We start from the raw sequence: 57544 nt of genomic DNA, 5'->3' as shown, positions 1-57544 counted from the left end.
GGCTCCACCCGGCGCCAGGTCATGCGGATGGTGCGGTGGGAGGCGCTCCTGGTCGCCTGCGCGGGCATCGTGATCGGCTCGGCGATCGCCCTGGCGACACTGGTCCCCATGATGAACGGCCTGACGGGGGAGTCGCCGTACATCCCACCGCTCCTGTACGGGTCCTTCGTGGCGGCGACCTTGGCACTCGGCCTGGCGGCGACGGCCTTGCCGGCGAGGGCGGCGCTCAGGGATTCCAGCCCGTCCGGCGCTTGAGGACGAACTCGGCGGGACCGGTGATGACGGTACGCACAAGGCCCCCCGCGGCAGCGGGTTTTCGGGAGGGGGCGGGGTTGGGGAGGATTCTCCGCATGAAACCCCGTCCCGCCCTGTCCCTCCCCGAGGTGGAAGCCATCGCCCGCCAGGCCCACGCCACCCAGAAAGACAAAGCGGGCCGCCCCTACACGGAGCACCTGCAAGCCGTGGCGAACGGAGTCCACTCCCGAGGCGGCTCGCCGGAACAGATCGCGGCGGCCTGGCTCCACGACGCCGTCGAGGACCACGCCCTCACCGAGCAGTGGCTACAGGACGCGCCCCTGACCCCACGTACGAAGGACATCGTGCGAGCCCTCACCAAGCGCGCGGGCGAATCCCCCGAGGCCTACGCCACCCGCATCCTCGAAACCCCCGGCGCCCTCCTGGTGAAGGAGGCGGACCTGGCCCACAACGCGAATCCGGCCCGCCTAGCAGAGCTAGACGGGCCGACCCGCACTCGCCTCACGGCGAAGTACGCCAACATGCGCGCCCTGTTGGGCGTTGAACCACCGAACTAGAACCGGCCCATGACCGGCTACGAGGAGGAGGCCTTGGCCCGCTCCCGGGCCAGCGCAGCGGCATCCCGCTTGAACGCCCACTCCATCTTCGGCTCCATGGCGAAGCGGAACATCCGCTGCACCGGAGGCGTACAGAGCAGCGTCACCACCGCCGCGGCCACCAGCGACACCAACACCTCGCCGGCGGGCCGGTGCATCCACTCGTAGTCGTCGAACCAGCCCCAGAAGCGCGAGCCCTTGGCGAGGAAGCCGTGCAGCAGGTAGCCGTACAGCGTGCCCGCGCCGAGCACCGTGAACCACATCTTCCGGCGCGGAACCCACGCGAAGAAGCACGCGGTCAGGATCGCGGAGCAGCCGAACAGCGCCAGTGTCATCACGACACCGGCCCACCACGGCGCACCCAACTCCTGTGCGCTGTCCCGGCGGTAGAACCAGGCGGAGGTCATCCGCGGTCCTGCCCAGTACGCGAGGAGGAGTGCGCTCGCGAAGATCGGGATGGAGAGCAGTCGCACCTCGCGGCGCCGCACCAGCTGGAAGTACTCGGGCTTCATGAACAGGCCGAGCACGAAGAAAGGCAGGAACTGCAGCACGCGCTGCAGATCGAGATCGTCACCGATGTCCGGCGAGATCGTGGCCAGCACGGCGATGGCGAGCGAGAGCGGAATGGGCCAGCGGACCAGCTTCCACAGCGGGGTCGTCAGACGCCAGACGAAGAGCGCGACCAGGAACCAGGTGAGGTACCAGGGGTCGAGCAGACTGATCGGCTGCGTCGGATCGTTGTCCGCGTAGCGCTTGAAGAAGGTGTACGCGACTTCGAAGAGGACGTACGGCACCGCGACGCCGGTCACCAGGCGCTTGAGGCGGTCGGAACGCATGTCGAAGCTGCGTGAGAAATAGCCGGAGATGAGGATGAACGCCGGCATGTGGAACGTGTAGACGGTCATGTACAGCGCCTCTGCGACGCGACTGCCGTCCGTCAACGGCTCCCAGGCGTGCGCCATCGCGACCAGGACGATCGCCAGATACTTGGCGTTGTCGAAGAACGCGTCGCGCTGCTTGGCGGGTTGACCCGTGGGGGCGGATCTCTCCGGGGAAGCGGCCTTGCTCATGGAGCCTGAGTGGCCCGAGGAGCCGGGTCGAGCGGTGGTGCCGGCCGGGGCGTGGGGAACGGTCGCGGCCATGGCGGACTGGGGGACGCGGGGGCCAGGTACTCCGTCCGCCGGCACATGTGCCGGGGGGAGCGGCGCCCGGTGGCGGCCGTGCGGGTGAACCGAGTTCGTCACAGGCCCTCCCACCAAGAGCTCGGTGAGACGATCCGGGACCGCACTGCGCTTGCGGGGATGGTGGCAGCGTGGAACATCTGAGGCACCCTAGCGTCGCTTGCGTGTATTCGTAAAACCCTCAACTCACCTGTCATCTCCATCACAGACCATTCGGGGCTATTGAGGTCCGAGTACCCAGGAATCACAGAAGTCGACATGGAGATTCACCTCCTGTCACCCTCGATTACAGCGGCCCCGATGTCCCATACGTCACAACTCATCCCCCTTAAACGTCGCATAACGCCTGCGGGCGACTCTGGAGGAATGTCCGATTGATCGGCTCTCCGTGAATCCGGTGGTGTGCGCCCGACAACAATTCGAATTTCTGGCGAACGAGTTGTGTGGCGATGGAAACGATCAAGCCGAATTAGTGGTCACGCGCGGTCTTCGAATTGCCGTGCGGGGGCGCCGTGTTCATACGCCCCTAGGGCGCCCCCGTGCGCCGGTCCCCCTCCGGGCGCGTGGGGCGTTGGCCGACGATGTGTCACCGGCCGCATACGGAAGGCGCGTTGGTGGCACGATGGTCCTGGCGGGGGTGTGCGGCGCTCGTACCCCCCGGGCCGGGGAGAGACCGACCTAGGGTGTGATCAGTGTGGCCATTTCGCTGTCAGTGGTGTTGCTGTTGGCGATCATCCTCATCGTGCTGATCCGCGGAGGATCGATCAAAGCGGGGCCCGCCATCGTCGCGGTGCTCTTCGGGTTCTTCCTCGCCTCAACCGGAATGGCGCCCTCCATAAACCGCTTCCTCAACGAAGTGGCGGAGACGATCAACTCGATCAGCTTCTGAGCGCGAAAACGCCTCCGGCCCGGTTCCGAGGAACCGGGCCGGAGGCGGCGGAGCGGGTGACGGGAATCGAACCCGCGTAGCTAGTTTGGAAGACTAGTGCTCTACCATTGAGCTACACCCGCACAGTTTGCGCCACGAGGCATCGCTGATCAGCGACCGCGGCACGGCAAGCATCGTAGCGGGTCCGAGCCCCTCGGCGCACACCCCGTACGTACTCGCGATTAAGCGGGCGCCGCACTGCCTGCGGGCATGTACCCTACGTGTCGCACCGACGGGGTGTGGCGCAGCTTGGTAGCGCGTCCGCTTTGGGAGCGGAAGGCCGTGGGTTCAAATCCCGCCACCCCGACCAGCCAGATCTCCCTCACAAGATCGCATTGTGGGTCGGCTCCCGCTTGCCGTTACTATGCAAGCTGTGTGCCCGTGTGTCTCTGAGCCGGGCTCAATCCCAAGAAGTCAGCCCCAAGGAGACCGAACCGTGAAGAGCGCCGTGGAGACCCTGAACCCGACCCGGGTTCGGCTCACTGTTGAGGTGCCCTTCGAGGAGCTCAAGGAAAGCCTCGACGCGGCCTACAAGAAGATCAACCAGCAGGTCACGGTGAAGGGCTTCCGCAAGGGCAAGATCCCTGCCCGAGTCATCGACCAGCGGTTCGGCCGCGGCGCCGTCCTCGAAGAGGCCGTCAACGACGCGCTCCCGAAGTTCTACACCGAGGCCGTGAACGAGGCCGAGCTCAACGTCCTGGGCCAGCCCGAGGTGGACATCACCGAGCTGAAGGACAACGAGACCCTCAACTTCACCGCTGAGGTCGACATCCGTCCCGCGATCGAGATCCCGGACTACTCGGGCATCGAGGTCGAGGTGGACGCGGTCGAGGTCAGCGACGAAGACGTCGAGAAGGCCGTCGAGGAGCTCCGTGAGCGCTTCGCGTCCACCTCGCCGGTCGAGCGTGCCGCCGAAGAGGGCGACGTCGTGACGCTCGACCTGGAGGCCAAGGTCGAGGGCGAGGTCCTGGAGGACGGCGTCGCGTCCGGCGTCTCCTACACGATCGGCTCCGGCGAGCTCCTCGAGGGCATCGACGAGGCCGTCAAGGGCCTGGAGGCCGGTGGCGAGGCCACCTTCACCTCCGAGCTCAAGGGCGGCTCGGCAGCCGGCAAGGAGTCCGAGGTGACCGTCAAGGTCACCCAGGTCGCCGCCCGTGAGCTGCCCGCCCTGGACGACGACTTCGCGCAGCTCGCGTCGGAGTTCGACACCCTGGACGAGGTCAAGGCGGACAGCCGCAAGCGCCTCGAGAACATGAAGCAGTACGACCAGGCGACGCAGGCCCAGGAGCGTGTCCTGGAGAAGCTGCTCGAGCTGGTCGAGGTCCCCGTCCCCGAGAAGCTCCTCGCGGACGAGATCGAGACCCGCAAGCACAACCTGGTGAACCACCAGCTCGGCCAGATGGGCCTCGACCTCGAGAAGTACCTGGAGATCCAGGGCAAGACCGAGGAAGAGTTCGACGCCGAGACCAAGGAGCAGGCCGAGAAGGGCATCAAGACGCAGTTCGTCCTCGACGAGCTCGTCAACAAGGAGAAGCTGAACGTGAACCAGGAGGAGCTCACCGAGCACCTCATGCGTCGCGCGCAGTCCTCCGGCATGAGCCCCGACCAGTTCGCCCAGGCGGTCGTCGAAGGCGGCCAGGTCCCGATGCTGGTCGGCGAGGTCGCCCGCGGCAAGGCCCTCGCGGTCGTCGTGGAGGCCGCGACGGTCAAGGACACGAACGGCGAGGTCGTGGACCTGGACGACGACGAGGACGAGACGGCTGCCGCCGATGGCGAGCAGACCGAGGCGTCCGACTCCGTCGAGGAGAAGGCCGAGAAGACCGAGGCCTGAGCAGCCTCGCTTCACTGAACGCACACTGGGCCCCAGGGACGCACGTCCCTGGGGCCCAGTGCTTTAGGGGCGCGGGGAACTGCGCGCTCAGCCCCCGTCGGGCCGCAGTCGCGTCTGCCGCGGTCGGCACCATGGCGGGTGCGGCTTGTTGGGGGCGGGCCGCGCAGTTCCCCGCGCCCCTGACGGGGCACTCCCGGCGGCTGTCGGGGCCACCCCGGGCCCGGTCAAAGGCGCCCCCGCCAGAACCTGCGCTCACAGCGAACAGTTCCCTCTGCGGGATTCTCCGGAGGGGCCCGCGCGTTAGGGTCCATGAATACGAGGGCAGGGGAGTCCCCGAAGCCGTCCCGGAGCGGCGAGCACGCGGGGTCCCAAGCCTCAGAAGAAGACGTGAGACGGCCCGGCGCCGTCGTAAGACGAGCAGGTGGATACGTGACGAATCTGATGCCCTCCGCCGCCGGCGACCCCTCCATCGGTGGTGGCCTCGGCGACCAGGTCTACAACCGGCTGCTCGGCGAGCGGATCATCTTCCTCGGCCAGGCCGTGGACGACGACATCGCCAACAAGATCACCGCGCAGTTGCTGCTCCTTGCCGCAGAGCCGGACAAGGACATCTTCCTTTACATCAACAGCCCTGGTGGATCCATCACGGCCGGCATGGCGATCTACGACACCATGCAGTACATCCAGAACGACGTGGTGACGATCGCGATGGGCATGGCGGCCTCGATGGGCCAGTTCCTGCTCAGCGCCGGTACGCCCGGCAAGCGCTTCGCGCTGCCGAACGCCGAGATCCTGATCCACCAGCCCTCCGCCGGACTCGCGGGCTCCGCGTCGGACATCAAGATCCACGCCGAGCGGCTGCTTCTCACCAAGAAGAAGATGGCGGACCTCACCGCGTTCCACACGGGCCAGACCGTCGAGCAGGTCACCCGCGACTCGGACCGCGACCGCTGGTTCGACCCGCAGGAGGCCAAGGAGTACGGCCTCATCGACGACATCATGCCCAACGCGGCCAGCATGCCGGGCGGCGGCGGCACCGGAGCCTGAGCCTGACCGCTCAGCCCTTCCGAAGCCGACCGAGCCCACGCTCCTCAGGAGACCTACAGAGATGAAGAACTACCCCGGCAGCGGCCTCTACGAGCGCACTCAGGCCGAGTACACCGGCCCTACGGCCGAATCCCGCTACGTCATCCCGCGCTTCGTCGAGCGCACCTCGCAGGGCGTGCGCGAGTACGACCCGTACGCGAAGCTGTTCGAGGAGCGCGTGATCTTCCTCGGCGTGCAGATCGACGACGCGTCCGCCAACGACGTCATGGCGCAGCTCCTGTGCCTGGAGTCGATGGACCCCGACCGTGACATCTCGGTCTACATCAACAGCCCCGGCGGCTCCTTCACGGCGCTCACGGCCATCTACGACACGATGCAGTTCGTGAAGCCCGACGTGTCGACGGTCTGCATGGGCCAGGCCGCGTCCGCCGCCGCCGTGCTCCTCTCGGCGGGTACGCCGGGCAAGCGCATGGCGCTTCCGAACGCGCGCGTCCTGATCCACCAGCCCTACAGCGAGACGGGCCGTGGTCAGGTCTCCGACCTGGAGATCGCCGCCAACGAGATCCTCCGGATGCGTGCGCAGCTGGAAGAGATGCTGGCCAAGCACTCCACGACGCCGATCGAGAAGATCCGCGACGACATCGAGCGCGACAAGATCCTCACTGCCGAGGACGCGCTCGCGTACGGCCTGATCGACCAGATCATCTCCACCCGGAAGATGAACAACGCCTCGGTCGTCTGACGCAGCGCTGTAGCATCTGCCGTTCCTTGGCACGGTCCACTCAGAAGTGAACCGTGCCAAGGGGGGCCCGAACGGGGGGCCAGGCAAGGTACCGTCGGATATGAGGCACCAGGAGTCGCTGAACGTGGCGTCTCCCAGGCGAAGGGGAAGCACCTCGTGGCACGCATCGGTGACGGCGGCGATCTGCTCAAGTGCTCGTTCTGCGGGAAGAGTCAGAAGCAGGTCAAGAAGCTCATCGCAGGTCCCGGTGTGTACATCTGCGATGAGTGCATCGACCTCTGCAACGAGATCATCGAGGAAGAGCTCGCGGAGACGAGCGAGGTGCGGTGGGAGGAACTCCCCAAGCCTCGTGAGATCTACGAATTCCTCGAGGGCTATGTCGTGGGCCAGGAGCCCGCGAAGAAAGCCCTCTCGGTAGCGGTCTACAACCACTACAAGCGGGTCCAGGCCGGTGAGACCGGCGGCGCGCAGGGCCGTGACGACGCGATCGAACTCGCGAAGTCCAACATCCTGCTGCTCGGCCCGACCGGCTCCGGCAAGACGCTGCTCGCGCAGACGCTCGCGCGCATGCTGAACGTCCCGTTCGCCATCGCGGACGCGACGGCGCTCACGGAGGCGGGCTATGTCGGCGAGGACGTCGAGAACATCCTCCTGAAGCTCATCCAGGCCGCTGACTACGACGTCAAGAAGGCCGAGACGGGCATCATCTACATCGACGAGATCGACAAGGTGGCTCGCAAGAGCGAGAACCCCTCGATCACGCGCGATGTCTCGGGCGAGGGCGTCCAGCAGGCCCTGCTCAAGATCCTGGAAGGCACCACTGCCTCGGTCCCCCCGCAGGGCGGCCGCAAGCATCCGCACCAGGAGTTCATCCAGATCGACACGACGAACGTGCTCTTCATCGTGGGCGGCGCTTTCGCCGGCCTCGAGAAGATCATCGAGTCGCGGGCGGGCGCGAAGGGCATCGGCTTCGGCGCCACGATCCACTCCAAGCGCGAGCTTCAGGAGAAGGACCGGTTCGAGGACATCATGCCGGAGGACCTGGTGAAGTTCGGGATGATCCCGGAGTTCATCGGCCGCCTCCCCGTGATCACCTCGGTCCACAACCTGGACCGCGAGGCCCTGCTCCAGATCCTGGTGGAGCCGCGCAACGCACTCGTGAAGCAGTACCAACGCCTGTTCGAACTCGACGGCGTGGAGCTGGACTTCGAGCGCGAGGCGCTTGAGGCCATCGCCGATCAGGCGATCCTGCGCCAGACCGGCGCGCGTGGTCTGCGGGCCATCATGGAGGAAGTCCTCCAGTCGGTGATGTACGAGGTTCCGTCCCGCAAGGACGTGGCCCGCGTGGTCATCACGGCGGACGTCGTCCACTCGAACGTGAATCCGACCCTGGTGCCGCGCGATGCGCGGGGGCCTGGGCCGGGCGAGCAGAAGTCCGCCTAGGCGGCAGCCGGTCGCGTACGACGAAGGGGGCTCCCCGCGAGTGATCGCGAGGAGCCCCCTTCAACGTGTCGCCGTCCGGGCTTACTTGGCCTCGGTGCGGACGTCGGCGCGGAGCTTGGCGGTCAGGTCCGCGGCCGTGTCGAGCGGGATGTCCTTGCCGCTGGCGACGGCGCTCGCGTCGGAGTGCCCGACGGAGGCGACCGTGCTGTGGTCGCCCCAGACGCACATCGGCGTCTGGAACGTGTTGGGTATGTCGTCCTCCTGCTCGGCCTCGTCGGGAGCACCGAGCCGGAACTCGGCCTTCTGGCACTTCATGACGCCGTTGTCGAAGCCGTCCGGGGTGAACTCCTCGGGGCTGCCGATGAGCGTCACGCTCCCGGGCTCGTCCGTGGACTTCTTCTTCATCTCGGCGAACATGGCGTCCACGACCTGCTCGGGGTCGTCGATCTCGCCGTACACACCGGTGAAGTTGAGGCTCTTCATGCTCGCGCCCGAACCGGAGTTGTACGCGCCGTGGGCGTCCTTGGGGTTACTGACGCCCTGCTTCTCCAGGTCCTTCAGGTCGCTCGACGTCATACCGCCACCGCCGGCACCCGAGTTGTCCTGCTTGTACTCGCCGCCGAGGACGGTCGCGGGCGCCGACAGCTTGTACGTCTTGCCGTCGTCGGCGACGGACCCGCCGTCCTTGCCCGCGGTGAACCACCACACACCCGCGCCGACCGCGGCGATCGCGACGACGGCACCGATGATGATCCCGGCCTTCTTGCCGCCACCGCCACCGCCACCGCCACCGCCACCGCCGTTGGGCGGGACGGGGCCGTACGGGGCTTGTCCGTAAGGGGGTTGCCCGTAAGGGGGCTGCCCGTACGGAGCTTGGGGCTGCTGGGGGTAGCCGTAGCCGGGCTGCGGGGCGGGCGGCTGCTGGGGGCCGCCGTAGGGGCCCGGCTGTTGGGGCTGCTGACCGCCGTAGGGGCCAGGCTGGTTGTAGCTCATCGCGCTGGTTCTCCTCGGGCCGTCAGAGCTTGACGCGGACTTCCTTGCGGAACTTGGCCGTCGTCCCCGCGGCCTCTTCGAGGTCGGCGCTCTTGCCGGACATCGCGTTCGCCACGTCCGTGGTGATCACGATGCCGAGCGTGCTGCTGTCGCCCCAGATGCAGGTCGCCATCGACATCTTGCTCGGGCCCTCGCTGCTGGCACCCGCCGACGAGCCGAAGTCGAGCTTCATCTCCTGGCACTTCAGCACCGCGCCGTCGAGTCCGACCGGGCTGTACGACGTGGGGGTGCCGACCAGCGACATCGACTCGCCGCTGCTGTCACCCTCGTTGGCGTTCTTCTCCGCCTCGCCGAACATCGCGTCGACGACCTTCTCGGGGTCCGCGATGTCGCCGTAGACGCCGTTGAACTGAAGGATCTTCTGCGACAGCGGGTTGTCCTCGGTGCCCGCCTGATACTGGGCCGCGACGTCCTTGGCGTTCTTCACGCCCTGCTTCTCGGCCTGCTTGATGTCGTCCGACGTCATGCCGCTCTCCTGGCCGGCGTCCTTCTGCTGCTTGTACTCGGTGAGGACCGTCGCCGGCGTGATCAGCTTGTGCGGACCGTCGTCCTTGACCCCGGTCCCACCGCCCGCCACGGACGAGGAGCCGCCCTTCTTGCCGCCGTCCTTGTCGTCACCGCCCGCGAGGACGAAGTAGCCGCCGACGGCGACCGCGGCGACCGCGACCACGGTGGCGATGATGATGCCGGTCTTCTTGCCGCCGCCCTGCGGGGGCGGGGGCGGCGGGACCTGCCCGTAGGGAGCCTGCGGCTGCTGGCCGTAGGGGCCCGGCTGCTGGGGCTGGCCGTACGGCTGCTGCGGCGGGACGCCCTGGGGGGCCTGCGGCGGGTAGCCGTAGCCGGGCTGGGGTGCCTGCGGCGGCTGCTGGCCGTAGGGGCCGGGCTGACCCGGCTGCTGGCCGTACGGGCCCGGCTGCTGGGGCGGCTGGCCGCCGTACGGGCCGGGCTGGTTGTAGCTCATGCGTGGGTTCCCCCGTGAGTGCGCTTATGTGATGGCGACATCCTGACGGAAGCAGCCCCGGCCGAAGCGACCGGGGCTGCTGAGCGCGAGGTGATGCCGTCAGGACATCGGGCGAGAAATCAGGCCTTGACGCGGACTTCCTTGCGAAGCTTCGCCGCGGTGTCCGCGGCGTCTTCGAGCGAGGCGCTCTTGCCGGTCATGGCGCTCGCCATGTCGACCGGGATCACGACGGCGACGGTGCTGTTGTCGCCCCAGATGCAGACCGGCATGCGGATCTCCTTGGGACCCGAGCCGCCGCCCTTGATCTTCGTCTCCTGGCACTTGAGGACCGCGCCGTCCCCGTCGAAGCTCTTCGGACTGCCGACCAGCTCGCCCGTGTCGGTGTCCTCGTTCACGGACTCCTTCTTCATCTTGGCGAACATGCCGTCGACCACCTTGGACGGGTCGTCGATCTCGCCGTAGACGCCCATGAACTTGATCATCTTCTGCGCCAGCGGGTTGCTCTTGTCGCCCGACTGGTACTCGGCGTCCACGGGCTTGCCGTTCTTGACGCCGTCCTTCTCCGCTTCCTTCATGTCGTCGTCGTCGAAGCCCTCGCCGGTCGCGGCCTGCTTCTCGTACTCGGAGATGACCTTCTCGGGCGTGACCAGCTTGTGCGGGCCGTCGTCCGACACCGCCGAGTTGCCCGCCGACGAAGAGCCGTCGTCCTTGCCCGCCGTGAACCACCAGATGCCGCCGCCGATCGCGACGAGCGCCACGACCGCGCCGATGATGATCCCGGTCTTCTTGCCGCTGCCGCCACCCGCGGGCGGAGGCGGCGGGACCTGCCCGTACGGGCCCTGCTGCTGGCCGTGGTCGTAGGGACCCGGCTGCTGCGGCTGGCTGTAGCCGCCCTGCTGCGGAGGGACGCCCTGCGGCGGCTGCTGGGGGTAGCCGTAGCCGGGCTGAGGGGCCTGCGGCTGCTGGCCGTAGGGGCCAGGCTGACCCGGCTGCTGCCCGTAGGGACCGGGCTGCTGGGGCTGCTGCCCGCCGTACGGGCCAGGCTGGTTGTAGCTCATCGCGTGGGTTCCCCTCCGAACGCTTATGTGTTCCCGACATCCTGTACGAAGGCAGAGTCCCCGTGTGGCTCCCGGCCGCAACCGTTACTGAAGAATCCGGTTTCGGGACGGGTCTGTGACACCTCTAAACTGGCCCGGTGACCGAGAACACTCAGCAGCAGAATTCAGCGCCCATCACCGAACTGCCGACCCAGTACGCGCCGGCCGAGGTAGAGGGGACGCTGTACGAGCGCTGGGTGGAACGCGGCTACTTCTCCGCCGACGCGGCCAGCGAGAAGCCCCCGTACACCGTCGTCATCCCGCCGCCGAACGTCACGGGCTCCCTGCACCTGGGCCATGCCTTCGAGCACACGCTCATCGACGCCCTCACCCGCCGCAAGCGCATGCAGGGCTTCGAGACGCTCTGGCAGCCGGGCATGGACCACGCCGGCATCGCCACGCAGAACGTCGTGGAGCGCGAGCTCGCCAAGGAGGGCAAGTCCCGCCACGACCTGGGGCGCGAGGAGTTCATCGAGCGCGTCTGGAAGTGGAAGGACGAGTCCGGCGGCCAGATCTCCGGGCAGATGCGCCGCATGGGCGACGGCGTCGACTGGGACCGTGAGCGGTTCACGATGGACGAGGGCCTCTCCCAGTCCGTCCAGACCATCTTCAAGAAGCTCTACGACGACGAGCTGATCTACCGCGCCGAGCGCATCATCAACTGGTGCCCGCGCTGTCTGACCGCGATCTCCGACATCGAGGTCGAGTACCAGGACGACGACGGCGAGCTCGTCTCCCTGAAGTACGGCGACGGGGACGACACCCTCGTCGTCGCCACCACCCGCGCCGAGACGATGCTCGGTGACACCGCCATCGCCGTCCACCCGGACGACGAGCGGTACAAGCACCTCGTCGGCAAGCTGATCAAGCTGCCGCTGACCGACCGCTCGATCCCGGTCGTCGCGGACGAGCACGTCGACCCCGAGTTCGGCACGGGCTGCGTCAAGGTGACCCCGGCGCACGACCCGAACGACTTCGAGATCGGCCAGCGCCACGACCTTCCGAACATCGCGGTCATGGACGAGCACGCCGTGATCACCGTCCCCGGCCCCTTCCAGGGCCTGGACCGGCTCGAAGCCCGCAGCGCCATCGTCGGCGCCCTGCGCGCCGAGGGCCGCATCGTCGCCGAGAAGCGTCCGTACACGCACTCGGTCGGCCACTGCTCGCGCTGCAAGACCACCATCGAGCCGCGCCTGTCCATGCAGTGGTGGGTCAAGGTCGGCCCGCTCGCGAAGGCCGCCGGTGACGCGGTCCGCGACGGCAAGGTCGCGATCCACCCGCAGGAGATGGAGAAGCGCTACTTCGACTGGGTCGACAACCTCCACGACTGGTGCATCTCGCGTCAGCTGTGGTGGGGCCACCGGATCCCGGTCTGGTACGGGCCGAACGGCGAGGTCGTCTGCGTCGGACCGGACGACGAGGCGCCCACCGGCGAGGGCTGGACCCAGGACAGCGACGTCCTGGACACGTGGTTCTCGTCCGGCCTGTGGCCGTTCTCCACGCTCGGCTGGCCCGAGGAGACCGACAGCCTGGCGAAGTTCTATCCGAACTCCGTCCTGGTCACCGGGTACGACATCCTCTTCTTCTGGGTCGCCCGGATGATGATGTTCGGCCTGTACGCGATGGACGGCACCCCGCCGTTCCACACGATCGTGCTGCACGGCATGGTCCGCGACCAGTTCGGCAAGAAGATGTCGAAGTCCTTCGGCAACGCGGTCAACCCGCTGGACTGGATGGACAAGTACGGCTCGGACGCCGTCCGCTTCACCCTCGCCCGCGGCGCCAACCCCGGTGTCGACGTGCCGATCGGCGAGGACTGGGTCCAGGGCTCGCGCAACTTCGCCAACAAGATCTGGAACGCCACGCGCTTCGCGCTGATGAACGGCGCCACGATCGAGGGCGACCTCCCGCCCGTGGAGCAGCTCTCGGCGACGGACCGCTGGATCCTGTCCCGGCTGAACGCGACGGTCGCCGAGGTCGACGCGCTCTACGACGACTACCAGTTCGCCAAGCTGTCGGACGCCCTCTTCCACTTCGCGTGGGACGAGGTCTTCGACTGGTACGTGGAGCTTTCCAAGACCACGTTCATGGGCGGCGGCGAGGCGGCGAAGGTCTCGGGCCGGGTCCTGGGCGAGGTCCTGGACGTGACGCTGCGCCTCCTGCACCCGATCGTCCCGTTCGTGACGGAGACGCTCTGGACGACCCTCACCGGCCGCGAGTCCCTCGTGATCGCCGAGTGGCCCTCCGACAGCGGCTTCCGTGACACCGGCGCCGAGCAGGAGATCGAGACCCTCCAGCAGGTCATCACCGAGGTCCGCCGCTTCCGCGCCGACCAGGGGCTCCAGCCGGGCCAGAAGGTCCCGGCCCGGCTCACCTTGGACGGCACGGCGCTGGCCCCGCACGAGGCGGCCATCCGTCAGCTCCTGCGCCTCCAGCCGGAGGGCGAGGGCTTCGCGGCCACCGCCACGCTGCCGGTCTCGGGTGCCACGGTCGCGCTCGACCTGTCCGGCACGATCGACGTCGGGGCGGAGCGCAAGCGCCTCGCCAAGGACCTCGCGGCGGCCGAGAAGGAGAAGGCGCAGGCCACGGCGAAGCTCGGCAACGAAGCGTTCCTGGCCAAGGCCCCGGACAACGTGGTCGACAAGATCCGTGGCCGCCTCACCAAGGCGGACGCCGACATCAGCCGGCTGCAGGCCCAGCTCGACGGGCTGCCGCAGGCCTAGTCAGGCAGTGGAGACAGGGCCCATGGAACCCACCGGTTCCATGGGCCCTGTCCCGTTCTCCGGGCCCGTCTCCTGGCCGGGGATGAGCAGGGGCTGCTCGGGGATGTGCAGACCCAGGCGGACCAGCTCCGCCTCGGCGAGCGCGTCGATGATGTCGGGGTCGCCGCCGCGCCAGCCCTCGGCGAGGCTGCCCGCGGTGGCGTCGGGGAGTTCGTACGCCGTCCGCGCGACCTCGTCCAGGGGACGGAGCAGGGCGCGCAGGGCGAGCAGTTCGCGGCCGTCGTCGCTGGCGGCGAGCTCCTGGGCGGCGGCGGCCTGCCGCATCCAGCGCAGCCGGCGGGGGAGCCAGCTGCTGAGCACGAGACCGACGGGTACGAGGAAGACGACGACGGCGCCCACGATCACCGCCGCGCGGACGGTCACCGGGTCCCCGGCTCCGGCGGCGTCCGAAGCGGCCCGCAGCGCGGAGTCGACGCGATCACCGACCAGGGGCAGCCGGGACGGGTCGCCGAGGGGTGGGGCGGGTGTCTCCGGTGCGGGACGGGTGAGCAGACAGGCCAGCCGGTAGGCGACGAGGGCGGCGGCGGTCCACAGCGCGGTCCAGAGCAGGACCACTCCGTCGCCGAGGATCTGGCGGGTCCGACGGCCGGGGTTCTGGGCATACCACATGGTCTGATTTGACCCCCGGTGTCCACCTTTGGGGTGCTGCCACGCCGACGGGTGCCGACGTGTCACACTTCACGAAATAAAGGTCATAAGTCTGATGATTCGGGCAGAAAGACCTTGGATGATGGAGGGCATGCTCGACCTGCCCGCCGCCCAGGCGCTCCGCCAGGCGACGGCCGCGGGCCGACGCCTCGCCGGGCGCTGGGCGCGGGCGCCCCGGGCGCAGGACGCTCTCACCGCGCTGAGCTGCCTGGCGCTGATGAGCCTGGACGTCCCCGGCCTCGCCGAGGCGGACAACTCCCTCAACGGCCCGCTCGCGGCCCTGGTCCTCGCCTGTGGCGCGGCGTCCCTGCTGCTGCGCCGGACCGCGCCCTGGGTGGCGTACGCGGTCGCGCTCGGCCTCATCGGCTGGCTGCACGAGCTGACGCTGGCCCAGTTCGCGCTGTACTCCCTCGCCAGATACCGGGGCCGTCTCGCCGGGACGCTCGGCGTGATCGGCTATGTGGCTTTCGCGTACGTGATGTTCACCCTCCCCGGCTGGCCGGTGCACCGCGGGGACAGCCTGAGCTCCTTCCTCAGCCTGGTCGTGCCGATCGGTGTGCTGGCGGCGGGGGTCGGGGTCGCGGCCAACCGGCAGGACCTCGTCCGTGCGCTCCAGGTCCAGCGGGCCGAGACGTCCACGCTGCACGCGGTGCAGCAGGAGCGCTCCCGTATCGCGCGGGACGTGCACGACTTCGTCGGGCGCGAGCTGACGCTCCTGAGCGTGCGCTCGCAGGTCCTGGCCCGCCGTGCGACCGGCGGGACCTTCGAGGACGGCTTCGAGGAACTCTCCGAGACGGCGCGGTCGGCGCACCGGATGCTGAACGAGATCATCGTGGGGCGTGGTGTGGACGGCGCCCCCACGCCGGGCATCGACGCGCTTCCCGGACTGGTCGAGCGCAGTGAGCGCGCGGGCACGCCGGTCGACCTCCTGGTCGACGGGGCGGCCCACCGCCTGTCTCCCATCCGCCAGGCCGCGGTGCACCGGGTGGTGCAGGAGTGTCTGACGAACGCGGCGAAGCATGCGCCCGGGGGGCGGGTGGACGTACGGGTGCAGGTGGTCGGCGGCCACCTGCACGTGAACGTCCGCAACGCCCTGCCCGCGGTCGGTCCGGCCTCGTCCCCGGTCTCCGCGGGAACCGGCACCGCGGGCATGTCCGAACGGATCCACACGCTGGGCGGCACCTTCGCGGCGGGCCCTTGCCAGGGGGCCTACGCGGTCCTTGCAACGCTCCCCGCAGGGGACTTGGCCTGAGTTCCCCCGCTCCCGGCAGCAGCCCTGGACGAACAAGCTTTCCCGCCCACCCACCCGATTGCCCCGCAGCGGGTAGGCGGAGTAGGGCAAGCCCCCACGCACCCGCAGTCGGGAGCGCGCCTGAGGGGACGTGCCGGTATTTCCGCCCGGAGCACGGTTCCTGTCACTCCCGGCGAGGACGGACATACCGGCGCGGCCCCGCCCCACGGCGGACCAGCGCCGCCCCGCCCCGCCCCGCCGGCCGCAGGCCTACGCCGCCGACATCACCCGCTCCAGCGCATCAAAGTCCTCCACGCACTTCCCGCACCCCAGCGCCACACTGTCCAGCGGATCGTCCGCCACGAACACCGGGATTCCGGTGGCCGACGCCATGCGCAGGTCCAGGGCAGGGAGCAGCGCGCCCCCGCCCGTCAGCACGATGCCGTGTTCCATGACGTCGCCGGACAGCTCCGGCGGGCACTCCTCCAGGGTCGTGCGCACCGCGGCGATCACCGCCTCCACCGGCTCGTCGAGGGCCGCCCGCACCTCCGGCACCGTCAGCTCCACCGTCTTCGGCAGCCCCCGCACCTTCTCCCGCCCCCGCACGGTGAACGTCCGGGACTCCAGCGCGTCGTCACCCGGAACCGGCCACGCCGAGCCGATGGCCACCTTGACGTCCTCGGCGGTCCGCTCGCCGATGAGCAGCCCGTGCTCCTTGCGCACGAAGTTCGTGATCGCCTCGTCCAGACGGTCCCCGCCCACCCGCAGCGACTGCGACGTCACGATCCCGCCCAGGGAGATGACGGCGACCTCCGTCGTCCCGCCGCCGATGTCGACCACCATCGACCCCCGCGGCTCCGACACCGGAAGCCCCGCCCCGATCGCCGCGGCCATCGGCTCCTCCACCAGGTGCACGGCACGGGCCCCGGCCCGCTGCGCCGCGTGCACGATGGCCCGCCGCTCGACCTGCGTGACACCGCTCGGCACGCACACCACCATCCGCGTACGAGGACGGCGTCCCGGCACGGCCTTGCGCACGAAGTGCCGGATCATCTCCTCGGCGGCTTCGTAGTCACTGATCACGCCGTCCCGCAGGGGGCGGATCGCGGTGATGGAGCCCGGCGTGCGCCCGATGGTCTCCTTGGCCTCGGTACCGACCGCGAGAGCCGTCCGGGCGCCTTCCTTGACGGCGACCACGGACGGCTCGTTGAGCACGATCCCCTGCCCGCGGACGTAAAGAAGAGTGTTCGCTGTGCCGAGGTCGATACCTATGTCCATGATCGCCAAGTTTGCCCGGCGAATCCCCGGATCGGCGGGACTTTGGTCCCGAATCACCCGGGACCAAAGTCCCGACAGGTGCGGAGCAGGTCCCGACGGCGGCTGTCGTACCCCGTCCGTAGACTGGCGTACGTGAGTGACCTCCCCCCGCCTGACAGCGAGCACCCCGACCGCGACGACAGCGACGACCGTTTCGCAGAGATCGTCGAAGCCGAGACCGACCGTGACCCCGACCTCGCCGTGATCGAGGCGGGCAGCCGCACCCTGCGCACCCAGGCGGGCCCGCCCCAGGGCGACATCCCCTCCCGGCCCACCGACCCGGAGATCGACAAGGCGCTGCGCGAGGTCGAGACGGAGCTCGCGGGCCGCTGGGGCGAGACGAAGCTCGAGCCTTCCGTCAGCCGGATCTCCGCCCTGATGGACGTCCTGGGCGAGCCCCAGCGCGCGTACCCCTCGATCCACATCACCGGCACGAACGGCAAGACGTCCACGGCCCGCATGATCGAGGCCCTGCTCACCGCCTTCGAGCTGCGCACCGGGCGGTACACATCGCCGCACGTCCAGTCGATCACCGAGCGGATCAGCCTGGACGGCGCCCCCGTCGAGGCCGAGCGCTTCGTGGAGACGTACAACGACATCAAGCCCTACGTGGAGATGGTCGACGCCAAGGAGGAGTACAGGCTCTCCTTCTTCGAGGTGCTCACGGGCATGGCGTACGCGGCCTTCGCGGATGCCCCCGTGGACGTCGCCGTCGTCGAGGTCGGCATGGGCGGCAGCTGGGACGCGACGAACGTGATCGACGGCTCGGTCGCGGTCGTCACGCCCATCGACCTGGACCACACCGACCGCCTCGGCTCCACGCCGGGCGAGATCGCGGGCGAGAAGGCCGGCATCGTCAAGCCGGACGCCACGGTGATCCTCGCCCAGCAGCCGGTGGACGCGGCGCAGGTCCTCCTGAAGAAGGCCGTCGAGGTCGACGCGACGGTGGCCCGCGAGGGCCTGGAGTTCGGCATCGTCTCCCGCACGGTCGCCGTCGGCGGCCAGCTCCTGACCCTGCGCGGTCTCGGCGGGGAGTACGAGGAAGTCTTCCTGCCGCTGCACGGCGCCTATCAGGCGCACAACGCCGCCGTCGCGCTCGCCGCGGTGGAGGCCTTCTTCGGCATCGGCTCGCAGCACGCGCGCCCGCTCGACATCGACACCATCCGCAAGGCCTTCGCCTCGGTCTCGTCGCCGGGCCGCCTGGAGGTCGTGCGGACCTCGCCGACCGTCGTCCTGGACGCCGCGCACAATCCGGCGGGCGCCCGCGCGACCGCCGAGGCGATCAGCGAGGTCTTCGACTTCAGCAACCTGATCGGCGTGGTCGCCGCGAGCGAGGGCAAGGACATGAAGGGGCTGCTCGAAGCCTTCGAGCCGATCTTCGCCGAGGTCGTCATCACGCAGAACTCCAGCCACCGCGCGATGGACGCGGACACGCTGGCCGGGATCGCCGTCGAGGTCTTCGGGGACGACCGCGTCCAGGTCGAGCCGCGCCTGCCGGACGCGCTCGAAGCCGCGATCACCCTCGCCGAGGAAGAGGGCGAGTACGCGGGCGGCGGCGTCCTTGTCACCGGCTCCGTCATCACCGTCGGCGAGGCCCGACTGCTCCTGGGGAGGGGCTGACTCACGTGCGTACGCTCTGTGCTTCGACACTGATCGGCGAGTTCTTCGTCATCGGCTTCGCCGGTCTGGTCGCCATGAAGGACCCGGACCTGTCGATGGGCACGGTCTGGACGGTCTGCGGCATCGCGATGCTGTTCAGCGTCCTGCTGTGCGGAATGATCACCCGGCCCGGCGGGGTGCAGCTGGGCTGGGCGCTGCAGATCGCGCTCGTCGTGAGCGGCTTCGTCGTGCCGATCATGTTCTTCATGGGGGCGCTGTTCGCCGTGCTGTGGTGGGCGTCGCTGCACTTCGGCCAGAAGATCGACGAGGCGAAGGCCAGGTTCGCGGCGCAGGCGGAAGCCCAGGCGGAGGCCTAGGCCCGGCGGGGCGGCTCCCCGGGGCCGGAGGTAACGCGGTGTAGTGGGTGCCGGTATCGTGCCCGGCAACCCACACGCTCGTAGAAAAAATGCTTGGAGCCGCACATGACCCAGCGCACTCTCGTCCTGCTCAAGCCCGACACCGTCCGTCGTGGCCTGATCGGCGAGATCATCGGCCGTATCGAGCGCAAGGCGGGCTGGACGATCTCCGCGCTCGAGCTGCGTTCGCTCGACCAGGAGACGCTGGAGCAGCACTACGGCGAGCACAAGGGCAAGCCCTTCTACGAGCCGCTGGTCGACTTCATGTCGTCGGGCCCCGTCGTCGCGCTGGTCGTCGAGGGTGAGCGTGTCATCGAGGGCGTGCGCGCGCTGGCCGGTCCGACCGACCCGATCGCCGCCGCGCCCGGCTCCATCCGCGGCGACTTCGGCAGCATCGTCCGGGAGAACCTGATCCACGCGTCGGACTCCGAGGAGTCCGCCGAGCGCGAGCTGAAGATCTTCTTCCCGAGCGCCGTCTGACGGTCGTACGGGCCGATCCGACGGTCGCACGTAAAGAGTTGCGTAAAGACTTCTGACGCCTAGTCAGCAGGGCACCGCCCTGACCAGGGGTGGCCGAGAAAACCGGCCGCCCCTTGGCATATGCGCCCCAATTGGGGGAACCCATGCCTCCGATGGCACGTCTCCAAGAGCGAGGCGGCCCATCATCTGCTGACAATGGCGAAGACCCTAGCGCCGTGTTCGTGCAGGCGAGACTACGATGGAAGCCTCCACGCCACACAGCACCCACCTCGCCTACCTAAAAAGCCATCAAAAGCTCCAGGGAAGGCCAGACGCATCCTCATGGGGAACAACATGTCGTTCATCGGCCGTGACATGGCTGTCGACCTCGGGACCGCCAACACGCTGGTGTACGTCAGGGGTCGCGGGATCGTTCTCAACGAACCGTCCGTCGTCGCGATCAACACCAACACCGGTGGCATCCTCGCTGTCGGCGCCGAAGCCAAGAAGATGATCGGTCGCACGCCGGGCAACATCGTTGCCGTGCGACCGCTGAAGGACGGCGTCATCGCCGACTTCGAGATCACCGAGCGGATGCTCCGCTACTTCATCCTGAAGATCCACAAGCGGCGGTACCTCGCCCGCCCGCGGGTCGTCGTCTGTGTCCCCTCCGGCATCACCGGAGTCGAGCGCCGCGCCGTCATCGAGGCCTCCTCGCAGGCCGGCGCCCGCCAGGTGCACATCATCGAGGAGCCCATGGCCGCGGCCATCGGTTCCGGCCTGCCGGTCCACGAGGCCACCGGCAACATGGTGGTCGACATCGGCGGGGGCACCACCGAGGTCGCCGTCATCTCGCTCGGCGGAATCGTCACGGCACAGTCGATCCGCGTCGCGGGCGACGAGCTGGACAACGCGATCATCCAGCACATCAAGAAGGAGTACTCCCTCCTCCTCGGTGAGCGCACGGCCGAGCAGATCAAGATCACCATCGGTTCCGCGTACGACATGGACGCCGACGAGCACACCGAGATCCGCGGCAGGGACCTGGTCTCCGGGCTCCCCAAGACCGTCGTCATCTCCGCCGCCGAGGTCCGCAAGGCCATCGAGGAGCCGGTCAACGCGATCGTGGACGCGGTGAAGACGACCCTCGACAAGTGCCCGCCGGAACTCTCCGGTGACGTGATGGACCGCGGCATCGTTCTCACAGGAGGCGGCGCCCTGCTGCGCGGCCTCGACGAGCGACTCCGTCGCGAGACGGGCATGCCGATCCACATCGCCGAGGACCCGCTGGACAGCGTGGCCCTCGGTTCCGGCAAGTGCGTCGAGGAGTTCGAGGCGCTCCAGCAGGTGCTCGACGCGTCGCCGCGCCGCTGAGGGTGGCGCGAACCCGCTGAAAGGGTGTCCGCCGTACGAGTGCCTGTCACCTCGTGCGGCGGATCGTTGATATAGAGGCCTTTAGAGGGCACGCACAGTTGCTCGGAATTCCATAGATTTCCAACTAGAGATTTCCAACTGAGGAAGGCACGGCCGCCGCACGTGAGGGACACACGAGAGAGCCGGCTGCTCCTGGTGCTGCTGATCGCCATCGCGTTCGCTTTGATCACGGTGGACATCCGTGGTGGCGAGGACTCGCCGGTCGACGGTGCCCGCCAGGCCGCCGCCACGGTCTTCGGCCCGGTCGAGGACGGAGTGTCGTCCGCGGTCGACCCCATCGGCAACGCGATCGGCGCGGTACGGGACTCCGGCGACCGGCATGACCGGATCGCCGAACTCACGCGGCAGAACGCCGCGTTGAAGGCGAAGCTCGGCAGCGACGACCGCAACCGCAGCCGGGTCAGACAGCTCGACAGCATGCTCAAGAGCGCGGGCGCCGGGCAGTACGGCATCAAGGGCGCCGAAGTCATCGGCATAGGAGCGGCCCAGGGCTTCTCCTGGACCGTCACCATCGACGCGGGCGCGGGCGACGGACTCAAGCGCGACATGACCGTCCTGAACGGCGACGGCCTGGTCGGCCGCGTCACCACGGTCGGCCCCAGCACCGCGACCGTCCTGCTCGCCAACGACCCCGACTTCACCGTCGGCACCCGCATGGAGAAGACCGACGAGCTCGGCTTCGCCACCGGCCAGGGCGACCGCCCGCTCTCGGTACAGATGCTCAACGGCAAGGCCAAGGTCAAGAAGGGCGACCGCCTGGTCACCTTCGGCTCGCAGGCCGACAAGCCGTTCGTGCCCGGTGTGCCGGTCGGCCAGGTCGTCCGGGTCGACCCGTCGGGCGGTGACCTGACGCGCAACATCTACATCAAGCCGTACGTCGGCTTCACCAAGCTGGACATCGTCGGAGTCGTCGTCGAAGCGCCCCGCGAGGACCCGCGCGACACGGTCCTGCCGAAGAAGCCCGCCAAGCCGAAGCCGACCCCGACGGTGACCGTCACGGCCACCCCGTCGGGGCAGCCCCCGGTCGACGGCGCCGACAACGGCAACGAGCAGTAGGAGCCCCGGACCCATGCGCTTCAACCGAATCCTGCTCTCCACCACCCTGGTCGTCGTCGCCCTGGTCATCCAGGTCAGCGTCCTTGCCCGGCTGCAACTGCCGGGCGCGGTCCCGGACCTGGTGCTGCTCACGGTGCTCGGCCTCGCCCTGGTCTACGGCCATGTGGGCGGCGCCTTCATCGGCTTCGGCGCCGGACTCCTCGCCGACCTGGCCCCGCCGGCCGACCACGCGGCCGGGCGTTACGCCTTGGTCCTGTGCGTCGTCGGCTACCTCGCGGGCCTGGCCAAGCCGGAGACCGGGCGGCTCAGGTCGGCCACCGCTCCGCTCGTCGTGGTCGTCGGCGCCGCCATCGGGTCGACCCTGCTCTACGCGGGCGTGGGCGCCCTCGTGGGGGACACCGCCGCCCGCCATGTGGGCCTGGGCGGACTCCTCTTCACGGCCGCCCTGTACGACCTGCTGCTCGCGCCGTTCACGGTGCCGCTGATCATCGCGCTCGCCCGCAGAGCCGAGAACGACCCGCTGGGGGAGACCTCTCCCGCCAACAAGGCCACGGACGTCGCGTCCGGCTGGCTCTCCTCGGGCACCGGCCTGCGCATCGGCAACCAGCGCGGCGGCCTGCGGATGAAGGCGGCCAAGGCCCGCGTCGCGCGCGCCGGACGCATCAAGGGGGTCAAGCGCCTGTGACCGCAGCGCACTTGGCCTCGTACACACACTGAGAGGGGGAGGAACAGCAGTGACCAACATCCCGGAGACCGGGCGGACCCCACGGGTCCAGATCCGTCTCATCGTCATCCAGATCCTCGTGCTCTCCCTCCTCCTCACCCTCGGCGGCCGACTCTGGTACCTCCAGATCCGCAACGGTGAGGAGTACGCCGAGGAAGCATCCGGCAACCACGTCCAGCAGGTCGTCGACCCGGCCGTGCGCGGCTCGATCCTCGACGCCCGCGGCGTGCCGATCGCCGACAACCAGACCCGCCTCGTCGTCTCCGCGTCCCGCACGGACCTGATGAAGATGAAGGACGACGGCAAGGCGGCCCTCGCCAAGCTCGCGGACGTCCTCGGCATGAGCGCCAAGGACGTCTCCGACAAGGTCCGCCTCTGCGACTCCAAGACGCCGCAGCCCTGCTGGAACGGCTCGCCCTACCAGCCGATCCCGATCACGGACGAGGCCTCGCCCAAGCAGGCCCTCCAGATCCGCGAGCGCGCCGAGGACTTCCCCGGCATCACCGCCGAGCCCACCGCCGTGCGCCGCTATCCCGCGCCCGGCAAGTCCAACACCGCCCAGGTGCTCGGCTACCTCTCGCCCGTCACCGACGAGGAGATCACCAAGGCCGAGCACACCGACTCGCCCTTCCTGCGCTCCGACCAGGTCGGCCGCTCGGGTCTTGAGCGGACCTACGACGCGCAGCTGCGCGGCAAGGCAGGCGTCACCCGCTACGAGGTCGACAACCTCGGCCGCGTCATCGGCAAGGCCAAGGACGACCCGGCCCAGCCCGGCGCCAACGTGGTCACCAGCATCGACGCGCGCGTGCAGGCCCTGTCCGAGTACTGGCTGAACGACGCGATGAAGAAGGCCCGCCAGGAGTTCGACAAGAACACCGGCGAGAACTACAAGGCCGACGCGGGCGCCGTCGTCGTCATGGAGAACAAGACCGGACGCATCGTCTCCATGGCGTCCAACCCGAACTACGACCCGAACGCCTGGGTCGGCGGCATCTCCGGCAAGGACTACACCCGGCTCACCGGCAAGCAGTCCAACTACCCGCTCCTGAACCGCGCCATCCAGGGCCAGGCGGCCCCCGGCTCGATCTTCAAGGTCATCCCGACCACGGCTGCGGTCAACGCGGGCTACGACTTCAACGGGCGCTACCCCTGCCCCAGCTCGTACTCCATCGGCGGCCAGACCTTCAAGAACTTCGAGTCCCAGGGCCACGGCAGCATCACCCTCGGCCAGGCCCTCGAGGTCTCCTGCGACACCGTCTTCTACAAGCTCTCGCACGACCAGTGGTCCAAGGACGGCGGCAACAAGCCGAAGAAGGACGCCAAGGACTGGTTCTACAAGACGGCCCACCAGTTCGGCCTCGGCAAGGAGACCGGCATCGACCTGCCGAACGAGGTCGCAGGACGCGTCCCGGACCGCCAGTGGAAGAAGGACTACTGGAAGGCCAACAAGGACGGCTGGTGCAAGCAGGGCAAGAAGGGCGGGGACTACGTGGAGCAGATCGCGTACGAGAACTGCCTCGAAGGCATGAAGATGCGCGCCGGTGACTCCGTCAACTACTCCATCGGACAGGGCGACACCCTCGTCACGCCGATACAGATGGCGACGATCTACTCCGCCATCGCCAACGGCGGCACCCTCTACGACCCCACCGTCGGCAAGGCGATCATCAGCGCCGACGGCAAGCAGGTCCAGGAGCTCAAGCCCAAGTCGCACGGCAAGCTGCCCATGAACCAGAAGACGCGCTCCGACATAGACGGTGCCCTCGCCGACGTGGCGACCAAGGGAACCGCCGCCTGGCGGTTCGGCGGCTGGCCGCAGGACAAGATCCCGATGCACGCCAAGACGGGTACGGCGGAGGTCTACGGCAAGCAGACCACCTCGTGGTTCGCGACGTACACCAAGGACTACTCGATCGTGATGACGATCTCCCAGGGCGGTACGGGTTCCGGTGCTTCGGGCCCCGCCGTCCGCAAGATCTACGACGGCATCTACGGCCTGGACGACAGCGGCAAGCAGAACCTCAAGAAGGCCCTGCTGCCCCAGCCGCAGAAGAACCTGCCGAAGATCGAGACCGACGGCTCGATCGACTCCCCGAAGATCAAGCCGTTCAAGCCCGAGGCCCCCAAGCCGCCGCAGGAGCAGCAGGAGCTGGCGGGCGCGCCGGCGAACGGGAGGCGCGACTAGTGGCCGGCAACAATGGCTTCTCCGTCTCCGGCTACGGGCCCGAGCGCTCGTCGATGTCGGCCCGCATGTTCGCCCGCGACTCGCTGGTGCGCAGGCTGGACTGGCCGATACTGCTCTCGGCGCTCGCCCTCTCCGCGATCGGCTCCGCGCTCGTCTACTCGGCGACGCGCAACCGCACCGAACTGGTCGGCGACGACCCGTACGCCTTCGTGCTCAAGCACCTTTTGAACACCGGCATCGGCATCGCCCTCATGGCGGGCACGATCTGGCTCGGCCACCGCACGCTGCGCACGGCCGTGCCGATCCTCTACGGCATCTCCGTCTTCCTCGTCCTGCTCGTCCTCACCCCGCTCGGCGCGACGATCAACGGCGCGCACGCCTGGATCGTGGTCGGCGGCGGCTTCTCGCTCCAGCCCTCCGAGTTCGTGAAGATCACGATCATCCTGGGCATGGCGATGCTGCTCGCGGCACGGGTGGACGCGGGCGACCGGGTCCACCCCGACCAGCGCACGGTCCTGCAGGCCCTCGGCCTGGCCGCCGTACCGATACTGATCGTGCTCCTCATGCCCGACCTCGGGTCGGTCATGGTGATGGCGATGATCGTGCTCGGCGTGCTGCTCGCGTCGGGCGCCTCCAACCGCTGGGTCTTCGGGATCCTGGGCACGGGCGCGGCCGGCGCGGTCGCCGTCTGGCAGCTCGGCATCCTGGACGACTACCAGATCGCCCGCTTCGCGGCCTTCGCCAACCCTGCGCTCGACCCGGCGGGCGTCGGCTACAACACCAACCAGGCGCGCATCGCGATCGGCTCCGGCGGCCTGTCGGGCACCGGCCTCTTCAAGGGCTCGCAGACCACCGGGCAGTTCGTGCCCGAGCAGCAGACGGACTTCGTGTTCACCGTCGCGGGCGAGGAGCTCGGCTTCCTGGGCGCCGGGCTCATCCTGGTCCTGCTCGGCGTGCTGCTCTGGCGCGCCTGCCGCATCGCGCGCGAGACGACCGAGCTGTACGGCACGATCGTCGCCGCCGGGATCATCGCCTGGTTCGCCTTCCAGTCCTTCGAGAACATCGGCATGACGCTCGGCATCATGCCGGTGGCCGGTCTGCCGCTGCCCTTCGTCTCGTACGGGGGGTCCTCGATGTTCGCGGTCTGGGTGGCCGTCGGGCTGCTCCAGTCGATCAAGGTGCAACGGCCGATGTCGGCGTAGGCCGGTTGCAGGTCTGCCCATGGCCCGAGATCGCGTCTAGATTCGGTTCATGGCGGAGACACAGCGCGAGATCGAGCGGAAGTACGACGTCGAGGCGGACGCGACGCTGCCCGACCTGACCGGGGTCGCGGGCGTCGCCGACGTCGTCGACAAAGGTGTCGTCGAACTGGACGCCGTCTACCACGACACGACCGACCAACTCCTGCTCTCCGACTCGATCACGCTGCGCCGCCGCACGGGCGGCGACGACGAGGGCTGGCACCTGAAGCTCCCGGTGTCCCTCGCGCAGGGCGTGCGGGACGAGATCCGGGCCCCTCTCTCGAAAACCGTGCCGCCCGAGCTGTCCGGGCTCGTGCGTTCCCGGGTGCGCGACGCCCCGCTCGTGCCCGTCATGCGCCTGCTGACCGCGCGGGACCTGCGCCACCTCTGCGACGGCAAGGGCACGCTCCTCGCCGAGCTGAGCATCGACCGGGTCAGGGCCGAGCGGCTCACGGAGGGCGGCGGCACCATCGAGTGGGCCGAGATCGAGGTGGAGCTCGCCGACGGCGCGGACCCCGCGCTGCTCGACCAGATCGAGAAGAAGCTGAAGAAACTGGGCGTCGAGCGGTCCTCGTCCGCGTCGAAACTGGCCAAGGCACAGGCGGGGACGGCGCTGGGCGGAACCCGACAGCGGCGTGCGGACGGCGAGTTGAAGCCTGCCAAGGCCAAGAAGGGGAAGGCGGATGAGCAGTACGTCGTCATCCAGCTGAAGGACCCTGCCGTGCGATCTGCCCCCGTCACCGCTGCCGACCACGTCCTCGCCTACGTCCGCACCCAGCGCGACGCCCTCGTCGCCCTCGACCCCGACGTCCGTCGCGACCTGCCGGACTCCGTGCACCAGATGCGGGTCGCCACGCGCCGGATGCGCAGCGCGTTCCGCTCGTACCGGAAGATCCTCGACCGCGCCGTCACCGATCCGATCGGCGACGAGCTGAAGTGGCTCGCGGGCGAGCTCGGGGTCGACCGTGACCAGGAGGTCCTTGCCGCGCGGCTCACCAAGCGCGTCGACGCCGTGCCGGGGACCCTGCTCCTGGGGCCCGTGCGGGGCCGCCTGCAGATCTGGGGCGTCGCCCGCGCCGGCGACTCCCGGACCCGGACCGTGGCCGCCCTCGAAGGAAAGCGGTACGTGCAGCTCCTGGACTCCGTCGACGCGCTGCTCGCCGCCCCGCCGCTGCGCAGGGCCGCCACCGCGTCGCCGGCCAAGGTCCTCCCCAAGGCCGTGCGGAAGGACTACGCGCGCCTGGCCGACCGCATCGAGAAGGCCCTGGCGCTCGCGCCGGGCGAGCAGCGGGACGTGGCGATGCACGAGGCCCGCAAGGCCGCCAAGCGCACCCGGTACGCGGGCGAGGCGGCGAGGCCCGCGCTCGGCAAGCCCGCCAAGCGGTTCGCCAAAAGGATGAAGGCCGTCCAGCAGGTCCTCGGCGATCACCAGGACAGCGTCGTCGCCCGTGAGGAGCTGCGGAACCTGGCGATCCAGGCCCATGCGGCGGGCGAGACCGCCTTCACCTGGGGACTCCTCTACGGCCAGGAGGAAGCCTCGGCCGCGGAGCGCGAGAACGAGCTGCCGGGGGTGTGGCACCGGGCGTCCCGGCCCAAACTGCGGTCGGCGTTGGGCGGCTGAGTACCGGGGTACGCTTGATGGTCACCCCTGCCAGCACATGAGAACCTGCCGAAAGACGCTGTGATGCCTGTCGAGTCCGTCTTCCCACGCCTGGAAGCGCTTCTCCCGCACGTCCAGAAGCCCATCCAGTACGTCGGCGGGGAGCTCAACTCCACCGTCAAGGACTGGGACGCATGCGACGTCCGCTGGGCGCTCATGTACCCCGACGCGTATGAGGTCGGGCTGCCCAACCAGGGCGTCATGATCCTCTACGAGGTACTGAACGAGCGCGAGGGCGTCCTCGCCGAGCGCACGTACAGCGTCTGGCCCGATCTCGAAGAGCTGATGCGGGAGCACAAGGTCCCGCAGTTCACCGTGGACAGCCACCGCCCCGTCGGCGCCTTCGACGTGTTCGGGCTCAGCTTCTCCACCGAGCTCGGCTACACGAACATGCTCACCGCCCTCGACCTCGCGGGCATCCCGCTGGAGTCCAAGGACCGCACGGTCGACGACCCGATCGTCCTCGCCGGAGGCCACGCGGCCTTCAACCCCGAGCCGATCGCGGAGTTCATCGACTGCGCGGTCATCGGCGACGGCGAGCAGGCCGTGCTCGACATGACGGCGATCATCCGCGAGTGGAAGTCCGAGGGCCGCCCCGGCGGCCGCGAGGAGGTGCTTTTCCGCCTCGCCAGGACCGGCAACGTCTACGTCCCCGGGTTCTACGACGTCGAGTACCTCCCGGACGGGCGGATCGGCCGCGTCGTACCGAACAGGTCCGGTGTCCCGTGGCGCGTGTCCAAGCACACCGTCATGGACTTGGACGAGTGGCCCTACCCCAAGCAGCCCCTCGTGCCGCTCGCGGAGACCGTCCACGAGCGCATGTCCGTGGAGATCTTCCGCGGCTGCACCCGCGGCTGCCGCTTCTGCCAGGCCGGCATGATCACGCGCCCCGTGCGGGAGCGAAGCATCACCGGCATCGGCGACATGGTGGAGAAGGGCCTCAAGGCGACCGGCTTCGAAGAGGTCGGCCTGCTCTCCCTGTCCTCCGCGGACCACTCGGAGATCGGGGACGTCGCCAAGGGCCTCGCGGACCGGTACGAGGAAGACAAGATCGGCCTCTCGCTGCCCTCGACCCGCGTCGACGCCTTCAACATCGACCTCGCGAACGAGCTGACCAGGAACGGCCGCCGTTCCGGCCTGACCTTCGCCCCCGAGGGCGGCAGCGAGCGGATGCGCAAGGTCATCAACAAGATGGTCTCCGAAGAGGACCTGATCCGCACCGTCGCGACGGCGTACGGAAACGGCTGGCGCCAGGTCAAGCTGTACTTCATGGTCGGCCTGCCCACCGAGACCGACGAGGACGTCCTGCAGATCGCGGACATGGCGGCGAACGTCATCGCCAAGGGCCGCGAGGTCGCGGGCAACGACATCCGCTGCACCGTCTCCATCGGCGGCTTCGTGCCCAAGCCGCACACGCCCTTCCAGTGGGCCCCGCAGCTGTCGGCCGCCGAGACGGACTCCCGTCTCACGAAGCTGCGCGACAAGATCCGCGGCGACAAGAAGTACGGCCGCTCGATCGGCTTCCGCTACCACGACGGCAAGCCCGGCATCGTCGAGGGACTGCTCTCGCGCGGTGACCGGCGCATCGGCTCCGTCATCCGCGCGGTGTACGAGGACGGCGGCCGGTTCGACGGCTGGCGCGAGCACTTCAGCTACGACCGCTGGATGGCCTGCGCCGAGAAGACGCTGCCCGAATTCGGTGTGGACGTCGACTGGTACACGACGCGTGAGCGCACGTACGAGGAGGTCCTGCCCTGGGACCACCTGGACTCCGGTCTCGACAAGGACTGGCTCTGGGACGACTGGCAGGACTCGCTCGACGAGACCGAGGTCGAGGACTGCCGCTGGACCCCGTGCTTCGACTGCGGCGTCTGCCCGCAGATGCAGACCGAGATCCAGATCGGCCCGACCGGCAAGAAGCTCCTTCCCCTGTCGGTAGTGAAGTAAGTGGCCCAGCGGGAGCCGGCGGACGGGGCGGTTGATCCTCAACTCGCCCCGCCCTCCGGCCTCGTGCATCTTTCCTTCATCGCCGCGATGGAGGAGTTTCGCGCCGAGGGGCGCGGCGGTGACGACGACGACACGATGCTCGGCCGCACCCTGCGCGAGTACGGCGACAAGTGGCACGACCCGGTGGTCTTCGAGCGCTACGCGGCCGAGGTCCGCGCCGCCACGTACCCCGCCGAACCGTTCTCCGTCCCCGTGACGACCCTCTGGTACGCGCAAGGCGCCGACTACTTCGGCCGCATCGCCGTCCGGCACAGCATCGCCACGCGCTTCCTGCGCGAGTACGGCGGCCACATCGGCTACGACGTACGCCCCACCGCCCGCCGCCGCGGCCACGCCACGGCGATGCTGATCGGCTCCCTGCCGTACGCGCGTGAACTGGGCCTGGATTCGGTCCTGGTGACCTGCGACGACGACAACACCGGTTCGCGCAAGGCGATCGAGGCCGCGGGCGGCGCGTTCGAGGACGAACGCGGCGGAAAGCTGCGTTACTGGATCCCGACCGGCGACTGACCGAACCGGCACCCGCCACTGACGCGTCTAGGACGGCATGGACCTGGAAAAGCGGCCCCCGCTGCCACAGCCACCAGCACAGCCACAAGCGCAGCCACCAGTGCAGCCTCAGGCCGATGGCTGTCTCGCCGTCGCGATCCGCATTCCGGTGCGGATCGTGGTGCTCGTGCTCGTCGTGCCGGTGCGCCTGGTGTGGGACGCGTTCGCCGTGTGCGGCCGCTTCCTCTACTTCCGGGCGCTGCGGCCCGTGGGGCGCGCGTTCGCCTGGCTGGGCAGAACGCTGATCGTGACGCCGCTGAAGTGGCTGACCGAGTACGTCCTCACGCCGATCGCGCTCGGCACCACCGCCGCCATGACGTGGCTGCTCAAGGCGGTCTTCGTGTGGCCGTGGGTGGGTCTGTGGCGGTACGTGGCCGTGCCCGTCGGCAAGGGGCTCGCCTGGCTCGGGCGGACGCTGGTCGTGGTGCCCGCCAGGTGGCTGTACGTGTCGGTCCTCACGCCGGTCGGGCATGCGATCGCCTGGCTCGCGCGGGGCGTCGCCGCGGGGGCCTCGGTGGCCGGACGCGGTATCGGCGTCGTGTTGGTGTGGCTGCTCAAGGCCGTGTTCGTGTGGCCGTGGGTCGGTCTGTGGCGCTATGCGGCCGTGCCCGTCGGCAAGGGCCTTGCCTGGCTCGGGCACGTGCTGATCGTGATCCCCGCCAGGTGGCTGTACGCGTCCGTCCTCACGCCCGTCGGGCACGCGATCGCGTGGCTCGCCAAGGGAGTTGGGGCGGGTATCGCGTGGACGGCACGGGGGATCGCCACCGTGCTCGGCGCCCTGGGCCGCTGGATCCTCGTCGCGCCCGCCGTCGCCCTGTGGCGCTGGGTGCTCGCACCCGTCGGGCGGGGCATCGCGGTCGTCGTACGCGAGATCGTGGCCGCGCTCGGGCACGCCTGGCGCGTTGCCGGGCACATCTCGCTGGTCGTGGGCCGCTTCCTCGGCCGGCTCCTGCGGTGGCTCTTCGTCGACCCGGTGCGCTGGGTCTACCGCGCGGTTCTCACCCCCGTCGGGCACGTCCTGCGCGACGGGGTCTGGCGTCCTGCCGCGCAGGCGGTCAAGGACGCGGGCCGCGCCACCCGGCAGGCCATCGCCGCCGCCCGCCAGAGCGTGCGGGACGCGCGCGCCGACGTACGGCGGATGCTGTTCGGTGCGCCGAAGGAGCGGGTCCCCGTGGGGGCGGCCCCGATGGAGCCCGCGCCGGTGCCCGTGGCCCGGCGGGAACCGGACACGGTCGCGGCACGTACTCTAGGTAGCAGTACGACCGCACTCACGAAGGACTAGAACACTGGGCAAGCGACAGCCCGAAGGCCCGCCGCCCGCTCCCGCGGTGCAGCGCATCCGACTGCGCTACACCAAGCGCGGCCGCCTCCGGTTCACCAGCCACCGTGACTTCCAGCGCGCCTTCGAGCGGGCGCTGCGCCGCGCCGACGTGCCCATGGCGTACTCGGCGGGGTTCACCCCGCACCCGAAGGTGTCGTACGCCAATGCCGCCCCCACCGGCACGGGCAGTGAGGCCGAGTACCTGGAGATCGCGCTCACCGCGACGCGTGACCCCGACAAGCTGCGCGAGCTGCTCGACGAGTCGATGCCCACCGGGCTCGACATCGTGGACGCCGTCGAGTCCCGTACGTCGGGGCTCGCCGACCGGCTCACCGGGTCCATCTGGGAGCTGCGCCTGACCGGCGTGGAGCCCGCGGACGCGGGGCGTGCCGCCGAGGCCTTCATGGCCGCGGAGAGCGTCGAGGTCCAGCGCCGCGCGAAGAACGGCATGCGGACCTTCGATGCCCGCGCGGCCGTCGTGAGTCTTGAGGCAATCGCCTCTGACGAGGCGCTCAGCCACGACGCTGATAGGCCGACCGACCAGCCCTGTGCGATACTGCGGCTGGTTGTTCGGCACGTGACACCTGCCGTACGACCCGACGACGTCTTGTCCGGTCTCAGAGCTGTTGCTGACCTGGCGCCGCCGGTTGCCGCAGCGGTGACCAGGCTGGCGCAGGGGCTTCTTGACGACGAGACCGGCACGGTGACCGACCCGCTCGCGCCCGACCGCGAGGCAGCCACGACCCCGAGTGAGAACCAAGGGGTCGCCGCAGCCGCCGCGAAGGTGTCGGCGACGGAAGGTCCCGTGTAGGGAGGCCCGTCGGCAGAACAGAAGCGCCGCCCTTGTACTCGGGAGCCACCTGGGTCGGGCAGTGCACTGACCGAGACTTTCGCCAGGCCGTCCGCATTTGGGCGTACGGAACCGGTGAGACAGACACATAGAGCTCCCGTGCGGCGCCCACGCCCCCGGATGGCGGCCCCGCGTAGGTGAGCGAGGGCCGCGGACATCACCGGACCAGGCGCGGCGCCCGGGAGCGTGACGGGAGAACCGCCCGCATGCTTGAGCCGATCGAACCCACTGAGGGCTCGGACAACAACACACCCAGCGACACCTTGCCGCCGCGCCGCAGGCGCCGTGCGGCGTCGCGGCCTGCGGGTCCGCCCGTGGGCGCCGCCGAGGGCGCCAAGGGCACCGAGGGAGCGGCACCGGCCATACCGGCCACCCCCGCCGCCGAAGCGCCCGCCGCGCCCGCCGCAGCCGTCGCTCCTGAGCCCGCACAGGCCGAGGAAGCCGCTCCGGCTCCGCGCCGCCGCCGTGCCACCCGCCGCGCCTCGGCTCCCGCCGGCGCGCCGCAGGGTGCCGAGACGGCCGCCGAAGCGCCGGCCGCCGAGCCCGCCGCGGCCGAGGCCGAGCCCGAAGAGACCACTGCGGCCCCGCGCCGCCGCCGAGCCACCCGCCGCGCCTCCGCGCCCGCCGGTGTCCCGCAGGCTGCCGAGGCCGCCGCCGAGACGCCCGTGGCCGCCGAGCCCGCCGCCGAGGAGCCCGCCGCCCAGGCCGCGCCCGAGGCGCAGCCGGAGTCCGGCGACGCCGCCCCGCGCCGTGCCCGCCGCCGTGCGACCCGTGGCTCGTCCGCGCCCGCCGCCGAGGCCGCCGCCCCCGAGACCGCCGAGGCTCCCAAGGCCGCCGAGCCCAAGGCCGCCGAGCCCCAGGCGGAGCCCGCCGAGGACGAGGCGCCCAGTGGCCGCCGTCCCCGCCGTGCCACCCGCAAGGCCGCCGCCGGATTCTCGGCGCCCGCCCCGACGCGGGCCCGCAAGGCGCGTGCCGGTGACTCCGACGAGGGTTCCGGACGCAAGCCGCGCCCCGCCGTCGCCGTCTTCCAGGCGCCGGTGTTCGCCGCGCCGATGTTCCAGACCCCGGAGAGCGCTGCCGCCGCTGCCGCCGCCGAAGCGGCCGACGAGCCCGCCGAAGAGGTCGAGGCCGAGGTCGAGCCCGTCGCCGCCGCACCGGTGGTGGAGGAGGAGACCGGAGGCCGCCGCCGCCGCAACCGCCGCCGGGGCGCCGAAGAGCAGCCCGCCGCCGAGCGCGAGCCCGCCAAGGCCGCACCGCAGCCCGCCGAGGCCGAGGCCCCCGCGGCCGAAGAGGCCGAGGACACCGCCGCGGAGAACGACGGCGACAACGACAACGACAACGACAACAACGACGACTCGGACGACTCCGGTGAGCGTCAGGGCCGCCGTCGCCGTCGTGGTGGCCGTCGCCGCCGCCGCGGTGAGTCCGCCGACGACAACGGCGACCAGCAGGACTCCGACGCCGACTCCGACACGGACGCCGCCGCCGACTCCGGCGAGTCCGCCGACGAAGCCGCCGAGCAGGCCGACGACGACGCCGACGACAACGGCTCGGGTGCCGGTTCCAGCAGCAGCCGTCGCCGCCGTCGCCGCCGCCGTCGCGCCGGTGACTCCGGTGAGGCCGAGAACACCGCGGACGGCGACCCGGAGCGTACGGTCGTCAAGGTCCGTGAGCCGCGCAAGAAGGAAGAGCGCGAGCTCGGCACGGGCGTCGACGAGGTCACGTCCATCAAGGGCTCGACCCGCCTGGAGGCCAAGAAGCAGCGCCGCCGCGAAGGCCGCGAGCAGGGCCGCCGCCGCGTCCCGATCATCACCGAGGCCGAGTTCCTGGCTCGCCGCGAGGCCGTCGAGCGCGTGATGGTCGTCCGCCAGAACGGCGAGCGCACCCAGATCGGCGTCCTCGAGGACAACGTGCTCGTCGAGCACTACGTCAACAAGGAGCAGGCCACCTCGTACGTCGGCAACGTCTACCTGGGCAAGGTCCAGAACGTGCTGCCGTCCATGGAGGCCGCCTTCATCGACATCGGCAAGGGCCGCAACGCGGTCCTGTACGCCGGTGAGGTCAACTTCGAGGCGCTCGGGATGGCCAACGGCCCCCGTCGCATCGAGTCGGCGCTCAAGTCGGGCCAGTCGGTCCTCGTGCAGGTCACGAAGGACCCGATCGGCCACAAGGGCGCCCGCCTGACCAGCCAGGTCTCGCTGCCCGGCCGCTACCTGGTCTACGTGCCCGAGGGCTCGATGACCGGCATCAGCCGCAAGCTGCCCGACACCGAGCGCGCGCGGCTGAAGACCATCCTCAAGAAGATCGTCCCCGAGGACGCGGGCGTCATCGTGCGCACCGCCGCCGAGGGCGCGAGCGAGGACGAGCTGCGCCGCGACGTCGAGCGTCTGCAGCAGCAGTGGGAAGAGATCCAGAAGAAGGCGAAGAACGGCGGCGCCGCGCCGACCCTTCTGTACGGCGAGCCGGACATGACCGTCCGTGTCGTCCGCGACATCTTCAACGAGGACTTCTCGAAGGTCATCGTCAGCGGCGAGGACGCCTGGGACACCATCCACGGATACGTCTCCCACGTCGCCCCCGACCTGGCCGACCGCCTGCAGCGCTGGACCTCCGAGGTCGACGTCTTCGCGACGTACCGCATCGACGAGCAGCTGATGAAGGCCCTGGACCGCAAGGTCTGGCTGCCCAGCGGCGGCTCGCTGGTGATCGACAAGACCGAGGCGATGATCGTCGTCGACGTCAACACCGGCAAGTTCACCGGACAGGGCGGCAACCTCGAAGAGACCGTGACGAGGAACAACCTCGAAGCGGCCGAGGAGATCGTGCGCCAGCTGCGCCTGCGTGACCTCGGTGGCATCGTCGTCATCGACTTCATCGACATGGTGCTCGAGTCCAACCGGGACCTGGTTCTGCGCCGGCTGCTCGAATGCCTGGGCCGTGACCGTACGAAGCACCAGGTGGCCGAGGTCACCTCGCTCGGCCTGGTGCAGATGACCCGTAAGCGGGTCGGCCAGGGCCTCCTGGAGTCCTTCTCCGAGACCTGCGTCCACTGCAACGGCCGCGGCGTGATCGTGCACATGGAGCAGCCGACCTCCGCCGGTGGCGGCGGCAAGCGCAAGAAGCGCGGCCGCGGTGGCTCCGAGCAGGGTCTGGAGCACACGCACGACCACGAGCACGAGCACGAGAGCACGGACGAGGTGGAGACCGAGTCCGAGGCCGAGGTCGCCGCGGAGGTCGCCGCCCCGGTGGCGCTTCCCGAGCCGGAGTTCGTGCCGGACGAGGACCTCTACAGCAGCGCGTCCGAGGCCGAGGCCGCGGCGTCCCGCGGTGGCCGTTCGCGCCGCAGGGCGACCCGTCGGGCCTCGGCTCCGGCCGGCGCCCCGAAGGCGGAGAGCGAGCCCAAGGCGGAGAAGCGCTCCAAGTCGCGGCGTGCCGCGACGGCCGAGGCTCCGGCGGCCGAGGACCCGGTCGTCGAGGCTCCGGCCGCCCCGGCCAAGGAGGAGGCCGCCCCGCAGCCCGCTCCCGTCGAGGCCGCCCCCGAGGCGCCCGTGGACGACGCAGCTCCCAAGGGGCGTACGCGCCGTCGTGCGACCCGCAAGGCGACGGCGCCCGCCGGTTCGCCGAAGGCCGCACAGAGTGCCGAGCCGGAGGCCGCCGAGGTGATCGTCACCGAGGCGCCCAAGGCGGAGCCCGTCGCCGAGCCGGTCGTGGCCGAGGCACCCGCCGAGGCTCCTGCCGACGCCGCCCCGGCCCGTCCGCGGCGCCGTGCGGTCCGCAAGGCCACCGCGCCGACCGCGTCCGCGGAGGCGGCCGTCACGGTCGTCCCGGCGGCCGAGAAGGCACCGGAGGCCCCGCAGGCCACGCAGAGCACGGAGCAGCCCGAGGCGGACGCCGAGGAAGCCGCTCCGGCCAAGAAGACGGCGCGTAAGACCGCCGCCAAGAAGACGGCCGCCAAGAAGGCCGCCCCCAAGAAGGCCGCGGCCAAGAAGACGGCCGCAAAGAAGACGACGGCCAAGAAGGCGTCGAAGACGACGAAGAAGACCGCCGCGGCGGAGCAGGCACCGTCCGGTGTCAAGGCCTCCGCGGCAGACGAGGGCTGACCTCCTCCTTCGTAGTCCGTACATATGACCGGGTGCCCCCGTCATGGTGATTTGGCCATGGCGGGGGCACCTGGCTGTTGGATCTCGGCGAAGTACCTGTAAAACTCATGCGGTTGGTGAAGGAGCACGCGGGTGTGGCGTCTGGGGAGACGTCCCGTCCGCGTCAGGGGAGGGATGGACGATGGCGCACGGTCGCCTGAGAGGCACGGGACGTCACCGTGCCGTGAAGCAGGCCAAGGGGGGTCGCCAGGCGATCGCCCTGGCGACGATCCTGTCGGCGACGGGGATCCAGACGGTCAGCGCCATGGGGACGGCGGGGGCGGCCGAGGGGGACCAGCCGTCCCTGGCCGAGGCGCCGATCTTCAACGATCCGCTGGGCACCCCCGAGCAGCAGTACGCGATACGGACGCGGCTGATCGAGCTGACGAACACCGCGGTGCCCGGCTCGACCATCAAGGTCGCGGTCTACCACGTGTGGGAGTCCCCGGTCGTGGACGCGCTCGTGGCGGCCAGGCACCGCGGTGTGCACGTGCAGATGGTGCTCGACGAGTCCACCAGGAGCGACCGCCCCACGAACACCGCGTACGGCAGGCTGGCGACGGAGCTCGGCACCGACCGGAGCAAGTCGTCCTTCGTGACGCTCTGCCCGGCGGGCAAGTCCTGCCTGGGCGATCCCGCGTACGGCAAGTCGATCATGCACAACAAGTTCTGGCTGTTCTCGCAGGTCGAGGGCGCCAAGGACGTCGTCGTGCAGACCACGTCGAACTCGACGCCCTCCGCGCACACGAAGTTCTTCAACGACGCGCTGCAGCTCCCGAACAACCCGACGATGTACGACGCGTACGCCGACTACTTCGCCGACATGATCGGCAAGGACTGGCGGAACTGGGACTACCGCACGGTCAGCGACGGCCTCTACAAGGCGTACTTCTTCCCGCGCTCCGGCACGGTCAACGAGACCGACACCATGTACTCGGTCCTGAACAACGTGCAGTGCAACTACCGGGACGCGGCAGGCGTGGCCCGGCACACGAACATCCGCGCCTCGATCTTCAAGATCACCCGGAAGCAGATCGCCGACAAGCTCGTCTCGCTGAAGAAGGCGGGCTGCACGGTAAGCATCGTCTACGCCGAGACCGACAGCGCCAAGAGCCAGGGCGGCTCCCCGGGCACCTGGGAGGCCCTGCACAAGGCCGGTGGCCCGACCATGCGGTGCTTCAACGACGACCGGGACCCGCTGCACCCCGGCACCAAGCTGGTGACGCCCTACATCATCCACTCGAAGTACCTGCTCATCGACGGCAAGTACGACGGCAAGCAGAACAAGCTCTCCTTCACCGGCTCGCAGAACTACACGGCGCCGGCGCTGCGCGAGAACGACGAGGCGATCGTCAAGGTCGACGACGACTCGGTGCACGACGCCTACCGCAAACACTTCGACCGCGTACGGACGATCGCGTGGCCCGGCAAGGCCGACGGCACCGACTTGTGCAAGGGCGTCAAGCCGCTGCCGCCGGACGGCGAGAAGCCGGTTTGACCCTTCCGGCCCAGCCCCGTAATCTTGACCGTCGGCGTGTCAGTAGGTACGCCCTACCCCTGTAAACCTGATTTCCTTCCGACGCCTGGCGTCCGGGAGAGGCCGACCGTGTCATGCGGGCGGCTGGACTGCGGGGGTCCCGTTCCGAGCGAAAGAGAGATCCGTGTACGCCATCGTGCGCAGCGGTGGTCGCCAGCACAAGGTTGCTGTCGACGACATCGTTGAGGTTGACAAGCTTCCCACCGCCAAGGTTGGCGACACCGTAGAGCTCTCTACGCTGCTCGTTGTCGACGGCGACGCCGTGACGAGTGACCCGTGGGTGCTTGCCGGTATCAAGGTCACGGCCGAGGTCGTGGACCACCACAAGGGTGCCAAGATCGACATCCTTCGTTACAAGAACAAGACCGGCTACCGCCGTCGCCAGGGTCACCGCCAGCAGTACACGGCGATCAAGGTCACCGGTATCCCCACGGCTGCGAAGTAAGGGACTGAGACAAGATGGCACACAAGAAGGGCGCATCGTCCACTCGGAACGGGCGCGATTCCAATGCTCAGCGGCTTGGTGTGAAGCGCTTCGGCGGTCAGACCGTCAACGCCGGTGAGATCCTGGTCCGCCAGCGTGGCACCCACTTCCACCCCGGCTCGAGCGTCGGCCGTGGCAAGGACGACACGCTGTTCGCGCTGGCCGCCGGTGCGGTCGAGTTCGGCACGCACCGTGGCCGCAAGGTCGTGAACATCGTTCCGGTCGCCTGAATCAGGCTTCCGTAGAACAGGTTCTTCGCGAGGGCGGACCTCACTTCCCTGCCGGGAAGCGGGTCCGCCCTTCGCGTGTTACACCTAGGGGCATTTCGCCCCTGACTTTCCCGCACGTTTCTGGAGGCACATCCCATGACCACCTTCGTGGACCGCGTCGAGCTGCACGTCGCCGCGGGTAGCGGGGGCCACGGCTGTGCCTCCGTCCACCGTGAGAAGTTCAAGCCGCTCGGCGGACCTGACGGCGGCAACGGCGGCCGTGGCGGAGACGTGATCCTGGTCGTCGACCAGTCGGTCACGACCCTGCTCGACTACCACCACTCCCCGCACCGCAAGGCCACCAACGGCGCTCCGGGCGCCGGTGACAACTGCTCCGGCAAGGACGGCCAGGACCTCGTCCTGCCCGTGCCGGACGGCACCGTCATCCTCGACAAGGACGGCAATGTCCTCGCCGACCTGGTCGGCCAGGGCACGACGTACGTCGCCTCGCAGGGCGGCCGCGGCGGCCTGGGCAACCGGGCACTCGCCTCCGCCCGCCGCAAGGCGCCCGGCTTCGCCCTCCTCGGTGAGCCCGGCGACGCCGGCGACGTTGTCCTCGAGCTCAAGACCGTCGCGGACGTCGCACTCGTGGGTTACCCGAGCGCGGGCAAGTCCTCGCTGATCTCGGTCCTGAGCGCCGCCAAGCCGAAGATCGCGGACTACCCCTTCACGACGCTCGTCCCCAACCTCGGTGTGGTGACGGCCGGTTCGACCGTCTACACGATCGCCGACGTACCGGGCCTGATCCCGGGCGCCAGCCAGGGCAAGGGCCTCGGCCTGGAGTTCCTGCGGCACGTCGAGCGGTGCAGCGTCCTGGTGCACGTCCTGGACACGGCGACCCTGGAGTCCGACCGCGACCCCGTCTCCGACCTCGACATCATCGAGGAGGAGCTGCGGCAGTACGGCGCGGGCCTGGAGAACCGGCCGCGCGTCGTCGTCCTGAACAAGATCGATGTACCGGACGGCCAGGACCTCGCCGACCTGGTCCGGCCCGACCTGGAGGCACGCGGCTACCGCGTCTTCGAGGTGTCGGCCATCGCGCACAAGGGGCTCAAGGAGCTCTCCTTCGCGCTCGCCGAGGTCGTGGGCGCCGCGCGTGCCGCGAAGCCGAAGGAGGAGGCGACCCGTGTCGTCATCCGTCCCAAGGCCGTGGACGACACGGGCTTCACCGTCAAGCTCGGCGACGACGGCATCTACCGCGTGCGCGGCGAGAAGCCGGAGCGCTGGGTGCGCCAGACCGACTTCAACAACGACGAGGCCGTCGGCTACCTCGCGGACCGCCTCAACCGCCTCGGCGTCGAGGACGGCCTGCTGAAGGCCGGCGCGCGCAGCGGCGACGGCGTGGCCATCGGCCCCGAGGAGAACGCGGTCGTCTTCGACTGGGAGCCGTCGGTGATGGCCGGCGCCGAGATGCTGGGCCGCCGCGGCGAGGACCACCGCCTGGAGGAGCCCCGTCCGGCCGCTCAGCGCCGCCGGGACCGGGACACGGAGCGGGACGACGTGGAGAAGGCGTACGACGACTTCGAACCCTTCTAGGCCGGATCTGGCGGGGCGACCCTGGCAGTGAGAAGGGCCCCCGGAGCTTTTGCTCCGGGGGCCCTTCGTGTTCTCTGCTACCTGCGGGTGCGTGGGGGCTGGTCGCGCAGTTCCCCGCGCCCCTTACGGGGCTAGGCCGTCACGGAGTCTTCCGCGCCGTTCTGCTCCGTCGGGTCGGACTCCATTTCCTCTGCCGCGTCCTGTGCCGCGCGCTGGCCGGGGATCTCCGCGTCGATGCGGGTGGCCATGCGCACGCGGCGTTCGTCGGCCTTGGCCGAGAGCGCGAGGGCCGCCTCATTGAAGCGGACCAGGGAGGGCGGGTCCGAGGGGCCCAGGAGGTGCTCCTTGAGGGCTGCGCGCGCCTCGGCGTGGGTGTCCTTCTCCGGGGAGCGGACGGCCTCCAGGAGCGCCGGGACGCCCTCGGCGGTCGGGGAGAGGATCGCTGCCGCGCTCACCGTCGGGAAGCCCGCGCGGAAGTCCGTCTCGGACATGCCGGACGTGTTGGCGACCGCGTACGGCTTCTCACTGGTCAGCCAGTCCGAGACGACCGAGGAGACGTCGCTGATCAGCAGGTCCGCCTGGTTGAAGCAGGAGAAGATCGCCGGGCGCGCGGTGGTGATGATCTGGTGCTCCCACTCGGGGAACGACGCCCAGTACGCCGCCTCCCACGCCGCCGTCGCCTCGGCCACGGCCACCTGCTGGTCGCCGTCCGGCGTGCCCTGGAGCATCATGCGCTCCATCTCGTCCACGCTCTTGCGGAACGCGGTCGAGGTCAGCCGGTCCAACTCGGCGGTGCTGCGCGACAGTTCGGCCAGGGCCTCCTGGCCGGGACGCTCGCCCGAACGCTTGACGGCGGCCTCGCGGATCATCGTCTTGATGCGCTCGTTGGCGGCGCCCGCGCGCGGGTCCTGCGAACCGGTCATCGGGTGCGGCTTGTAGACGAGCCGTACGCCAGGGTCGGCGAGGAGGTGGCGGACGATGTTCTCGCCCGCGAGGGTCACCGACGTGTTGCCGGGGTTGCCGTCCCAGCCCTCCCAGGTGGGGGCGTACAGCACGGTCGTGAACGCGCCGGTGGGCGCGCCCGTCGACGCCACGATCGGGGACAGCTGGGGGCGGCCGACCTCGACCACGTCCTTGTCCTCGACGCCGACGTCGGCGGCCTGGTAGCGGTCGCGCGCGGCGGGACCCGCCACCCACACCTCGTCGTACGCCTTCGCGTACGGGTTGCAGGAGGAGAGCTTGTCGCTCTCGCCGTGGTTGATGAAGGCGTGCTTGATCGTCGGGATGCGCAGGACCTGCGAGGTCTTCGCGGCGTTCGCCGGGTGCAGCATCATCTTCAGCGTCGAGGTCTCCAGGGAGAACATCGTCGCGACCTTCGGGAAGCAGATGATCGGGACGTCCGTCGCGTCGATCTTCTGCACCATGAACCGCTCACGCAGCACGATCAGCGGCTTGCCGTCGAGCTTGGAGAGTGTGGAGAGCCACATGTTCGCCTGGTACGCGGACGTGGCGCCGCCCGAGAAGTACATCGCGACGGACGGCTGGTAGTCGGCCAGCCAGTTGTCCAGCCACTCCATGACCTTCTCGTCGTTCTTCGCGCGCTTCTTCGGGAGCAGCCACGTGGCGAGGTAGACCGCGCCGAGGCCCATCAGGGCGATGGAGATCCCGAGGCCGATGCCGCCCCAGTACGCGTCCGTGGTGGCCGCGGTGACCAGCAGTCCCGCCGTGCCGGGGATCGAGAACGTGAGCAGGCGGTGGGCCTGGCGGCGCGAGAGGATCCGCGGCGGGGCCGCGGTCAGGTGCAGCGCGGACGCGTCGATGTTGCGCGTGACGATCGGCAGCTGGCGCGAGCGGCGCACCAGTATGGCGGTGGCCTGGCAGCCGAAGTGCAGGAAGTAGAACGCGAGCAGCGAGATCGTCAGCGGCGACTGCTCGGCCAGCGGCTCGATGCCGTCGATGCGCAGCAGGCCGACCAGGATCAGCATGTCGCGCAGGAGCTGCCTGACCGTGACATCGAAACGGATCTTGCCAAGGAGGGAGAGGAGCCCCGGCTGCTTGTACTGCAGATAGACGTCGAGCGCGAGGTTCGCCGCCGACGCGGCGACGAACACCGGTACGTACGGGACCAGAGCGCTGACGAGCTGGGCCGTGAAGAGCGCGAACATCGCGAACAGCGCGGAGAGCTGCACGATGCGGCGGGGTGCGAGTCCGGCAGAGGGCACGGGCTTGGGCTCCTGGCGGGGGATCGGGGGGATCGGATGGGGGGGAAAGAAGGCAAGGAAGGCAAGAAAAGCAAGGAAGACGAGGAAGTCGACCACTGACCGTATGACGTGCGGTGGCCCTGTAGCAATCTTCCGTGACGACAGTCACCGGATAAAGGGGCAAAGGTACTGAACCGGAAGGGTCAAAATCACCTCTGCGGGCGCGTGGTCCGCCCCTCGAAATGCGGGGGCACCCCGCCCCGGCACTCGCGTAGATTGGCTGGTCCGGCAGGGAATGGGATCTTCAGGATCAGTGGGGAAGTACGTGGCTGGGGCAAGGCAGGGCATCGCAGAGGCCCACAGGGTCGTCGTCAAGGTCGGGTCCTCGTCCCTGACCACCGCGTCGGGAGGCCTGGACGCCGACCGCGTTGACGCCCTCGTTGACGTGCTCGCCAAGAGCCGCAGCGGCGGCGAGCGCGAGATCGTGCTCGTCTCCTCCGGCGCCATCGCCGCCGGGCTCTCGCCGCTGGGCCTGCGCAGGCGCCCCAAGGACCTCGCGCGGCAGCAGGCGGCCGCCAGCGTCGGCCAGGGCCTTCTCGTGGCCCGCTACACCGCTTCCTTCGCGCGCTACGGCGTACGCGTCGGGCAGGTGCTCCTCACCTCCGACGACATGGCCCGCCGCGCCCACCACCGCAACGCGTCCCGCACCCTCGACCAGCTCCTCGCGATGGGCGCGCTGCCCGTCGTGAACGAGAACGACACCGTGGCCACGGACGAGATCCGCTTCGGCGACAACGACCGGCTCGCCGCCCTCGTCGCCCACCTCGTCCACGCCGACCTCCTCGTCCTGCTCTCCGACGTGGACGGCCTCTACGACGGCGATCCGGCGAAGCCCGGCAGCTCCCGGGTCTCCGAGGTGACGGGGCCCGCCGACATAGCGCACGTCCAGATCGGCAGCGCGGGCAAGGCGGGCGTCGGCACCGGCGGCATGGTCACCAAGGTCGAGGCCGCGCGGATCGCCGCCGCGGCCGGGATCCCGGTCGTCCTGACCTCCGCGAGCCACGCCGCCGACGCCCTCGCGGGCCGCGACACCGGCACGTACTTCCACCGCACGGGCCGCCGCTCCGCCGACCGGCTCCTCTGGCTCCAGCACGCCTCCGAGCCGCAGGGCGCGCTCACGCTCGACGACGGGGCGGTGCGCGCGGTCGTCGAGGGGCGCAAATCGCTGCTGCCCGCCGGCATCGCGGCGGTCGAGGGGGACTTCGCCGCGGGTGACCCGGTCGAGCTGCGGGACACCTCGGGGAAGGCCGTGGCGCGCGGTCTGGTGAACTTCGACGCCAAGGAGCTCCCGCAGCTCCTCGGCCGTTCCACGCGGGAGCTCGCAAGGGAGCTCGGACCGGCGTACGAGCGGGAAGTCGTGCACCGCGACGACCTGGCACTGCTGCACGACTAGTGCTCCGCAGCCCCGGTGGACCGCTCCCGTCCGCGTTTCTGTCGTCCCAGGAGTCACATCCGCCCCAGCGGTCCCCGGCCGAAAACAGGCGCGAACGCCGCGTTCCTCCCGGCCTCTGCGAGGTGAAACTCCCCAAAACCGCCCCGCGGGGGCGCTTGGCCTGCTCAACTTTGTTCCAGACACTTCCGCACGACCATTGCGTATCCGCACCACCATTGCGTAGAGGAGGCCGTCGTGAGACGAGTGCGCCCGGGAGCGTCGTCCCGCGCGTCGGCTGAGCGGTCCCTGACCAGCGTCGCCGCGGGGGCGACGTACACCGACACGCAAGCGGCGGGTGAGCAGGACGAGAGGCAGGAGGCCGAGACGGTGGAGGCGCCCCGTCTGTGGCACGTCACCCTGAGCGTCTCGGGGGCCGAAGCCCCGCTCAAAGAGGTCAGGCGTGGTCTCGAACAGCTCGCCCACGACCACCCCTTCCTGCTGACCAGCAGGTACGCCCCCGACCACGCGGAGATCCGGTACTGGGAAGAGGCCCGCGACCTGCACGACGCGGCCGCGGTCGCGCTCCGGCTCTGGGGCGAGCACCGGCAGAGCGCGAAGCTCCCGCCGTGGGAGATCGTGGGGCTCGAAGTGATCGACCGCGACACATACCACCAGCGGATCGCCGAGGGGTACGGCCCGCTGCCCGCGACCCCGGTGGGCGTGCACCCTTTTTGAGCCGTCGTGGGCACCGTGGTCTCGGCTGCTGAAACAGCGGGTGGACCGCGGCCCCTCCCCATTACGCTGCGGGCATGACGTCCCTCACGCCTCCGTTCTCGGGCTTGCCTTACGACAACCTCTCGCCCGTCGCCCAGGCCGCCTACCGCGCCCGTGGCGCCGCGGCGACGCTCGCCCCGCTGCCGCGCGCGGCCAAGGACGACGCGCTCCTGGCGATCGCCGACGCCCTCGAGGTGCGCACCGCCGAGATCATCGAGGCCAACGGCAAGGACACCGCCCGCGCCCGCGAGGCCGGGACGAGCGAGTCCGTCGTCGACCGTCTGACGCTCACCCCCGAGCGGGTCCGCGCCATCGCCGCCGACGTGCGCGACGTGGCCGCGCTGCCCGACCCCGTCGGCGAGGTCGTCCGCGGCTCGACCCTGCCCAACGGCATCGACCTGCGCCAGGTCCGCGTCCCCCTCGGCGTCGTCGGGATCATCTACGAGGCCCGTCCGAACGTCACCGTGGACGCCGCCGCCCTCTGCCTGAAGTCCGGCAACGCGGTGCTCCTGCGGGGCTCGTCATCGGCGTACGAATCGAACTCTGCGCTCGTGCGGGTCCTTCGCGACGCCGTCCACGGAGCGGGCCTGCCCGCCGACGCCATCCAGCTCGTACCGGGCGAGAACCGCGAATCCGTGCGCGAGCTGATGCGCGCCCGCGGCCTGGTCGACGTCCTCATCCCGCGCGGCGGCGCCTCGCTGATCAAGACCGTCGTCGAGGAGTCCACCGTCCCGGTCATCGAGACCGGCACCGGCAACTGCCACGTGTACGTGGACGCCGAGGCCGACCTGGACATGGCCGTCGACATCCTCATCAACTCCAAGGCCCAGCGTCCCAGCGTCTGCAACGCCGCCGAGACGCTCCTGGTGCACGCGGACATCGCCGACGCCTTCCTGCCGCGCGCCCTGGACGCCCTCGCCGAGGCCGGGGTCACTGTGCACGCCGACGAGCGGGTCATCCCGTACGCCGACGGATCGAAGGCCACCGTCGTCCCCGCGACCACGGAGGACTGGGAGACCGAGTACCTCTCGTACGACATCGCGGCGGGCGTCGTCGACTCCCTGGAGCAGGCCGTCGAGCACATCCGCCTGTGGACCTCCGGACACACCGAGGCGATCGTCACCACCTCGCAGCGGGCCGCGCGCCGCTTCACCCAGCTCGTGGACTCCACGACGGTCGCCGTGAACGCCTCCACGCGCTTCACGGACGGCGGCCAGTTCGGCTTCGGCGCCGAGATCGGCATCTCCACGCAGAAGCTGCACGCCCGGGGGCCGATGGGGCTTCCCGAGCTGACGTCGACGAAGTACATCGTCACCGGCGACGGCCACATCCGCTGAATTATCGCACGGGCCCAATTCCCGTACCGTCTGCCCAGATTGCCCCTTCCGGGTCTACGCTGGAAGGGTGCCGGAGGACGTGGGGGGCACGCCGTCGTTCCCTGACGGCTGGGAGCCCGACGACGACCACGACCGCGGGGGTGCGGACGAAGAGTTCGCCTCCGTGGTCTTCGACGAGGACTTCGTCAAGTCCGCCAAGATCCATGAACCCACCGCGGTGGAGCGGCTGTTGGCCGCCGCCCAGGCGCGCGCCGAGGCCTCCGAGGCCGAGAACCGCCGGGCCCGCACCCGCGGTCCGGGCCGTGACTCGCCGGAGGACGACCTCTACGACGAAGGCTTCGGACCGGACGACGGCGGCGAGTTCGGCCACGACCCGGACCTCGACGACGTGTACGAACGCGAGTTCACCGACGACGGGTACGGCAGGCGCGGGGGCTACGGAGGCCACAGCCGCTGGCACCGCCCCGTCGCCTGGATGCTCGCCCTCCTGATGGGCGTCGGCATGGTCGCGCTCGCCTTCACCGCGGTCTACCGAGGCGCGTCGTCGGGCCGTCAGGACCCGATACCGCCACCGGTGTCCACGGAGCCGTCGGCCTCCGCCGAGTACGGCCCGCCGGCGGTGTCAGCGACGCCCCGCGTCCCGTGAGAAGTTGTCAGAAGTTGTCGTGTACCAGGGCGTTTACCAAACGGCGCTGAGACCTACCCTGAAGGTATGGGCGGGCCAGGAGAACCACCCGAGGGGACGCCTGAGGGGACACCCGAGGGCGCTCCGGTCGGTGGTGAGGACGAGTACCGATCCGTCGTCTTCGACGAGTCGTTCGTCCGCGCCGCCCGGCTGCAGGAGTACTCCGCGCAGGAGCGCATGAGCGATCACACGCATGCGGTGCGCCGCAGGCCCGCACGCCACCGGCACTTCTCCAAACAGGCCGTGATCCTCGTCCTGCTGATCGCCGTCGCCTTCGGCACCGCGATCTACATGGGCGTACGCCATCCGTACCAGACCCCGGCCGCCCAGCGCCCCGAGCCGCTGCGGATGACGGTCATACCGCTGGCCCCGCCGGGACCCGTGCCCGGCGCCGAGAAGCCGGCCGAGCTGTACGCGCACAGCCCGGCCGCGCAGTTCCGGGTGGGCGCTTCGGGCATCAACCTCCCGGCGGCGCACCGCACTTCGCACTTCTCGGACGGCCAGGTGATGACCGCGCTGACCACCGCCAAGGACTACCTCGTCGAGTCCTCGCTCGACCCGGACGTCCTCACCGGCGGCGCCGTGCGCTCCGCGCGGGTCCTGCTCGACCCGCAGCAGCTCGACCAGTTCGACCGGAGCTTCGCGCACCCCGCCGCCGACGGGCGTCACGCGCCCACCGGCTGGCTGGTGCGCTTCGACCCGACGAAGACGGCCCTGGCGACGCCCGGCATCCGGGTCCACGGCACGCTGCACGTCACCGAGACGGACAAGAACACCATCGAGGTGACCTCGGACCACACCTTCGTCTACGCGCTGCGACCGGCCGGTCAGGGGGAGCACACCAAGGCCTCGCTGTTCACCGTCCGCCGCGAGCTGCAGTTCCGCTTCGACCGCGACGACCTGCGGATGCGCCAGGCCGAGCTGCTCGTGTCGTACATGCAGGCAGGACCGCTCGCCTGCTCCGCCGACGCGGCCAACCAGCTGCGGCCGCTGCTCGCGGGGCAGAAGGCGAAGGCGGGCGGCCCCGCGGGCACCGACCCGTACGCGACGGGGGATGCCACGGCGCTGTGCGGCTCGCTCTCGGCGACCGCCCAGCCTTCGCTCTGAGGGTTCTGAGGGCTCTTAGGGCTCTTAGGGTTACTTCTCCCCGGCTGCTTCTCCCCGGCTACTTCTCTTCGGTGGGGCCGCTGTCCTGGCCGCCCTGCCGGCCGTTCTGCCCGGTGAACTTGCCGCGCAGCTTGCCGCCCAGGTCGCCCGCGCCGCCCGCGATGTCGTTGACCAGCTTCATCAGCGGGTCCTTGCTGCTGCGCATGTCGTCCGCGTAGCTGGACGCCGACTGGCGGAAGGAGTCCGACACCGAGGTGTCACCGTCCTCGTCGCGGCGCGGGTAGTGGCCGTCCATGATCCGCTGGTAGTCGCGGCTCTCGGCCCACTTCTTCAGCTCGGCGGCGCGCACGGTGGTGAAGGGGTGGGTGCGCGGCAGCATGTTCATGATCTTCAGGACGGAGTCGCGCAGGTCGCCCCCGGCCTCGTACTCCTCGGCCTGCTCCAGGAACGCGTCCACGTTCATCTCGTGCAGGTGGTTGCCGCCCGCGATCTTCATCAGGCCGCGCATCGACGCCTTGAGGTCCTGGCCCACCAGGAGCCCGGCCCGGTCCGCCGACAGCTCGGACTTGCGGAACCACTCGCGCAGCGCCGTCACGATCGCCATGATCGCCAGGTTGCCGAGCGGGATCCAGGCGACCTTGAGCGCGAGGTTCGTCAGGAAGAGCAATATCGTGCGGTACACCGCGTGGCCGGAGAGCGCGTGGCCCACCTCGTGGCCGACGACCGCCCGCATCTCCTCCTCGTCGAGCAGCTCGACGAGCCCCGTGGTCACCACGATGATCGGCTCGTCCAGGCCGATGCACATCGCGTTCGGGTTCGGGTCCATGGTCACGTACATCGGCGGGACCTTCTCCAGGTCCAGGATGTAACAGGCGTCCCGCAGCATGGTGTTGAGGTGCGCGAACTGTGCGTCGGAGACCCGTACGGAGTCGGAGAGGAACAGTAGCCGCAGGCTCCGCTCCGGGAGCAGGCCGCTGAGCGCCTTGAAGACGGTGTCGAAGCCGCTGAGCTTGCGCAGGGCCACCAGGGCCGAACGGTCCGCCGGGTGTTCGTACGCCCGTGACGAGATGCCGGGGAAGCGCCTGCGCTGCCTGCTCGGCACGTTCTCGTGGCCGCCGTTCTCGTGGCCACCGTCCCGCCGGCCGTGGTCGTTGTCGTCGGTCATGCCCCATCCCCCATGCTCGTCCAGTCATGCCCCCGAGGTGGGTCCCAGCCTAGGCGGAGATACCGTGACAGGGCAGCACAGCGAATGGAGTCGCCCGTCATGGCCGTCATGGAGCACAGCGCCGCAGCCCACCACTGGGTCACGGAGGCGGCCGGTCTGGCCGCCAAGGAGCAGGGGGCGGGCAATCTGCTCCGCGTCGTGCTGATCGTCATGGTCGTCGGCTGCGTGCTCGTCGCGTGGTTCCTGCTGCGCGGCTACCGGCAGGGCGCCGACGCCGAGCGGGAGAACGCTGCCGCCGAGCGCCCCGGCGGGGGCGAACAGGACGACCGCGCGGACTCCAACAGCTGAGTCGGCGTGAGCTCTGCCGGTGCCCCCGCATACGATGGCCCGGACGTCTTTGTCCCGCCCACCTCCGGATAGGTCCTGCCGACGATGAGCCTCCACAGCACCGCCGCCCAGCTGGTCACTCTCGCCTCCGAGGGTGAGCACGGCGGCGAGCACGAAAGCCTCAGTCCTCTCCTCACCGGTGGTGGCGCGTTCGTCGCGCTGCTGCTGCTCCTCTGGATCACCACGCGCTTCAACCGGGACCGCTGAGCCGCACCGCTGGGCCGTCCCGCCGAACGCCCCGTTGAACGTCCCGCTGAACGGACACGGAAACAGCGCCCGTCGACCGGGCCGGTAGGGTCTGCACGCATGGGAGAGCAGGACATGCCTACCGGTCCCGGTACCGGCCCGGCCAGCAAGGGCAAGCGCCGCCTCGGAGTCATGGGCGGCACGTTCGACCCGATCCACCACGGACACCTGGTGGCGGCCCAGGAGGTCGCCGCGCAGTTCCACCTCGACGAGGTGGTGTTCGTGCCGACCGGGCAGCCGTGGCAGAAGAGCGACAAGACGGTGTCCCCGGCCGAGGACCGTTATCTGATGACGGTGATCGCGACGGCCGAGAACCCACAGTTCTCGGTGAGCCGCATCGACATCGACCGCGGCGGGCCGACCTACACGACGGACACGCTGCGCGATCTGCGCACGCTCAATCCCGACACGGACCTCTTCTTCATCACGGGTGCCGACGCGCTCGGCCAGATCCTCACCTGGCGCTACACCGAAGAGCTGTTCTCCCTGGCGCACTTCATCGGGGTCACCCGGCCCGGCCATACGCTGGCCGACCCGGGTCTCCCCGAGGGCGGTGTCTCGCTCGTGGAGGTCCCGGCCCTCGCCATCTCGTCCACGGACTGCCGTGCGCGGGTCTCCAAGGGGGATCCCGTCTGGTATCTGGTGCCGGACGGTGTGGTGCGTTATATCGACAAGCGCGAGCTGTACCGCGGCGATTGAGCCGAGAGGGGCACCGGTGAACGACCGACAGTACGACCCGTATGCGGGCGGCGACCCGTATGCGGGCGAGTACGCGGCTGATCAGTACCAGGTCGTCGGGTACGACGAGTATGGCCAGCCGGTGTACCAGCAGGTGCAGCCCTCGGCTTCGTACGACCAGTACGGGGCTCAGGCACAGCAGCAGGCCGCCCAGCACCAACAGGCCCAGCAGCCTCAGCAGCAGCAGCCGTCGCAGGGCTACGGCTACGACCCGTACGCCACGGGCACGGGGCAGCAGGCTCCTGTGCCGCCGTACGACTCCTCGTACGACGCTTCGTACGGCTCCGGTTCCTACGGGACGTACGACCAGCAGCCCCAGTCCCAGTCCCAGCCCCAGCCCCAGCCCCAGCAGCAGTACCAGCAGCAGGCCGCCCAGCAGACGCAGACCGGCTGGATCCCGCAGCAGTCGCGGCAGCCGGAACCGGAGGCGGAGCCGGAGCCGGAACCCGGGCCCCGGCGGCAGCAGGAGCGCGATCCCGCGTACGAGACGCAGCAGTTCTCCTTCATCGAGGAGCCGGACGAAGAGTCCGAAGACGTCATCGACTGGCTGAAGTTCACCGAGAGCCGCACCGAGCGGCGCGAGGAGGCCAAGCGGCGCGGGCGTTCCCGGGTCGTCGCGCTCGTCGTGGTGCTCGCCCTCGTGATCGCGGGCGGCGTCGGCTACCTCTGGTACGCGGGCAAGCTGCCCGGCCTCTCGGACGACGCGTCCGGCGACGCCGCCGCGGCGGCCGGACCGCAGAACCGCGACGTGATCGTCGTCCACCTGCACAACACCAAGGGCGGCGGCACCTCCACGGCGCTCCTGGTCAACAACACCACGACCAAGCGCGGCACCACCGTCCTGCTGCCCAACTCCCTCTCCGTGACGGACGACGACGGCGCGGGAACGACGCTGGGCAAGTCCGTCGACGACGACGGTTCGACCGGCACCCGGGAGTCGATCGACGGCCTGCTCGGCACCCAGGTCGAGGGCACCTGGCGGCTCGACACCCCGTACCTGAACAACCTCGTCGAGCTGGTCGGCAACATCGACGTCGACACGGACGCCGATGTGCCGGACCCCAAGGCCAAGAAGGGCCAGGCGCCCCTCGTGAAGAAGGGCGAGCAGCAGACCCTGAGCGGTCCGATGGCCGTCGCGTACGCCACCTACCGCGCGTCCGGCGAGTCCGAGACCGCGCAGCTCAACCGGTTCGGCCAGGTCATGCAGGGCGTCCTGCGCAAGCTGTCGTCCGACCCGCAGGCCGCGACGACCACCGTCCAGTCGCTCGCCCAGATCCTGGACCCCTCGCTCAAGGAGAAGGACCTCGGCGCCTTCCTCGCCAAGCTCGCCGACCGCGCGAAGGGCGGCGACTACTCCACGGAGCGGCTCCCGGTGCGGCAGGACGGCACGCTCTCGGAGCAGGCGGGCGCGAACGTGGTCAAGGAGGTCCTCGGCGGCGCGGTCAAGAACCCGGAGAAGGGCGCGGCCGTACGGGTCGGCGTCAAGAACGCCTCCGGGAGCAAGGGCGCGGGACAGGACGCGCGGATCTCGCTGGTCAACGGCGGCTACACCTTCGTGGACGGCGGCGCGGGCTCCACGGCCCAGGCCGCTTCCCAGGTCACGTACGCGGACGCGGCCAAGAAGACACAGGCCACCGAGGTCGCCAAGACCCTGGGGCTGCCGGACGGCGCGGTCCGCAAGGGCAAGACCGCACCGAACGCGGATGTGTCGGTCGTCCTCGGCCAGGACTACGACGCGGGATGACGCCGGGGTGACGCCACGGACCCGGCCGGGAGCCTTCCCGGCCGGGTCCTGCGGGGCTTTATCGGCGGGGTGACGCAGCAGACAGGGTGATCGAGCGATCGCCGGGAGTGCTGTCGGCGGTCCGTGAGACCCTTGGGGTGTCTTGACCACCTGAAGGAAAGCTCACTTGTGACCGCCACGGACCGCTCCATCGAGCTCATCAAGGCAGCCGCGCAGTCGGCCGCCGACAAGCTCGCGCACGACATCATCGCGTACGACGTCAGTGACGTGCTGTCGATCACCGACGCCTTCCTGCTCGCCTCCGCGCCCAACGACCGCCAGGTCAAGTCGATCGTCGACGAGATCGAGGAGCGGCTCAACAAGGAGCTCGGCGTCAAGCCGGTGCGCCGTGAGGGCGACCGCGAAGCCCGCTGGGTCCTCCTGGACTACGTGGACATCGTGGTGCACGTCCAGCACAGCGAGGAGCGTGTTTTCTACGCCCTTGAGCGCCTGTGGAAGGACTGCCCCGAGATCGACCTCCCCGCCGACGCCGTCGCGACCCGCGGCAAGGCCGCCGAGCACGCCGAACAGCGCGCTGCGGAGGAGGCGGCCGACCTGGACGGTGAGCTTCGGTGACCAACCGCGGCTGCCGGATCATCCTGTGGCGGCACGGCCAGACGGCCTGGAACCTGGAGCGACGCTTCCAGGGCTCCACGGACATCGAGCTGACCGACACCGGAATCTCGCAGGCCAGGCGCGCCGCCCGGCTGCTCGCCTCGCTGAAGCCGGACGCCATCGTGGCCTCCGACCTCAAGCGGGCGGCGGCCACCGCGAGTGAGCTCGCCGCCCTCACCGGCCTGGAGGTCACGCACGAGCAGGGCCTCCAGGAGACGTACGCCGGTGAGTGGCAGGGCCTGACGCACGACGAGATCATCACGCGCTTCGGCGACCAGTACACCGCGTGGAAGCGCGGCGAATCGGTGCGCCGCGGTGGTGGCGAGCTCGAGACCGAGGTCGCCGACCGGGCCGCGCCGATCGTGCTCGCCCACGCCGAGAAGCTGCCGGAGAACGGCACGCTCGTGGTGGTCAGCCACGGCGGCACGATCCGTACGACCATCGGCCGCCTCCTCGGCCTGGAGTCCCACCACTGGGAGGGCCTCGGCGGGCTCTCCAACTGCTGCTGGTCCGTGCTCGGCCAGGGCGCGCGGGGCTGGCGCCTGCTCGAGCACAACGCGGGCACGCTGCCGGAGCCGGTGCTCGGCGACGACGATTAGCCCTGGACGGGGCGGGTCGGGCAGCGGGCAGGAGAGCCGCTGGTCGGAGGGCCTGGGAGGGCCCGTCACCCGGATTTCACATTCCGGCTCGTCGCAGGCTAAAGTTCTTCTTGTTCGCCCGCCGAGCGGGACAGAACACACGCGGCTCAGCCGCGTGGCACGAGGGGCTATAGCTCAGTTGGTAGAGCGCCTGCATGGCATGCAGGAGGTCAGGAGTTCAATTCTCCTTAGCTCCACAATCGGGATCCCGTCCTCATCAGAGGGCGGGATTCCTGCGTTTCCGGGGGCCTGAGCGCACGGAGCTCGGCCGCCCTGCCGCGGCTCTCCTCGTCGTCCGGTGTGTACGCGACGATCCGGCACTCCGGCAGGCCGTTGATGGACAGCGAGACCGACGTCATCCGCAGCTCGCCGACCGCCTCGTGCCGGAACGTCTTCACGCGCGGCCCCGGCGGCGCCACGTCCCCGCTCTCCCACAGCTCGGCGAAGTGCGCGCTCGCGCCCGACAGGCGGCGTATGAAGCCCTCCCAGGCGGGCTCGCCGACGTGCCGTCCGTACGAACTGCGCAGTGTCGCCACCATCACCGGCAGCTCCTCGTCGCGGAAGACCAGCGGGCAGACGGGATCGGGCGCGATGAACAGGGTCCACAGCACGTTCGGAACGCCGAACGCCTCTATCTGCGGGACGAAGAAGAGATCCCGGTAGGCGGGGTTGGTGGCGAGGATGTCGTACCGCGCGTTGTAGACCACCGCCGGATGCGGGTCGAGGGCGTCGATGATGCCCTGGATCTCCGGGCCGACGGCCTCGGGGGAAGAGGTCTTGTGGTCCGGGGCGAACGGAACGTCGGCCAGGTGGTACAGATGCTCGCGCTCCACCCTGTCGAGGCGGAGCGTGCGCGCCACGGCGTCCAGGACCTGCGCCGACGCGTTGATGGGGCGGCCCTGCTCGAGCCACGTGTACCAGGTGACGCCGACCCCGGAGAGCTGGGCGACCTCCTCGCGGCGCAGGCCCGGTGTGCGGCGGCGCAGGCCCGGCGGCATGCCCACGTCGGCCGGCGTCACCCTGGCCCTGCGGCTGCGCAGGAAGGTGGCGAGCTCCGGCCTGCGTCGCTGAGTCGTCCCCATCGTCGTCACATCCCCCATCGTCGGTGCACGCCCCGAGCCGTGCCAGGTGCTGGCAGTACCAGCATCAGCGGGCTCTCGTTACCCGTACCAACTCGCCGTCACGCTCGGTGCCATGACAACGACCACCCCGTCCACCGCAGCGGATCCCGCTGGTTCAAGTCCTGTGTCCAGTAAAGCCCCCGGCACCGACAATCGCTCCGGGCGGCTCCTCGCGGTCGTCATCGCCGCACAGTTCATGGCGCTGCTCGACGTCTTCATCGTCAACGTCGCCGCACCCACCATCCGCGTCGAACTGGGCGCGTCGGGCGCCGGGTTGCAGCTGATCATCGCCGGATACACCATCACGTACGCCGTGCTCCTGATCACCGGAGCGCGGCTCGGCGACCGCATCGGCCACCGTCGCGTCTACCTCATCGGCCTCATGGTCTTCACCGCCGCCTCGCTGGCCTGCGGACTCAGCCGGGGGACGGGCGAGTTGATCGCCTTCCGGCTGCTGCAGGGCGCGGGCTCGGCGCTTCTCATCCCGCAGGTGCTCAGCCTGATCCAGCGCAACTTCACCGGAGAGGCCCGGACGAAGGCCCTCGGCGCGTACGCGGCCGTGCTCGCCGTCGGGGCCGCCGCGGGGCAGGTGCTGGGCGGAGTCCTGGTCAGCGCCGATCTGTTCGGCACGGGCTGGCGTCCGGTGTTCCTGGTGAACGTGCCGGTCGGGGTGGTCCTGCTGATCATGGCGCGGCGGGTGCTGCCGCGCGACGTCGTCCGCAAGGCGGGTCATGGGCAGCGGGGGCGTGGACTCGATCTGCCGGGGCTCGTGCTGCTGGGCGCGGCCGTGTCGCTGCTCACCGTGCCGCTCGTGCTCGGCCAGCAGGAGGGCTGGCCGCTGTGGTCCTGGCTCTCCCTGGGCTCGGCCGTGGCCGTCTTCGCGCTCTTCTGCGCGTACGAGTCCCGGCTCGCCCGCGGTGGCGGGGCGCCGCTGATCGCGCCGCGGGTCCTGCGCATCCCCGGCATGGGCCTCGCGGTCTTCCGGATCACCGCCGTGATGGCGGTCAACGCGGGCTTCCTGTTCGTGCTCACGCTGCACGTCCAGGGCGGCCTCGGCTACAGCGCGCTGCGCGCCGGCCTGACGTTCGCACCGACCGCGGTGGTCTTCGGCGCGGTCGGCCTGACCTGGCGCCGCTGGCCGGCGGCGGTCCAACGGGCACTCATCCCGGGCGGGTTCGTGCTCACCGCGGTGTCGGCGGTCGCGGTGGGGCTGCTGCTGCGGGACGGCGGGGAGGGCGGGCCGTGGCTGTATGCGGCCTTCGTGGGGATCGGCGCGGGTCTCTCCCTCGGGTTCAGCCCGACGCTCACCCGGGCGCTCTCCACGGTGCGGCCCGAGGACGCCGCGGACGCCAGCGGGCTCCTCTCGACGGTCGCTCAGCTCGGCCAGCTGATCGGTGTCGCGTGTTATGGCGCACTTTTCCTCAACCGGCTTGAGTCACAAGGGGCTCCGGGGGCGTATTCATCCGCGGACGCGCTGCTGGTGTGTGCTTATGCCCTGGCCGGGGCGGCCGCGCTGGGCGCCGTGTCCGGACTGGTACGACTGCGTCGCTGACCGGGTCGCTCAGGGCGTGGCAGAATCGGACAGCCGGAAGGGGACCGCACCAGATCACCGATTGTGACCCGACGGGAGGGAGAGCGATGCCTGCGAGCATCCCCGATGGGGCCGACCGCCCCGTCGCAGTGGCCGCGCCGTGCCGCGCTGCCGCTCCCTCCGCAGCGATCTCCCTCCTGTTCCGTCCGTCCTGCGGTTCGTCCCATGTCGCCCAGATGCTGGGTGACAACGGCGGTGTCTCGTACGTGTGCACGGCCTGCGGCCGCAGCTGGAGCTGATTGATGGGTGCACACAGGCGGAAGTGCGACTGGTGCGGCAGTGGTACGCCGATCGTCCGCGACATGGAACCGGTCAACCAGGACTACCAGTACTGGTGCGAGGAGTGCGCGCGGGCGCTGATCATAAAGGGCGACCCCATCGAGACGTACCGCGAGCTCGAAGGGGAGCCGATCTATGGCCGGCTGCTCGACGAACACTGCACGCTCAAGCGCTTCTACTCCTTCGCCACGGCCTGATCCCGTGTGACCCACGGGCGGGGCAGTCCTTGCAGGAGGAACGCGAAAGCGGTCCCCACGTAGAGGGCGGACAGCGTCATCTCGCCATAATTCTGGCCGAGTTCAAGCCGTCCCACGCCGTGCGGGACCCACCACAGGGCGTACGAACAGAAGACGAGGACGACGGAGCCGGTGCCCGCCCACCGGGCCCGGCCGCCCCGGCGCGCCGCGTCCGTCCACACGAGCAGCGCCATCGGCACGCACCACACCCAGTGGTGCGACCACGACACCGGGCTGACCAGGAGCGCCGTCGCCGCGCAGCTCACCGCGGCTCGGCCACGCTCCCCGCGCAGGGCCGCGCGCACCGCGACCGTGAGCCCGAGCACACCGGCCGCCGCCGCGGCCAGCGCCCACCAGATGCCGGGCTCGGCGGTGTGCAGGAGCCGGGCGAGAACCCCGCGCAGCGACTGGTTCGCGGTGTCTTCGGGGAGCCCGACCCGGCCCGCCTCGAAGACCATCCGGGTCCAGAAGCGCCGGGAGTCGTAGGGCAGGGCAACAGCCGCGAGCAGCGTCGCACCGGCGAACGAGACGGCCGCCACGCACGCGTGGCGCGTGGGTGCGCGCCAAGGCCCGCGCCGCGCGGCCTCGGCGGCGCCGGTGAGCAGCAGGAACACCACGAAGAGCGCGGGC

At 69.9% G+C, this 57544-nt stretch carries 51 protein-coding genes and 3 tRNA genes (2 of these 54 cut by a window edge); 43 read left to right on the top strand and 11 right to left on the bottom strand.

Annotated features, from left to right (window positions below):
* A protein-coding gene (locus tag ACFUPX_RS07280; RefSeq protein WP_383317405.1) for an FtsX-like permease family protein crosses the window boundary here: on the top strand, window positions 1-255 show its final stretch. The gene continues 2211 nt to the left of window position 1, outside the view; 255 of the gene's 2466 nt are visible here — the last part of the coding sequence; its start codon lies beyond the left edge, outside the window; its stop codon occupies window positions 253-255.
* Between the two features lie 95 nt (window positions 256-350).
* The gene (locus ACFUPX_RS07275; RefSeq protein ID WP_383317402.1) at window positions 351-812 is read left to right on the top strand and encodes an HD domain-containing protein; all 462 of its coding nucleotides are present in this window, start codon (window positions 351-353) and stop codon (window positions 810-812) included.
* A gap of 17 nt (window positions 813-829) precedes the next feature.
* Here ACFUPX_RS07275 and ACFUPX_RS07270 read toward each other — a convergent pair whose 3' ends face one another.
* Window positions 830-2095 carry an acyltransferase family protein gene (locus ACFUPX_RS07270; protein WP_383317399.1) on the bottom strand — a complete coding sequence of 422 codons (1266 nt, stop codon included), beginning with the start codon at window positions 2093-2095 and terminating at the stop codon, window positions 830-832.
* A gap of 631 nt (window positions 2096-2726) precedes the next feature.
* Between ACFUPX_RS07270 and ACFUPX_RS07265 the strand changes: the two genes are divergently transcribed.
* Window positions 2727-2921, top strand: a complete 195-nt coding sequence (locus ACFUPX_RS07265; protein WP_160505028.1) for a hypothetical protein — start codon at window positions 2727-2729, stop codon at window positions 2919-2921.
* A 51-nt stretch (window positions 2922-2972) separates the two neighbouring features.
* Here ACFUPX_RS07265 and ACFUPX_RS07260 read toward each other — a convergent pair.
* Window positions 2973-3043: transfer RNA gene (locus ACFUPX_RS07260), tRNA-Gly, on the bottom strand.
* Window positions 3044-3193: 150 nt separating this feature from the next.
* On the opposite strand from ACFUPX_RS07260, the gene ACFUPX_RS07255 reads away from it, so the two are divergent.
* The 5 genes from ACFUPX_RS07255 (at window position 3194) to clpX (ending at window position 8023) form a co-directional block, all read left to right on the top strand.
* A tRNA-Pro gene (locus ACFUPX_RS07255) sits at window positions 3194-3270 on the top strand.
* A gap of 126 nt (window positions 3271-3396) precedes the next feature.
* Window positions 3397-4791 (top strand): trigger factor, encoded by a 1395-nt coding sequence (gene tig, locus ACFUPX_RS07250; protein ID WP_383317396.1) that lies wholly within the window; start codon window positions 3397-3399, stop codon window positions 4789-4791.
* A 441-nt stretch (window positions 4792-5232) separates the two neighbouring features.
* On the top strand, window positions 5233-5838 hold the full coding sequence (locus ACFUPX_RS07245) for an ATP-dependent Clp protease proteolytic subunit (protein ID WP_202122057.1): 606 nt from the start codon (window positions 5233-5235) through the stop codon (window positions 5836-5838).
* 61 nt (window positions 5839-5899) lie between these two features.
* The gene (locus ACFUPX_RS07240; RefSeq protein WP_383317393.1) at window positions 5900-6580 is read left to right on the top strand and encodes an ATP-dependent Clp protease proteolytic subunit; all 681 of its coding nucleotides are present in this window, start codon (window positions 5900-5902) and stop codon (window positions 6578-6580) included.
* A 156-nt stretch (window positions 6581-6736) separates the two neighbouring features.
* Window positions 6737-8023 (top strand): ATP-dependent Clp protease ATP-binding subunit ClpX, encoded by a 1287-nt coding sequence (gene clpX / locus ACFUPX_RS07235; RefSeq protein WP_361046605.1) that lies wholly within the window; start codon window positions 6737-6739, stop codon window positions 8021-8023.
* Window positions 8024-8104: 81 nt separating this feature from the next.
* Here clpX and ACFUPX_RS07230 read toward each other — a convergent pair whose 3' ends face one another.
* From ACFUPX_RS07230 to ACFUPX_RS07220, 3 genes are all read right to left on the bottom strand, one after another.
* Window positions 8105-9016 (bottom strand): hypothetical protein, encoded by a 912-nt coding sequence (locus tag ACFUPX_RS07230; RefSeq protein WP_383317389.1) that lies wholly within the window; start codon window positions 9014-9016, stop codon window positions 8105-8107.
* A gap of 22 nt (window positions 9017-9038) precedes the next feature.
* Window positions 9039-10037, bottom strand: coding sequence for a hypothetical protein (locus ACFUPX_RS07225; protein ID WP_383317386.1), 999 nt, complete (start codon window positions 10035-10037; stop codon window positions 9039-9041).
* A 119-nt stretch (window positions 10038-10156) separates the two neighbouring features.
* Window positions 10157-11095, bottom strand: coding sequence for a hypothetical protein (locus ACFUPX_RS07220; RefSeq protein WP_383317383.1), 939 nt, complete (start codon window positions 11093-11095; stop codon window positions 10157-10159).
* A 137-nt stretch (window positions 11096-11232) separates the two neighbouring features.
* On the opposite strand from ACFUPX_RS07220, the gene ACFUPX_RS07215 reads away from it, so the two are divergent.
* Entirely contained in the window at window positions 11233-13857 is a 2625-nt protein-coding gene (locus ACFUPX_RS07215) for a valine--tRNA ligase (protein ID WP_383317380.1), read from the top strand.
* Here the strand turns inward: ACFUPX_RS07215 and ACFUPX_RS07210 are convergent, their stop codons facing one another.
* Window positions 13858-14526: a hypothetical protein gene (locus tag ACFUPX_RS07210; RefSeq protein WP_383317378.1), complete on the bottom strand. Its 669-nt coding sequence runs from the start codon at window positions 14524-14526 to the stop codon at window positions 13858-13860. It lies immediately after the preceding gene.
* A gap of 130 nt (window positions 14527-14656) precedes the next feature.
* Here ACFUPX_RS07210 and ACFUPX_RS07205 point away from each other — a divergent pair, with 130 nt between their 5' ends.
* Window positions 14657-15817: a sensor histidine kinase gene (locus tag ACFUPX_RS07205; RefSeq protein WP_383317375.1), complete on the top strand. Its 1161-nt coding sequence runs from the start codon at window positions 14657-14659 to the stop codon at window positions 15815-15817.
* 249 nt (window positions 15818-16066) lie between these two features.
* Here ACFUPX_RS07205 and ACFUPX_RS07200 read toward each other — a convergent pair whose 3' ends face one another.
* Window positions 16067-17074, bottom strand: a complete 1008-nt coding sequence (locus tag ACFUPX_RS07200) for a rod shape-determining protein (RefSeq protein WP_383317372.1) — start codon at window positions 17072-17074, stop codon at window positions 16067-16069.
* 132 nt (window positions 17075-17206) lie between these two features.
* Here ACFUPX_RS07200 and ACFUPX_RS07195 point away from each other — a divergent pair, with 132 nt between their 5' ends.
* The 18 genes from ACFUPX_RS07195 to obgE all read left to right on the top strand — a co-directional run bounded on the left by ACFUPX_RS07195 (window position 17207) and on the right by obgE (window position 40579).
* A complete protein-coding gene (locus tag ACFUPX_RS07195) occupies window positions 17207-18733 on the top strand; it encodes a bifunctional folylpolyglutamate synthase/dihydrofolate synthase (RefSeq protein WP_383317369.1) in 1527 nt (508 codons plus the stop codon).
* 5 nt (window positions 18734-18738) lie between these two features.
* A complete protein-coding gene (locus tag ACFUPX_RS07190) occupies window positions 18739-19089 on the top strand; it encodes a DUF4233 domain-containing protein (protein ID WP_383317366.1) in 351 nt (116 codons plus the stop codon).
* Window positions 19090-19194: 105 nt separating this feature from the next.
* Window positions 19195-19608 carry a nucleoside-diphosphate kinase gene (ndk, locus tag ACFUPX_RS07185; protein ID WP_383317363.1) on the top strand — a complete coding sequence of 138 codons (414 nt, stop codon included), beginning with the start codon at window positions 19195-19197 and terminating at the stop codon, window positions 19606-19608.
* Window positions 19609-19941: 333 nt separating this feature from the next.
* Window positions 19942-20961: a rod shape-determining protein gene (locus tag ACFUPX_RS07180; protein WP_160505014.1), complete on the top strand. Its 1020-nt coding sequence runs from the start codon at window positions 19942-19944 to the stop codon at window positions 20959-20961.
* Between the two features lie 162 nt (window positions 20962-21123).
* A complete protein-coding gene (gene mreC, locus ACFUPX_RS07175) occupies window positions 21124-22077 on the top strand; it encodes a rod shape-determining protein MreC (protein WP_383317360.1) in 954 nt (317 codons plus the stop codon).
* 13 nt (window positions 22078-22090) lie between these two features.
* Window positions 22091-22762: a rod shape-determining protein MreD gene (mreD, locus tag ACFUPX_RS07170; RefSeq protein WP_383317357.1), complete on the top strand. Its 672-nt coding sequence runs from the start codon at window positions 22091-22093 to the stop codon at window positions 22760-22762.
* Window positions 22763-22811: 49 nt separating this feature from the next.
* On the top strand, window positions 22812-24986 hold the full coding sequence (mrdA, locus tag ACFUPX_RS07165) for a penicillin-binding protein 2 (RefSeq protein ID WP_383317354.1): 2175 nt from the start codon (window positions 22812-22814) through the stop codon (window positions 24984-24986).
* Window positions 24986-26188: a rod shape-determining protein RodA gene (gene rodA / locus ACFUPX_RS07160; RefSeq protein WP_383317351.1), complete on the top strand. Its 1203-nt coding sequence runs from the start codon at window positions 24986-24988 to the stop codon at window positions 26186-26188. The genes mrdA and rodA overlap by 1 nt, the downstream gene beginning before the upstream one ends.
* Before the next feature lie 49 nt (window positions 26189-26237).
* Window positions 26238-27848 (top strand): CHAD domain-containing protein, encoded by a 1611-nt coding sequence (locus ACFUPX_RS07155; protein ID WP_383317348.1) that lies wholly within the window; start codon window positions 26238-26240, stop codon window positions 27846-27848.
* Between the two features lie 63 nt (window positions 27849-27911).
* Window positions 27912-29834, top strand: coding sequence for a TIGR03960 family B12-binding radical SAM protein (locus ACFUPX_RS07150; RefSeq protein ID WP_383317345.1), 1923 nt, complete (start codon window positions 27912-27914; stop codon window positions 29832-29834).
* Between the two features lie 63 nt (window positions 29835-29897).
* The gene (locus ACFUPX_RS07145) at window positions 29898-30404 is read left to right on the top strand and encodes a GNAT family N-acetyltransferase (protein ID WP_383317342.1); all 507 of its coding nucleotides are present in this window, start codon (window positions 29898-29900) and stop codon (window positions 30402-30404) included.
* A gap of 37 nt (window positions 30405-30441) precedes the next feature.
* Window positions 30442-31725, top strand: a complete 1284-nt coding sequence (locus tag ACFUPX_RS07140) for a hypothetical protein (protein WP_383317339.1) — start codon at window positions 30442-30444, stop codon at window positions 31723-31725.
* Between the two features lie 46 nt (window positions 31726-31771).
* Window positions 31772-32575 carry a TIGR03936 family radical SAM-associated protein gene (locus ACFUPX_RS07135; RefSeq protein ID WP_383317336.1) on the top strand — a complete coding sequence of 268 codons (804 nt, stop codon included), beginning with the start codon at window positions 31772-31774 and terminating at the stop codon, window positions 32573-32575.
* 245 nt (window positions 32576-32820) lie between these two features.
* The gene (locus ACFUPX_RS07130) at window positions 32821-36714 is read left to right on the top strand and encodes a ribonuclease E/G (protein WP_383317333.1); all 3894 of its coding nucleotides are present in this window, start codon (window positions 32821-32823) and stop codon (window positions 36712-36714) included.
* A 181-nt stretch (window positions 36715-36895) separates the two neighbouring features.
* Entirely contained in the window at window positions 36896-38251 is a 1356-nt protein-coding gene (locus tag ACFUPX_RS07125; protein ID WP_383317330.1) for a phospholipase D-like domain-containing protein, read from the top strand.
* Between the two features lie 163 nt (window positions 38252-38414).
* Window positions 38415-38735: a 50S ribosomal protein L21 gene (gene rplU / locus ACFUPX_RS07120; protein ID WP_160505004.1), complete on the top strand. Its 321-nt coding sequence runs from the start codon at window positions 38415-38417 to the stop codon at window positions 38733-38735.
* A 14-nt stretch (window positions 38736-38749) separates the two neighbouring features.
* Window positions 38750-39004, top strand: coding sequence for a 50S ribosomal protein L27 (gene rpmA, locus ACFUPX_RS07115; protein ID WP_160505003.1), 255 nt, complete (start codon window positions 38750-38752; stop codon window positions 39002-39004).
* 135 nt (window positions 39005-39139) lie between these two features.
* A complete protein-coding gene (gene obgE / locus ACFUPX_RS07110) occupies window positions 39140-40579 on the top strand; it encodes a GTPase ObgE (RefSeq protein WP_383317325.1) in 1440 nt (479 codons plus the stop codon).
* Window positions 40580-40710: 131 nt separating this feature from the next.
* Here obgE and ACFUPX_RS07105 read toward each other — a convergent pair whose 3' ends face one another.
* Complete coding sequence (locus ACFUPX_RS07105) at window positions 40711-42801, bottom strand: hypothetical protein (protein ID WP_383317321.1); 2091 nt, start codon at window positions 42799-42801, stop codon at window positions 40711-40713.
* A gap of 304 nt (window positions 42802-43105) precedes the next feature.
* Between ACFUPX_RS07105 and proB the strand changes: the two genes are divergently transcribed.
* The 5 genes from proB to ACFUPX_RS07080 all read left to right on the top strand — a co-directional run bounded on the left by proB (window position 43106) and on the right by ACFUPX_RS07080 (window position 48115).
* Window positions 43106-44233 carry a glutamate 5-kinase gene (gene proB / locus ACFUPX_RS07100; RefSeq protein ID WP_383317317.1) on the top strand — a complete coding sequence of 376 codons (1128 nt, stop codon included), beginning with the start codon at window positions 43106-43108 and terminating at the stop codon, window positions 44231-44233.
* Window positions 44234-44467: 234 nt separating this feature from the next.
* Window positions 44468-44947 (top strand): hypothetical protein, encoded by a 480-nt coding sequence (locus tag ACFUPX_RS07095; RefSeq protein ID WP_383317314.1) that lies wholly within the window; start codon window positions 44468-44470, stop codon window positions 44945-44947.
* Between the two features lie 74 nt (window positions 44948-45021).
* A complete protein-coding gene (locus tag ACFUPX_RS07090; RefSeq protein WP_383317311.1) occupies window positions 45022-46323 on the top strand; it encodes a glutamate-5-semialdehyde dehydrogenase in 1302 nt (433 codons plus the stop codon).
* 67 nt (window positions 46324-46390) lie between these two features.
* Window positions 46391-46969 (top strand): hypothetical protein, encoded by a 579-nt coding sequence (locus ACFUPX_RS07085; RefSeq protein WP_383317306.1) that lies wholly within the window; start codon window positions 46391-46393, stop codon window positions 46967-46969.
* A 66-nt stretch (window positions 46970-47035) separates the two neighbouring features.
* Window positions 47036-48115, top strand: a complete 1080-nt coding sequence (locus ACFUPX_RS07080; protein ID WP_383317304.1) for a hypothetical protein — start codon at window positions 47036-47038, stop codon at window positions 48113-48115.
* A 58-nt stretch (window positions 48116-48173) separates the two neighbouring features.
* Here the strand turns inward: ACFUPX_RS07080 and ACFUPX_RS07075 are convergent, their stop codons facing one another.
* Window positions 48174-49280, bottom strand: coding sequence for a M48 family metallopeptidase (locus ACFUPX_RS07075; protein ID WP_383317299.1), 1107 nt, complete (start codon window positions 49278-49280; stop codon window positions 48174-48176).
* Between the two features lie 99 nt (window positions 49281-49379).
* Here ACFUPX_RS07075 and ACFUPX_RS07070 point away from each other — a divergent pair, with 99 nt between their 5' ends.
* The 7 genes from ACFUPX_RS07070 (at window position 49380) to ACFUPX_RS07040 (ending at window position 53884) form a co-directional block, all read left to right on the top strand.
* Window positions 49380-49628 carry a hypothetical protein gene (locus tag ACFUPX_RS07070; protein ID WP_383317519.1) on the top strand — a complete coding sequence of 83 codons (249 nt, stop codon included), beginning with the start codon at window positions 49380-49382 and terminating at the stop codon, window positions 49626-49628.
* Window positions 49629-49712: 84 nt separating this feature from the next.
* A complete protein-coding gene (locus tag ACFUPX_RS07065) occupies window positions 49713-49874 on the top strand; it encodes a hypothetical protein (protein WP_383317296.1) in 162 nt (53 codons plus the stop codon).
* Window positions 49875-49973: 99 nt separating this feature from the next.
* On the top strand, window positions 49974-50612 hold the full coding sequence (nadD, locus tag ACFUPX_RS07060) for a nicotinate-nucleotide adenylyltransferase (RefSeq protein WP_383317294.1): 639 nt from the start codon (window positions 49974-49976) through the stop codon (window positions 50610-50612).
* Window positions 50613-50628: 16 nt separating this feature from the next.
* Entirely contained in the window at window positions 50629-52395 is a 1767-nt protein-coding gene (locus ACFUPX_RS07055; RefSeq protein WP_383317291.1) for an LCP family protein, read from the top strand.
* Between the two features lie 168 nt (window positions 52396-52563).
* Window positions 52564-53010 carry a ribosome silencing factor gene (gene rsfS / locus ACFUPX_RS07050; RefSeq protein WP_383317288.1) on the top strand — a complete coding sequence of 149 codons (447 nt, stop codon included), beginning with the start codon at window positions 52564-52566 and terminating at the stop codon, window positions 53008-53010.
* A complete protein-coding gene (locus ACFUPX_RS07045) occupies window positions 53007-53648 on the top strand; it encodes a histidine phosphatase family protein (protein WP_383317285.1) in 642 nt (213 codons plus the stop codon). Before rsfS ends, ACFUPX_RS07045 begins: the two co-directional genes overlap by 4 nt.
* 163 nt (window positions 53649-53811) lie before the next feature.
* Window positions 53812-53884: transfer RNA gene (locus ACFUPX_RS07040), tRNA-Ala, on the top strand.
* On the opposite strand, the gene ACFUPX_RS07035 is transcribed toward ACFUPX_RS07040, so the two are convergent.
* The gene (locus ACFUPX_RS07035) at window positions 53876-54787 is read right to left on the bottom strand and encodes a helix-turn-helix transcriptional regulator (RefSeq protein ID WP_383317282.1); all 912 of its coding nucleotides are present in this window, start codon (window positions 54785-54787) and stop codon (window positions 53876-53878) included. The genes ACFUPX_RS07040 and ACFUPX_RS07035 overlap by 9 nt on opposite strands.
* Window positions 54788-54881: 94 nt before the next feature.
* Here ACFUPX_RS07035 and ACFUPX_RS07030 point away from each other — a divergent pair, with 94 nt between their 5' ends.
* The 3 genes from ACFUPX_RS07030 (at window position 54882) to ACFUPX_RS07020 (ending at window position 56875) form a co-directional block, all read left to right on the top strand.
* On the top strand, window positions 54882-56360 hold the full coding sequence (locus ACFUPX_RS07030) for an MFS transporter (protein ID WP_383317279.1): 1479 nt from the start codon (window positions 54882-54884) through the stop codon (window positions 56358-56360).
* 86 nt (window positions 56361-56446) lie between these two features.
* Window positions 56447-56638, top strand: coding sequence for a hypothetical protein (locus ACFUPX_RS07025; RefSeq protein WP_383317275.1), 192 nt, complete (start codon window positions 56447-56449; stop codon window positions 56636-56638).
* Between the two features lie 3 nt (window positions 56639-56641).
* Window positions 56642-56875, top strand: coding sequence for a hypothetical protein (locus tag ACFUPX_RS07020; RefSeq protein WP_006137425.1), 234 nt, complete (start codon window positions 56642-56644; stop codon window positions 56873-56875).
* On the opposite strand, the gene ACFUPX_RS07015 is transcribed toward ACFUPX_RS07020, so the two are convergent.
* Window positions 56854-57544 carry the 3' portion of a glycosyltransferase 87 family protein gene (locus ACFUPX_RS07015; RefSeq protein ID WP_383317271.1) on the bottom strand. Its footprint extends 566 nt past the window's final position, so only the last 691 of its 1257 coding nucleotides appear in the window; the start codon falls outside the window, past its right edge; its stop codon occupies window positions 56854-56856. The genes ACFUPX_RS07020 and ACFUPX_RS07015 overlap by 22 nt on opposite strands.

The organism is Streptomyces sp. NPDC057302, from assembly GCF_042667685.1.
Classification (GTDB): domain Bacteria; phylum Actinomycetota; class Actinomycetes; order Streptomycetales; family Streptomycetaceae; genus Streptomyces.
Note: the sequence above shows the minus strand (reverse complement) of the source record. Positions and strands in the feature narration are given on the sequence as shown.

Excerpts from the sequence above, each read along its gene's own strand:
- ACFUPX_RS07275 (WP_383317402.1), top strand. The coding sequence starts at position 351 with ATGAAACCCCGTCCCGCCCTGTCCCTCCCCGAGGTGGAAGCCATCGCC.
- ACFUPX_RS07245 (WP_202122057.1), top strand. The coding sequence starts at position 5,233 with ATGCCCTCCGCCGCCGGCGACCCCTCCATCGGTGGTGGCCTCGGCGAC.
- ACFUPX_RS07240 (WP_383317393.1), top strand. The coding sequence starts at position 5,900 with ATGAAGAACTACCCCGGCAGCGGCCTCTACGAGCGCACTCAGGCCGAG.
- ACFUPX_RS07230 (WP_383317389.1), bottom strand. The coding sequence starts at position 9,016 with ATGAGCTACAACCAGCCTGGCCCCTACGGCGGTCAGCAGCCCCAACAG.
- ACFUPX_RS07225 (WP_383317386.1), bottom strand. The coding sequence starts at position 10,037 with ATGAGCTACAACCAGCCCGGCCCGTACGGCGGCCAGCCGCCCCAGCAG.
- ACFUPX_RS07220 (WP_383317383.1), bottom strand. The coding sequence starts at position 11,095 with ATGAGCTACAACCAGCCTGGCCCGTACGGCGGGCAGCAGCCCCAGCAG.
- ACFUPX_RS07210 (WP_383317378.1), bottom strand. The coding sequence starts at position 14,526 with ATGTGGTATGCCCAGAACCCCGGCCGTCGGACCCGCCAGATCCTCGGC.
- ACFUPX_RS07205 (WP_383317375.1), top strand. The coding sequence starts at position 14,657 with ATGCTCGACCTGCCCGCCGCCCAGGCGCTCCGCCAGGCGACGGCCGCG.
- ACFUPX_RS07200 (WP_383317372.1), bottom strand. The coding sequence starts at position 17,074 with ATGGACATAGGTATCGACCTCGGCACAGCGAACACTCTTCTTTACGTC.
- ndk (WP_383317363.1), top strand. The coding sequence starts at position 19,195 with ATGACCCAGCGCACTCTCGTCCTGCTCAAGCCCGACACCGTCCGTCGT.
- ACFUPX_RS07180 (WP_160505014.1), top strand. The coding sequence starts at position 19,942 with ATGTCGTTCATCGGCCGTGACATGGCTGTCGACCTCGGGACCGCCAAC.
- mreD (WP_383317357.1), top strand. The coding sequence starts at position 22,091 with ATGCGCTTCAACCGAATCCTGCTCTCCACCACCCTGGTCGTCGTCGCC.
- ACFUPX_RS07155 (WP_383317348.1), top strand. The coding sequence starts at position 26,238 with ATGGCGGAGACACAGCGCGAGATCGAGCGGAAGTACGACGTCGAGGCG.
- ACFUPX_RS07150 (WP_383317345.1), top strand. The coding sequence starts at position 27,912 with ATGCCTGTCGAGTCCGTCTTCCCACGCCTGGAAGCGCTTCTCCCGCAC.
- ACFUPX_RS07140 (WP_383317339.1), top strand. The coding sequence starts at position 30,442 with ATGGACCTGGAAAAGCGGCCCCCGCTGCCACAGCCACCAGCACAGCCA.
- ACFUPX_RS07130 (WP_383317333.1), top strand. The coding sequence starts at position 32,821 with ATGCTTGAGCCGATCGAACCCACTGAGGGCTCGGACAACAACACACCC.
- ACFUPX_RS07125 (WP_383317330.1), top strand. The coding sequence starts at position 36,896 with ATGGCGCACGGTCGCCTGAGAGGCACGGGACGTCACCGTGCCGTGAAG.
- rpmA (WP_160505003.1), top strand. The coding sequence starts at position 38,750 with ATGGCACACAAGAAGGGCGCATCGTCCACTCGGAACGGGCGCGATTCC.
- obgE (WP_383317325.1), top strand. The coding sequence starts at position 39,140 with ATGACCACCTTCGTGGACCGCGTCGAGCTGCACGTCGCCGCGGGTAGC.
- ACFUPX_RS07090 (WP_383317311.1), top strand. The coding sequence starts at position 45,022 with ATGACGTCCCTCACGCCTCCGTTCTCGGGCTTGCCTTACGACAACCTC.
- ACFUPX_RS07080 (WP_383317304.1), top strand. The coding sequence starts at position 47,036 with ATGGGCGGGCCAGGAGAACCACCCGAGGGGACGCCTGAGGGGACACCC.
- ACFUPX_RS07075 (WP_383317299.1), bottom strand. The coding sequence starts at position 49,280 with ATGACCGACGACAACGACCACGGCCGGCGGGACGGTGGCCACGAGAAC.
- ACFUPX_RS07070 (WP_383317519.1), top strand. The coding sequence starts at position 49,380 with ATGGCCGTCATGGAGCACAGCGCCGCAGCCCACCACTGGGTCACGGAG.
- ACFUPX_RS07065 (WP_383317296.1), top strand. The coding sequence starts at position 49,713 with ATGAGCCTCCACAGCACCGCCGCCCAGCTGGTCACTCTCGCCTCCGAG.
- nadD (WP_383317294.1), top strand. The coding sequence starts at position 49,974 with ATGGGAGAGCAGGACATGCCTACCGGTCCCGGTACCGGCCCGGCCAGC.
- ACFUPX_RS07035 (WP_383317282.1), bottom strand. The coding sequence starts at position 54,787 with ATGGGGGATGTGACGACGATGGGGACGACTCAGCGACGCAGGCCGGAG.
- ACFUPX_RS07030 (WP_383317279.1), top strand. The coding sequence starts at position 54,882 with ATGACAACGACCACCCCGTCCACCGCAGCGGATCCCGCTGGTTCAAGT.
- ACFUPX_RS07025 (WP_383317275.1), top strand. The coding sequence starts at position 56,447 with ATGCCTGCGAGCATCCCCGATGGGGCCGACCGCCCCGTCGCAGTGGCC.
- ACFUPX_RS07020 (WP_006137425.1), top strand. The coding sequence starts at position 56,642 with ATGGGTGCACACAGGCGGAAGTGCGACTGGTGCGGCAGTGGTACGCCG.